This window comes from Geobacillus sp. LYN3 (genome assembly GCF_003064505.1).
In the GTDB taxonomy this organism is placed as follows: domain Bacteria; phylum Bacillota; class Bacilli; order Bacillales; family Anoxybacillaceae; genus Parageobacillus_B; species Parageobacillus_B toebii.
The window spans coordinates 215373-259528 of record NZ_QCWL01000001.1; the positions used below are offsets into that span (position 1 = coordinate 215373).

Sequence of the window (44156 nt, forward strand, 5' to 3'; positions counted from 1 at the left end):
CCAATCAGAGAATACCCTACCTTTTTTCTTTTGGTCTAGCAAAATGCTTTACACAAAATTTTATACATCATCCCGACGTGTGCAAACAAAAACAAGGAGCATAACAATAAACTAAAGAGAAAGGCTTTAGTCCTAAAAAATGAGGGGTTTACGCAAAAGGAAATAGGAGAAATACTGGGAAGAACCCAGTCAACAATTTCTAGTTGGTTAAGTAACATGTAAAAAACATTCTAATCATTTCAGCAGTGTTCCAGCGGCTAAGTTTTTTGATTTCAAACTACGTCATACATCTATCCATTTCCCTTAAAAAACAAGTTCCTTGGAGAATTTTCTCTCCAAGGAACAGCTTCGATAATATAATCGTATTAATTATGCGCTAAACTTGAACATGCAAGTTATGATCCTGTCTACTCGTACCATCAATGATGAAAGGAGTATTCAATGCCTGCGAGATTTTAAAAAGTGTCTCTACTCTAGGGCTTGTAAGCCCCGCTTCAATTCTCCCAATCGTGGATTTTGGAACTCCAATACGGTCTGCAAGTTCCTGTTGAGACATATTCAGCTGCTTCCGTCTTGTTTTGATCTGTGCAGCTATAGTTCCCTCTAATTGAAGTTTTTGAACATGCTGCTCGCCTCGAATAGCTGCATATTTCTTAAAAAAATCACTCATTCTTTTTCCCTCCCAGTTGATCAATAAAGGTAAGGATCAAAAGCGCAATAACTTTCATATGCTGATTCGGCAGGCTCAATATCCTCTCGTCTTATCGTTCCGTTATACTGCTTGTTGAAATAATGAAGCAATATGACTTTTGAAAAATTGTGAACTGCAAATATAATCCTGTGATTTCCAGTTTTTCCACCCTTTATACCCCATCTGTAAAAATTATCATAACGAGTATTCATGCTAAGATGTTTTAATGACGGAGGAGTTATATCGTCCGGAACGCTGTTGTCCTCCGGATCAGACGGATATGGATTATGTTGAATAATCGTAAGTTGCCTTGCATATACATCAGCAACACGACACCATATACCCGGACGACCTTTTTGTCTAAGTTCTTGCTCTGCCTTACTCAATAGATAATTTTCAAATTCCTTTACATTTCCTGTGTATATTACCTCAAACAACATCCTCTACCCTTTACTAATAATTATTATTATACATATGATAGCATTTATGCTACTGAAAAGCAATAATTTATAATTACATTTTCCTTAATGCTTGCACCTGTTCCTCTTTCGATGCATCTACATAAATGGCTGTTGTTTGAATGCTTTCATGCCGAGCAAGCCGTCTAATAATTTCAATGGGCGTTCCGGCATTGGCTAGGTTTTTGCAAAAACTATGACGGAAGCGGTGCGGGGTAATGTTCTTCATGTTGGCTAAATCCGCGTATTTAGTTAGCATTTTTTGAATGGCCCGCTCTGTTAGAAACATGGATCTTTCTGATACGAATAAGCGTTGAGATTCTTTATGAGTGCTCTTCTCAAGGTTTTGACGGTATTTTAACCACTTTCTCAGGTTTCTTGAATACTTTTGAACGAGCAAAACAGAGGCATATTTATTACCTTTCCCTTGGCGAACAATAATTTCAACATCATTTCCTTTGACTTGAATATCGCTTAATTCTAAGGATGCCACTTCGTTGACCCGCAAACCCGCATAAATCATTAAGTCGATAATCGCAAGATTCCGGAGGCGCTTAAACTCATTCTTCTCTAACTCAACATAGCTTATAAACCGTTCTTGTTCTTCCTTGGTTAACCATTTTGTTTGGCTAGAACCTTGAGCATACTCGATTTTTTCCGTTTTGATTCTGGTCATTGGGTTATCTTTTACCAAGCCTACCTCAGTCAAATAAGAAAAGAACACCTTTAGTGCAGCAATATATTTGTTGATGGTTGCTGGCTTTCGTTTGCATTGATGCTTCAAGTAGCTTATGTATTCCTTCACATCGACTGGACGAGTTTCTTCTATTATAATGTTCCCTTCCCGCTGTTCATACCATTCGAGAAAATGGGCCACCGTTGTTCGATAAGAAGCAATTGTTTTTTTATCTTTTGCTTCTTCATATAAATAACGAACAAATGGGTCAATAAACTGTTGCACGGCACACCTCCATAAACAAATACTTTTAAGAAGATACTGTTATCGCTTGGGGTTGACATATTAAAATCAAATGTACATTAATAAACATCATTCTTTAGCAGTGTTTTGAAAAAAATTATGCGAACAATTTTAATTAAGCTTTTAAATAATTCTGCGAACAATTATGAACTGATTAGAATGTTACTTATCGCAGAATGGTAATTCTACGACCAATTATTATGTATAAATCAGGGGGAATCACCCCCATACCCGTCAAGTTAGCGGTATAAAATTTTTTAGGATGATACGCATGTTCGAAAAATCAATCAAAGGATGAAGAGAAAACCAAATGCTGGGCATGCCAAATAACCCTCAAGAAGAGGGTTATTTGGCATTTATATCCATAACCCACACTACCATATCCCCAATTTCTTTAAAAGATCCGATACCGTTTCCTCTCCTTTCCTTCGGTCTTTCCTCGCGTGTTTCCTTAACAGAGACAGGAGAGATGGAAGGCGGTTTCCATCGCTTGGGGATGCAAAAGAAACCGATGCCAATACGATTGGAGGATGTTAAGCGCTTTCCATTCACTGATCTCGATTCCCTCCCGTTGATGCCAATACCTTCGGGCTTGGAACAGAAGAGTCTGCGTGACTAAAATGGCAATCAATGTCCCATATAAGTGGCATTCGAATCGTTCCTTCTTCATCTTTTTGACACGGTCAAGGTCAAATAAGGATTTCCAGCCCTTAAATAACAGCTCCACTTGCCAGCGCAGCGAATACAGCTCATAAACTTGTTGCGCATCAAACGATTCTTGTGGTAAATTGGTCAGTAAGATGTGATATTTCTTTTGTTCAAGGGTTTGGCGTGACAGCGCCTTCCCTTTCTTTTTTTCCTTTTTCCGCACGTACGCCAGCCGTTTTTCCCATTCTTCCGCTGTGAGACGGCGAAAAATCAGACGCGGAACATACAGGCGTTGGTGTCCGATATACACGTGTTCCACTTCCACGGCTTCCCCCTCGCCCAATCGATTTCCTATCGATTCCCAATCCCATTCGTGCCACTCCCCGTCCTGTTTGATATAGACTTTGATATCGGAACGCAACCGGGTAATATAATAAGCACCTCGAGCATCGATCTCCGCCAGCGTGGCGAGTGAAAAAAACCCCAGATCCCGAATGCAAAGGTCATTCGGGTAAAATCGTGTGCTGGGTATGATAAGCAAAGCGGGCATCGGAATCATTGGCCTGTTGGACGCACAGCTGAAGACAGGTGCCCGATAACAGCTCATACTCAAATTGGATTTTGGCGCCAGATGAAACCGAACCTTGATAGTCCTCACCATAGTCGGTCGGAAGTAAAAAACTGGTAGAGTCTAAGATCCGCAGACGGGTGAAACAAGCGCGATACGTCTCGGTGATGGAAGAGAGTGCCGGACGTTGATGCATCAGGAGAGTAAAAAAGACCTCTTTTAAAAACGCCACGGCACGAGGCGTAAACCGCTGATTCAGTCCTTCATTCGAGAGAGAGCAATCATGCCAGAGCGCCAAATCGGCACACAACCGCTGAAGCGACTGACAAGCGAGCGATCCGTCTCCCCAAGCACATAGCGTCAGAAAGGCTTCCGCTGTTAATGAACGCTGCCGCTGAATGAATCCGACTTTCCGGGCCAGACGGGTCAGTTCTTCAGAGGAGAAGAGTTGACGAATCGTTTTTATCCATGCCTTCATCTTTTTTGCCATCAAAAAACAATCCTTTCCAACGATGATTTTCGTTAGAAAGGATACCATGTTTTTGGCGCTGAAAAAAGATCAAATTCTTAACTTGATGGCTATGGACATGGGCCCCCACTCTTGCCTATCTAGTCGCTCGAACTAGACGAAATACCGTATTACCACAATTTCGACAAGGCGGTACACGCTCACCTTTTACGCACGTTATTTCATTTCCACATTTCGTACATTTATATATTCCAGATTGTTCAACAGTACCACCTGTTCTAATAATAGTCAAAACTATCATCCCCTTTCTTAATATTAAATAAAAACAAAAATAGCCATGATTATTTTGCTTAATCGTGGCTGTCCTTGATAATCATAACATTTTTTTAATACCTGACAATATTTTGCTTTTTTCGATTCTTTCGACAAAATTCAGGGAATGACAGGCACCCTCCTATTTAGGATGCCGAAATGGTGGATACCCTCCATTCATACATGGTTCTCCTGCCAGCTGATACAAACTGATTACCTCTAACTGCGCATCATTGGAAAGCTCCGGCAAAATCGTAGGAAACGTTTCCGCTAATAAACTTTTCCCACAGCCGGGCGGTCCAATCATCAACACATTATGCCCGCCTGCCGCAGCGATTTCTAATGCTCGCTTTGCTTGATGATGACCAATAATATGTCGAAAATCTCGATCATTCTTTAATGGAGAATGAAAATGTTCGGGAGTCGTTTGTTGCGGAGATAATGGAAGAACATGTTGTCCTTGCAGCCATTGAACCGTTTCTTCTAACGTCTGCACAAACACACAATTGAAATCTTTCAAATGATGAAGAGGAAGTGTGGAATCGAAGTGTGGAATCATAGGGGAGATAAATTCTTTTGAAACCAAGCTTCTTTGCCGCTAATACAGCAGGAAGCATGCCATCTATCGGCTGAACCGTTCCATCTAACGATAAAGCTCCTAAAAACACATCATCCGTAGAAATGAGCTCTTTGATCTGACCTTTCGCCTTTAAAATCCCGATCGCCATCGCCAAATCAAACATCGGGCTATGCTTCTTCCGCTCTGGTGGAGACAAATGAACAATGATTTTCCTATCTAAAACATCACAGCCAAAAGAATAAAGTGACGCAAGAACGCGTTCCTTCGCTTCTTTCACAGATGCATCCGGCAACCCAACAATCACCATCGCCGCAAGCCCCGGCACCTCCTTCACCTCCACCTGCACACGATACCCTTCTAATCCCCTTAATCCAATACTTGAAATCTTAACTGTCACTCATTCATTCCTCCTTAAAACAGAACATTAGTTCTTATATACTATTCTATTCCTTCTTCTTTTCCTTTTCAATTCTTAATCTTTCGACAAATTTCGAGTGGTGACAGGCACGCATGCCATTATTTGCAAGCACTCCATAAGGAGTTACGTTGTCACTAGGCTTCAACCTTAAGATTTCTCCAGAGTTACTGGATAGCTACCAAGCATCTTGGCACTTACTCAGGTTGTACTTTTACCAACAAGCACCCTTCAGCTCTAGGCGCAAAAAAGAAAGACCTCACAGAGATTTCTCCCTATGAGACCTTTCGACATTTTTCGGGCGGTGACAGGCACCTATCCCATTGGCATATCAAGTCTAGAGGAAGATCGAATAATTAAATGGCAATGTCCTGACTGTGGGAAGGAATGGGATCGAGAGAAATAAAAAGAAGGAAGAAGCAGTTTGTGGCGTGGCATAGGCATAGCATCGTATAAGAGAATAAAAAGTCCTGCAGAGGGAATTTTATGCAGGACTTTTGACATTTTCCGAGTAGTGACCCGTACCAACTGGAGTCTGGCTGGGAAAGAGCAGTTAAAAGTAAATAGGCTAAGAGTGTGCTTATTCTTCAGCGGTCCGTATCTTTAGAAGCGAAATAAAAAGGAAACGAGAAGAGGTGTTGATTAAGGTTTCGGATGACTAGATATCATCTATTTCAGGGTAAAGCCATGGTCGCTTTGCCTTTTCTTTTAATTGAAGAAAGGAAAAAGAAAAGCCCCGCAGAGATTTCTCTCCGCGAGACCTTTCATCATTATTCGGACCGTCTCAGACAGTGATGGATACCCAACCTACAAAATTATTAGTTTTGACCTTGAGTTACGTTGTTTTGATCTTGAGGTTCGATTTTAACAGTAACCTCTTTAGTAGCTTCTTTACCATCTTTAGTAAAGCTTAATACGATTACAGCTGTATTATCAGTAGCACCATTAGCAGCTTGTTTAGCTAATTTTAGAACTCCATCAGTAAGAGTTAAATACTTACCTTTATCTTCTTTAATTGATTTAACAGCAACAGTTACACCATCGTTTTTTATTTGATCTTTTTTCAATTTTTGTACAACTGCAGTAATATTTTCATCAGCTTTGGTAGTTTTAGAAATTGTCACTTCAGATTCATATTTAGCAGCTTCATCATCAACTACTTTTTGTGCAGCAGCTTGAGCTGATGAATAAGTTGATGTAGCTGTTACTTTAACTGGTCCTGCAGTTAAAGTACCTGCAGATACTACTACGTTAAACACAGAGTCTTTTGGAATTTCAGTTACTTTAGCAGACGCAGTACCATTGTTTACAAATACCAATTCGCCATCTACTTTATTGAATGTCAACGTGCTTACAAATTTAGTTCCATCAGGGAATTTATCGTTATTTCCAGTCAATACAACTTGTACGCCATATTGATCCGTTACGACAATATCAGCAACATCTCCAGCTAAAACAGAGAAGTCAAATGGAGCATTTACCTTAGCCGCATCATAAGAAACATTTTCGAGTGCAGCAACTGTTTTACCAGCAGCTAAATCAGCAGCCTTACCATTAGCCACAACTTCTAGTTTTGTTACTTTTGGAGCTTCTTTAGAAATTGTCACTTCTTGTGTAAGTTTTTCACCAGTAGCATTGATTGTAACTGTTAATGGAAGTTTAATTTCTTTTGCATCACCATATGTTGTATATGCTTTATCAACATCAATTTTTCCATCAGCAACATCAGCATTTAATTTAGCATTTGTAGACGAAACAGTGTAGTCAACCCCATGTGTTAGCTTTACTTTGCTTCCATCATCAAGCACACCATATACTTCAACTGCTTTATCATATGCATCATTATCAGTTTTACCAGCAGCTACTTCATCATACACAGTGCCGACAGGTTTCACTTCGTATGATTTATACTCTGTGCCATCTGTTACACGGAAGGTAACTGATTTTTCGCTGCCTGTAAGTACCTCATTTTTTTCTTTATCTTTGATTGAAATTGTAACTTTTTCTGTACCTTTAGCAATTGGAAGAATTTTGTTCCCAACAATGTTAACTGCACCTTCATTGTTTTCATCTGTGATTACTAAAGAGTATTTAGCTTTGTCACCAGTAAAGTATTTTGCTTTTTGGTCGGCTGACATTTCGCGCTCATATTGGTCAATAATCTTCACATTATCTACAGAAAGTGTTTGAGCAGGTGAACCTGTAAGAACTGTTGTCTTAATGTCAGATGTTACACCTTCAACCCGGACAGGTTTTGCTTCTGCTTTAACTTGAATGTTTGCAATAGTAGATTTTCCAGTAGAAGATACTGCTACTAAAGAAATGTATCCTTCTTTAACATTTTCAGCAGGAACTTCTACGCCAATTTTTCCATCTACTTTTTTAACAACTGCATTTGTAAGACCAGATACTTTAATACCTCTTGTTGCATCGTTTAGAACTTTTTCATCTGTAACAAGATTACCTTCTTTATCAAGAACTTGGATTGGCACAAATAGTTTTTCATTAGCTACAACTAAATCTGGAACTTCAAAAGTTACTGTATCAGTACGTTGACTTTCTGCTACTTTCACTTTAAATGTAGCATTTTTACCGCTCGCAGTAGAGATCAGCATAACAGTCGTTTCGCCAGCTGTAACTGGACCATTTAGTCTCAATGCTGTTACATCTTTTCCATTTACTTTAATTGTTTCAAAATCAGTTGCTACCTTAACAATTAAAGGATTCGTGTTATTAATCAGTACAGCATTGGAAGCATCAAGAGCAGCTTCATCTACTACATTACCATATTGATCTTTACCTTCTACCAATAAGTAGAATGCATCTTTTGAAAGATCAGTTGTTTCAGTTAGAGCCTTACCATCTTTGTTGTAAAGACCAGTAATAGCAATTTCAGAAACTTGTGCTTTTGGTGATACTTTTACCGTTGCTGAAGCTGATTTTCCACTAGCAGCATGCACAAGTGTTAAAACAATTGAATCTCCTTCTTTAACACCATCTTTTTTAACAGGTATAGTAACTACACCTTTTGAAGGATTTGCATTGCCGTTAACTACTGTACCAGCTGCAGTTGCTGTTAACGCAGTTGTAGCTGTGATATCTTCACCGTATTGGTTCTCTACTTTATAACCAACGGTAACATTTTCGCCATCTTTATCCAAAACTGCATTTTCACTTAGAATTTTTACAGTTTCAACTCTTTCATTTTCAACAGTTGTAGTAGCTGTTAAAACCTGATCAGTTAAGCCAGTAACGTTCACAGTGTACTCGCCAGCTGTTAATTTTCCTGTTAGTTCAATAACGGCTGCAGTTTTTTCATTATTAAATGTGATGGTTTCAGTATTAACTTTTACAGAACCTTTTTTCACTTCAAATGTAGCTTTTGTTGTGTCAACAGCTTTGTTGAATTTAACTTCTAACTTTTTAGCACCAATCGCACAAAAGCAACCTCAAGAATCCGACTTTCTTCCATAATAAAAACCCATGTGACTCAAGGAGTTTGGAAAGCGTGTTGTCGAAACAATTGTTGTTCAATAGAAAATCAAGTTGAGAAGTTGCTGTAAGTAGAAAATGAATAGAAAAAATAAAAAAGATGCTCAATAAGTAGGTTTCCAGTAAATCGACAATAGAAAGGTGTTAGACACGAATGTTTCAAAAAGAGTTTAGGACAAACTCGAAGATCTAATTGCTGCTCTCAAACCAAAAAGAGATTGGAGGGTAGAAAAATAGTTCCGTTCAATTTTGCCCATCCCACCCTCAGCAATCCCCATAAAGTGGGAGGCCAGCATTCCATGTCCCTCAACAAAACGATGAAAACGCCCCAGTTGCCCATGTGAAAATTTTGAGAGCACAATCGATAAAACGTGATTTCCCTACTTTTGAAAAGTAAGTCGGTTGTCCAACCTCCTTAATTGGAATTCTCTAAATGTCCAGGAAAAATTATGCTACTTATAATTGTAATAATTACAAACCCCGTAAAAATCAAAAGTATTCAAACTTTCTAAATGGTAATAAAGAATTTCCATATCTTATGATTGATGCTTTCCCTTCAGAACTTCAACAGTTGGAGCCTTACCATATTGAAAATTTCCTTTGTATATATAAGAATGAATTCCCCAAATTATCAATAGTCAAACAAAAAAAGTTAACAAATAAGGATAACCCCCTATACCCTTACAACTTACTAGTGAAGAGCAAGAGATATAACCGAGTTTTACATTGTTTTGTTTAGCTTTGCCTTTTTCACTTTCTCTTATTTATTTTTTTCTCTGTCCCAAAACTAGGGATTTAGGGGCAATCCGCGAAACTCCTTGTCCCCCAAGAGATTTCCTAATTTCCAATTTAGGGCAAGCATTAGGGGCACTGGGGACAAAAAACAGCGGGATGTTTCACCGCTGTTTTACATTCCCCCTAACAAACTCTCGATCTCGTATTCGTATCCATACTTTCTGAAAAACTCGATCAGGGCTACCTCAAAGATTTCACGCTGACTGATGTTTTTCTCGCGTGAGAAGTCCACTACCAGTTGATCAAGTGTATTCATCATCTGAACCGTCTTCGTTTTAGCTACTCCAGGAACAATGTATCTCGGTATCTTCCCTTTCTCTGACCCAGGAATCACAAGGTCTAGTAGTTTATCCTTATGCTTTTCTAACAGCTCTAAGAGAGGTAGAAACCGCTCCAAACCACCTTTTCCCACCAACTCTTCCTTGAGGTTAGGGCTTGTATTACTTTCTTGTTCGATCTTAACAGGCTCATCCTTTTCGGTTTCGGATTGAACTTTACCAAACTTTTTGACGTAGTTTCCTTGTTCGGAATCCCATTCGTACCCTCTACTAGTCATGTATTTTGCAAGTTCCATGTGGTCTTTAAAACCTAACCTCTGTGCAATCGTTCTTAGATCTGCCCCCTCCTTTGAAAGCAAAGAAACTACTTGACCAGCCTTTGAAGAATCGACTAACGTTACCTCCTTGTTGACCCCCTTTTTAATCTTCGGTACGTAGTTTTGCTCACGGCTATCCCACACAAAGTTTTTTCGTCTAATCACTACATCCATTGATTTCATATTTTTATATCCTAATTCTTTTGCGAGTTGCTCCCTTGTTTTTCCCTCCGCAAGTCCCTTTAGAATTTCTTTTACTCGTTCGTCATAGATCGGTCTTTCGTTTTCAGGTACAAGCATTTTATTCCATCCTTTCTTCTTGTTATTTGTAAAAAAGAGTGACTTCACGATGGAAGTCACAGTACATTTACGGCTTCTGCTAGTTGTTCTTGGTTAGCATGGACGTAGACGGATGTCGTTTTTAGATCCGCATGCCCCAACAGCTTTTGAATGTTAACTGGATTCACGTTCTTTTTAACGAGCTGCGATGCAAAACTATGTCTGAGGATGTGACACGTTACTTTCTTTTTCCATCCAAGCTTGGCAGTTGCCTCTGCAAGAACTCGATTAACGTACACGTCAGAGAGCCTTCCTGTTTTCTTTGTCGCAAAGAAAATGTTAGAGTCCGTTTCCACTCTCCAGTTCTCTTTATAATCTTCAAGGTATGGTTTAAGTTTCGAACTAATTGGAACAAAACGTTCTTTGTTCCCTTTTCCTTGTCTTACGTGTATCCATCCTTCTTCAAGGTTGACATCGTCGATGGTTAGATTGAGACATTCTGAGATTCGTAGACCCGTAAAGTACAAAAAGCGAACTACAAGCTGAATAAGCTGGTGATCGATAACTTCCAGAAGTTGAAAAAATTCTTCTTCTGTCAAATATTGACGTTCCTTCCTTGGTACTTTGACTTGTTCTAAGGGTAGAGTTGGATTGTCTTTTACCCATCCTTTTTTAGTGGCGTATTTGTAGAAGGAACGAAGCGTATTCAAATGCCGATTTCTACTTGCAGGTTGGTATCCTTTCTCCTCTTTTAACATCAACAAGTAATCTTCGATGTCTTGGGTTTTGATGTCCTCCAAGTAGATTTGACAATTATACTTGGACTCAAGGAATCGTTGAACCATTCCTAAATCTTTGTCATATCCGTTAATAGTTTCTTGACTTTTGTCTTGAGCTACTAAGCCCACTAGAAACTTTTGACGAGCTTCAACGAACAGCATGTGATTTCCTCCTTTATATGATAGAGTACCTTCAGAGAAGGTACTCTTTGTTAAAACAGCAAATGGACCTGGTGCTGATGGTTCTTGACATTCCCTTGCTTCTATGCGGGATTATTCAAAATCGAGATCCTGCTTTTTGAACCGAACGCAGTAGGTGGTTGCCCTTCCAGCACGATCAGTTTTCACACCTTTTTCGTTATCGAGTGCCGAAATTCGCTTTCTTTGAGTCATTTTGTTCGGTTCATGGATAAGGTAACCCTTATCCTTCCAGCTTTTTAGGACAATCCGATGATCATCAAAGCCACCTTCCGCCATTAACTTTTTAAATGGCTCCGTCAAGATATTCACCTCAACGTAAGAACCATTTGTGGTGATCTTACCCCAACATTCATAGCTTCTCTCACGGAAGTAATCACTTACAAATTTGGAACGGTGTTGAACCACCATCTCTTTGAAATAATCGTAAGCATTTTCTCCAAGATCACGGTTACCTATTGATTCTTGTTCTTGCTCTACAAGTAGTTGCATAATCCCATCTAAGTTAAGTCCTAGCTTTAATGATTCGTTAACTAAATCAGCGGTCACCATGATAAATGCTAGTTTGTTAGAAACACGAGATGTGAAGTGATCGACCTGAGGCATGCTATCATAGCATTTCTTTGCCCAGTCTCGCCATTTTTCTAAGACGTAATCCTTACCAACTTTGAGAAGGTATTTAACAAACTCTACACCAGCATGCCCGTAGTTTTCCAGCAATCCTTCTTTCAGTGCTTCTGCATTTCGAGCATCCTTGGTCCACGTAATGTTTCCAAACTCGAACAAACGCATCATTAACCCAATGTTTCGATTGGATTTGTGCAAAAGAGAATGTTCAGCGGTTGATATAACAGAAGTTGACCATGTTCTTTGTTCACGAAGGCCTATTTCCTTCGTCATTCGGTCTTTTTCTTTCCCCCCTGCAATAAGGTAGATCATTGCAGTAAAATCTTTCATGCGATTCATGGAAGCTTCATCCAAGACCACAGGGACTCCTCTATTATCTGCAAGCCTACCAATTAAGGCGTTTTGCGTTCCATTCCAGGAGTGAATTAATCCCCCTTTTCTTGTACTTGGCTTTCCAAAGGCTGAAACAGCTAATCGAGCAGCAGTTGTTTTCCCTTTAGCTGCATCGCCGTAGATGTGAAAAACTAAGGTATCCAAATCCAGTTCCTCTCCTACCATTCCAACCGTAGGTGCGGTAAAACCTAACACCAAAGCAAGCTCTAACTCAGCTTTTCCGATTACCTCTTGGTTAATGATTTTTATCCAACCTTCAAGCGTTCCTTTGGATTTAAGTTCTAGCTCTCCCTCGTAGGTTGATTTTAACGTTGTATTACTTATTGCTTTATAATGTTTGTAGATGAGCTGTTCTTCATGAACAGCCCATCCCAGTTTTGTATGAACCTGCGTAAAGGGAGCGGATGATTCTTGAATGGAGAGAAACTTCGCCACTTCTCTTACTTTATGGTCGTGGACATCCACCCCTTTTTCCAGAAGCTTTTTAAGCTCTGCAACTTCTAACTGTTTTCGAGAAATGCTGATTTCATGCATTTTCCCTTTAAATCTGTATTCGAGTATGAGCGAAACACTTTTTGTTTCGATATCTTGTCTTACTTCTTTGATTTTTACGTATTCTCCAACCTCATACTCAACTTCCTCTCCATCCTCTATTTTCGTAACGTATAGCTTATTATTCTTTAATGTATATTTGCCGTACCTCTCAATCGTTTGGGCAGCTTTAGTCGAGATTTTTTTATCAAAAGAGGGCTTTGATGGCTTCCGCATCGTGAATCCCTCCTTCCGCTTCGTTACCGAACGGAAAGAGTCTGAGTGTTTTTAGAATGATCTCTTCAATCCCTCTACGAAGCACTCGAACCGTTACATCGTGAACGTGTTGCCCCATCGGATGAAAGGGATCTATCACTTCGGTAACAAGCTTGATAAAAGCGTTGTAACCAAAGAATGGGCGAACGAGTATCTCATTTTCAATTTCTATCAGGCATTTTAGTAATTCGCTTTCTCCTTGTACTCTCTTTGGTTCCTCGAGATCGTAGTAAAACACGTAATCATATCCACCACAAAACCCAAATTGCATTCTGTTATTCAATACTTTCGGATTGTTACGTGCAATCTCTGCTAATCTTTTCTCATCGTTTGAGTTAATCTGAACCAAAACAAGTTCAAAGCCAACAACATTCACGTTGCCTTTATCTAATTGTCTTTCATACTCGTTTTCCCACTCACCTAGGGAAACATCGAAGTCTAATTTTTTCATATCTTTTCCCTCCGCCTCTCTGTACTGTCACGATTCTTATAATCCATTACTCTCTCACTGTGATAATGGCTACGTTCTTATCACCAATTGGTACGTAACGTACATCTCGAAAGGTAATGGAAACTCTCGAAGTAAAATCTAGATCGAATCGCTCCGTAATTTCTTGAACGAGACCGGCAGAGTAAATGACACCTTTAGCACCATACTTATTAACGTTAAAGCTGTGAGTATTTTCAGGTAACTCTTCTCCAACGGCAATCTCATCATCGCTAAAAGAGAATTGAACACGACGTGGGCAACCGAGTTTCTCTAATAACTGACTTGAGAGTGTGATTCTTTTGCCATTGCTTTTTGAGTTGATAATCGATAGAACTCCTGCTTCTCCTGTACCAGTAATGGAACCGTTGCTGATCGATGGGCTAAAACGACTAAGGTCTACTTCTTGCGCTTGTGAATTCGTTTTTTCACCTACTACAACTTCTGTTTCTTCCACTCTTTTTGCTGCGAAATTCTCTTTTGACATGTTCTTTACTTCCTCCCAATCTTAAATTTGATTAGGAACTAGTTCCTGATTTGTTATTGCTAGCAACTGCCTAGAGTCTATCAAAAAATCAGAAGATTGTATTTAGGTGTAAAAATAACAAATTATTTTTACATCATTCGAACACTTGACCTTACTCGCTTTTTCGCAAAAATAAAAAAGTAGTATCAAATTTTTTGATACTACTTTTTTCGATTCCGTTCCGTTAATTCTTTCAGTTTTTGACATATTAAGTGATCCAATAGATGTACTTCGGGATCAATTCCTTTTTGGATTTTCTCGATCTTTTCTTTCGCCCTTTTTTGGAGATACCTTTGTAACTGTTTTTCAGTTGGGTTGTCTTTGCCTTTTTGGCTATGCTCTTGCTGTTTTTCTTCAATAATGGAATCTTTCAACATAAGAAACGCCTCGTTCTCTAGCTCCTTCATTTGTTTCTCCCTTTTCTTCAACAGAGAAATCGCTTTTTCTGTTGGCAACATGTAAAACAAGAACTCCAAACTCTCATTTAATTTATTGATAGAATCGAAAGTCATTAGAATATCAACGACTTGTTTTACTCTTATATCTGCTGCCAATTCTTCGCCTAACGGATCAGGTAACTTGGCAATATCCTCTAAAAGATACTGCTGATACTGTCTTACTTGCTCGAGAGTCACATTATTCTTCTTCGTATTTTTATGTGCCATCGGATGTCTTCTTTTATTCTTCAATAAGAGAACTAAAAGGTCTTTCTCCTCTTCGGAAAACTGATACTCTTCAACCTTCCTCTCATTCAATCCTTTATTGAAAGTGATTCCAAAATCTTCACTTAATTGCTTTATAAATTCGTTAGCCCTCCCTTTAAATGTAGACCCCTCAACTTCGCTTGCAATGTTTTCTATATCCTTTATGGTGTAGTAGTTTTTCATCTTCTTCCTCCTGTCAATTTAATCGCTTTTAGTCTGTATTTTATCATAATTTCTATAATTTGAATATGATGTCCATCATCTCAAGCAAGCATCATCATGTAACACTCACCTTCCGAATCCCCATGATATACACCTTTTCTCCTTTGATTTTTTTATGGTACTCTAAAATTGCTTATAATTAGAACTAGCAAAAAATGAGGGAGAGTGGTATTGACAACTTACACTCCCCCGCTTTTCTCAACTCTTTTCAGTTGCTTCATCCAAAACTATTTTTATAACCTCTCCGACAATGGTTCCGAAAACAGTCATTTTTTCATCATACTTCCTTCTTTGTTTCGAAAATTGTTATTAGCTTACTATTGATTATGGAAAAACTAGTAGTCGGATGGAGCGAGCATTATGCAATAGTCACCACTTTCTATGATCCAGACCGTTTTTAGGATTCTCTTATTGTTTGAATATGGATATTGGTACTTTCGTTTAATTGGAGGCTGCTCCTGCCTGTTGATGATTGTTAGTTGATCACTCTTGGCTGTAAGTTCAAAAACTTGCAGGTAGTCTAGTTCCTCTTGATGATCTCGTCTTTGATCAATGATGGACCAAAGGATTCTCTGTATCTCTTCGTCTAGTTCTTCAGCAATAGTACTAGTCATGTATCTTGGTTTGCTCGCTTCAAACATATCCCCATCCCCCTTTCATTGCCTGTTCTTCCAACCATTGTTCATTTCGATAATCAAATGCTCCTCTCATAGCAAAGCAGAGCTGGATTTCTTGATCGTTTCTTTTTCCAATGCGGTAGTACTCTATGTCTCCTACTGATTCAAATTCAACGAATTCAATGTCTAGAATGTTCTGCCTCAGTAAGGACACTTCTTGATTCGTTTCTAGTACTAGAATGGCTTCATGTGTTGATAGGCGAAACTGAGTGATTGCTTCCTCAGTCCCTACTGACTCGTAAAAGAGGATGAATTGTTCTTCTATCACTTGTATGAGTGGTAACGGTAGATGGCCAGTCGCCTTGAGCATTTCAATATCTGTTAGACATTGTATAACCTTCATCATCTTCTCTCCCTTACAACAGCTCTACAGCTGCTTTCTTTTCTTCTCTTGTGGTTTGAATGTAGAATTTAGCCGTCATGTTGACCGTTGAATGCCCTGTTAGTTTGCTAACAGTGGTTAAGTCTACTCCTTTTCGAAGCAGCCTGGTTGCAAACGTGTGACGAAACAAGTGCGGATGGAGCTTGATTCCGATATCTTTTGAGATGTTCGCTAACCAATTTCGAACAGCGTCCCGGTGCATCTTCTTGCTTCGCTGGCTAACGAGAAGATATTCACTTTCACGAAAGCGGGATTCTTGCCTTTCTCCAATCTGATACTCTTTTATTAGCTGAACTAAATCCTGACGTAAGCTTATTTCTCGAACTTTTCCACCTTTTCCGCGAATCATCAAAGTAGCGGTAAGAACATCTATGTCTGTAAGTTTGATATTGACGAGTTCCGACACTCGAACACCAGTGTACAAAAGCAAGTAGGCAATAAGCTTATTTCGGAGACTGACTTTGGTGCGATCCTCTAGGTAAAACAGCAGTTTCTCTACTTCTTCCTCTGACAAGGCAGTGACAACGTGTTCACTTCCTGCCGCAATCTGTACCCGGTCACGTTTTAGTTGAATGTAACTTTCACTGACAATTCCTTTCTTTTGCAAGAAGTCGTTGTACACCTTTAGGCTATTGATTTTCTTGTTGATGGTCGCAACGGCAAATCCTTCGTCTAGTAAATGTTGCTTGTATCTCACAAAGGAAAAGCGAGAGAGAGGCTGCTGGTCTGACACAGCCTTCTCACCCAAAAATCGCTGGTAGCTTTTGATGTCTCCCACGTAAGACTCAATCGTTTTTGGTGCCTTTCCTTCCTCTGTGAGCCATTGCTTAAACGCATCGAGTAATTCCTGCAATGGAAGCACCTCCCTAAAACGCAAAAAAGCCATTGATGCTTGCATTGGCACCAATGGCTCTTACTTTTTGATGATGTCGATAATTGTTTTGATCATGCAATCTGTACACAGTTGACTGCACAGATATGGACACGGAAAGATTTTCAATCCTTTTCGCTCCTTTCTCTAGCGTTTGGTGTTATGTCCAATCATCCTTTGTGAGTTCTTTCGCTACTTCTGCGGCTATGGCAACGAGCACCGACACGATTATTTTTTCCCACACTCTTCCTCACCTCCTTTCAAGGTGAGTGTCGCTACTCACGACAGAAATATAATTATGACGTGAGTTTTTTTGCGCCTAACTAGTCAGCTTTCCATGGTACGACTAGGTTTTGCTTTTTCATACCGAGTACGATTTAGTTATGTCGTGAAATTCCCAAAAGAAATGTCGTGAGTTATTCGTTATTCCCCACTGATTCTCTCTAAGTAGCGAATGTAGTTTTGTAGTAAGTTGCGATCCTCACGGTCCGGAATTCGGCGCAAAGCGGCTTCAATTTCCTTTTCGTTAATCTCAATCTCTTCCTCTACCACTTCGTCCAACAACAGTTGAACAAGCTCATCCTCACTAAGCATTTCACCATAGCTGTCTAACCCATAGCTGTATTCTCGGTAGTACGATACTCCGTCAATGATAATGCGATGGTATTTCGGCATTGCTTCTTTTCCTCCATTCTTCTAATCTAGGAAGCTGTAAGAAACGGCTTCTCCATTTTTCAGCCAAACAATATAGAGCCATTCTTTTGAAAACTCATTGATAACGATTCCTGCAATCCATTCATTCTCTTCCTCATCGATGTAGATTAGAGTTTGAAACAACAGCGGATCTGGAAGTTTCTCTAAATGGTTAGGTGGAATCAACGCCTCGTCAATTTCATCATGGTACAATTCCGTAGACTCAGAACCTATCCTTTCAGGCTGCACTTCTACACCGAACTTGCTTTTCATCATGTGCACAAACCACTCTACGAATTCTTCCATGTCCTCACCTCCTTTCAAATGTAGCCTTTTTCTTTTAGTGAAACGAACTTTTCTTCGCAAACAATCAGATGGTCTAGCAATTCAATGCCAACGATTCTTCCTGCTTCGACTAATCTTTTTGTCACTTCAATGTCTTCCCTTGAAGGAGTCGGGTCAGACGATGGATGGTTGTGGGCCACAATAATCGAAGCAGAGTTCGATAGAATCGCTGATTTGAACACCTCCCTCGGATGCACGATGCTAGCGTTCAGGCTTCCGACATGGCAAACGTTGATGGCAGTCGGCTGGTTTTTCGTGTCAAGGCAGACAACGACAAACTTCTCACGGTCGGCTTCCACAAGAAACAGCTTCAGCAGCTTGTACGCATCTTCCGGAGATTTGATTTGACGCTCCTTGTACAGCACGCTAGACTCACGAACGAGCTTCAGGCTCACAATATTGACGCGCTTCGCTGGCTGCTTGGCAGACACCTCTCTTTCTAGCAACTCTAGCTGCTGGTGGTTAACGGTTTGGTACTTGCTCATCCTTTTCCCTCCTAAAACAAAAATAGCCCCAATTCCCCGAAAGGAATTGAGGCTTGACGATAGGTTCAAAATCATAATATATATTTGAAATCATGCTTGATACAGATTTGGGCAAAAAGAAAAGCCCCGCAGAGATTTCTCTCCGCAGAGCTTTTCGACATTTTCGAAGTAATAGCTTTTAAATTATTTATCAGCTTTATCAGCTTTATCAGCTTCAGCTTTATCAGCTTCAGCTTTATCAGCTTTAGCTTTATCAGCTTTATCAGCTTCAGCTTTATCAGCTTTAGCTTTATCAGCTTTATCAGCTTCAGCTTTATCAGCTTCAGCTTTATCAGCTTTATCAGCTTCAGCTTTATCAGCAACAACGGTAAACTTAACAGTCGCTGTTTTACCGTCTAACAGGTAAGTTACAGTAAATGTATCTCCAGCCTCTGCATTTTGAATATCAATTGTATTAGATCCATTTCCTACAACATTGAATCGATTATTAGGATCTGCATCTACAGTTTTCTCTTTTACATTTGTAACGGTAATAATTGGTTTTAGATCCGTGATTTCAACACCATACTGATCAGTAACTTTTAGAACTGCACTCAAAGCAGCAGCGTCAGTATCATCTTTTAACTTATCTACAGCAATCGAAGCTGTGCCATTCTTTACAGCGTCAGTGAATTCAATTTTATCCGCTTTTGGTGCTACTTTAGAAACGACAATATCTTTTGAAAGTGTTACAGGATCTTCTGCACCTTCTACGATAACAGTTACTTTCGTTGTAATTTCATCTTTTGTACCGAACTTTTCTGATTTTGCATCTAATTTAACATCAAGTTTACCGCCTGTGAATGCAAGAACTTCATCATCAACAATTACATTATAATAATTTGAAGGTAACTCAACTTTCGTACCGTCTGCCTTTACGCCATATACTTTAAGGGCTTTTGCGTGAGTGTTTGCACTGCCATCAGCATATAATTTTCCAATTTCGCCAATTTCAAATGAAGTAAATGCAGACTTGTCAACAGTATTAAATGTTACTTTTAATGGGCTTGTTGCTACATCATTAAATTTGTAAGTATTGTCCGCATTCTTTTCAACACGTTGTAACTTGAACGTTACTTCTTCTGAACCTTTTTCTAATCCTGTAATAGTAATCTTACCATCGTTGGCAGTAATCTCAGCCTCAGTTCCATTTCCTTCAACTTTTACAGCACCGCCTGTAGAGTCAGTTACAACAATTTTATATTTTCCGAGGTTAGCTTCATTTTCTGTATTTGTTAACTTGTCTTTCAAATCAAAAGTACGACCGTATTGGTCTTTAACAACAAGGTTAGAAAGACTAATTTCTACTTTACCATCTTTGGCTACGGTAGTTGTGACATTTTTAAGAGACTCAATAGTTGCTGCATATGCAGCTTCTTTGACATCGATAGTTAATTGGGAAACTTTCCCGCTTCCTTTAACTGTAGCCACTAACACTTGCAATCCTTTTGTATCAGGTGCAGTGTACTCAAGGACAGCATTCCCAGACGCATCTTTTACAAGTTTAGCTTTTTCAGTATTGAAGGTAACTTTATCTTCCAACGCTTCGTATTTTGTAACTGTATTTCCATATTGGTCAACGGCCGTAAACGGAAGTTTCACAGTTTCTCCAGCAGCTACGATTTCAGTTGGTGTACCTAAAGTGAAAGTATCAAGTGCTGGAGCGGCTTTCACGTTTACTTCAAACTGGGCTACTTTACCACTTGTTTTAGAAATGGCTGTAATAATGACTTTTCCACCATTTGCATAATTCGGACCAGCAGTAAATTTCAAACCAATTTTATCCTTATCCTTACCTTGACCATCGTATGCTTTATCAATTGCTAAAACTGACGGATTTGAAGAAGTGAACACAACATCGTCATTTACTTTTGATGCATTAACATCATTACCATACTGGTCTTTCGCATTTAATAACAACACGAAGTCACCAACAGCTAAGTCACCAGAAAATTCTTTTCCGTCTTTGTTATAAATACCAACGAATTCAACTGTATCTGTAGCTGAAGCATCGCTAATAGTTACAACACCTGAAACTACCGTATTTGTTGAAACATTAATACCTGTTATAGCAACTTTATCTCCTATTTTGAAATCAGATGTGTTTGTTAAAGTTAAAACACCTTTATCATCATCTTGAGCATCAACACCGTTAGATGCTGTCCAACTAATAGAGGCAGCAAGTGGAGATTTTGTAATATCTTCTCCATATTGGTTAAACACACGGTAAGCAACTGTCGCTTTCTTCTTAGTCTTCTTATCACCATCTTGTTCAACAACTACTGGAGCAACTTCACCAAGGAGCTCGATTTTAGCTACTTTCTCATTTTCAACTTTAACAGAACCTGTAAGAGCTTGATCAGCAAGACCAGTTACGTTAACAGTGTACTCGCCTTCAAATAATTTGCTAGCAAGTTCAAGTTCAACAGATTTTTTATCCGCAGAGAAAGTAGTTTTTGCTACGTTTACAGTAACAGAACCTTTTTTCACTTCAAACTTAGCTTTAGTGTCATCAACAGCTTTGTTGAAAGTTACTTTTAAAGTTTTAGCGTTAATCGCACTTACACTTTCAACTTTTGGAGTTACTACAGGCACTTCTACTTTTGTTTTGTCAGTAGTTTTGCCTTTGTATGAAACAGTGTAAGTTTTGCCTTCTTCTAATTTCGTTTTTGTTTTGATGACAACAACAGTTGTTTTGCTTTCAGCTGCTGCTGCCGCTTTGATAGAAACAGAGTCGATTTCAACACCTTCGATTGAGAAGTCTTCTTTTTTAACATCTTTTAATTCGCCGTTGAATGTTACTTCTAATGTGTTTTCATCGACGAATTTTACTGCTGTGATGTCATCTGCTGTAACTACACTGGAAACATCCAACGCGCGTTTTACAAACGAAGCAAATGCTGCACGAGTAACGCTGTCTTTTGGTCTGTATTCAGTAACAACCGTTACTCCGTTTGCTTCTAATGTTTGGATGTAGTCACGGAATGACGGATCAGCTTTGTCTAAGTCAGTGATTTTGGATTTGAAATCTGCTGGGCGTGTTAAATCAAATGCTTCAACAAGCACTTTCGCCATTTGCTCACGAGTGATGTTTTGAGCAGGGTTTAATTTACCTTGGCTGCCTGTCATAACGCCAGCAGCTTTCACGATTGCCGCTGCTTTAACTAATTCTTGGTCTTTTGCGTCAAGCGGCACATCGTCGAATACTTGTTCGATTTTGTCAGGCGCTTTAAAGCCTTGGTCTGTCAAGATACGCGCGAAAATTTTTGCTACTTGGCCGCGGGTGATGCTTTGGTATGGTTTGAACGTGCCATCTGTAAACCCTTTAATGTAACCTAATTCCACTAAAGCGTTGATGTTCGCTGCGTGAGAATCGTTCGGATTTACGTCACTGAACGATGCAGCGTTGGCTACAACTGGACCTACCGCTGTTGCAACTAATGCAGCAGATACAGAACCAGCCAAAAATTTGCGGTAAGACTTTGGTTGGTAAGCCATCTGTATTATTTCCTCCCCTTTTTATGGTGTAACTGATGAATTTATCATATAAGAAACTAAATTTAAGAGACATGCTGTATGTACACTTTTCCCATAACCCTCTTAAATTTAGCTACTAAACAATTACTAGTATAGTTTTTTATAGGCATCTTGTCAATGTATTCCTGCCGATTTATTTCTATGAAACAGAAACAAAATTCTCTTCCTAGCTAATATTCTACTAAAAATAACATATCGTGCAAGAGTTTTTTTCAAATCATGCGCCTTCGTTTCAACAAGATTACTATATGCGATGCTGGCAGACGGTATGACTGAAAATTTGTTACAAAATTGTAATGTTTCCGAGAAGAAACTGTAACGTTTCAGAAAAAATGATTATGATACACTAGCGATAGTGACAAAATTCGTACAATTTCGCCCGAGTAAAGGAGATGAGAAAATGCGCAGGCAATTGGTCCTGGCTCTGTTGCTCGGCGGGAGCGTTTTCGCGGCAGGCGCTCGCGCCGAGCAAGCAGAAGCGAGCGTGAACTACGACCACATCGTTCCGGCGGCAAAGCAGTACATCGGCGTCCCATACCGGTGGGGCGGCACGACGGTTAAGGGATTCGACTGCTCGGGATTCATCCGGCATGTCTACCAGTCGATCGGCATTGATACGCCAAGGACGGCGGCCGATATGTACCGGATGGGCAAACGTGTCGACAAAAGCGCTTTGCGCGTCGGTGATCTCGTCTTTTTCAATACGAGCGGAAAAGGAGTTTCCCATGCGGGAATATACATAGGAAACAACCGGTTTATTCATTCTTCTTCTTCCAAAGGTGTGACGATTTCATCACTGAATGATTCATATTGGAAAAAAACATATATCGGGGCAAAGCGGGTGCTAGCGTACCGCTTGGCGCCAGGGCAGTTTCAAGATGTTTCCCCGTCCCATTGGGCGTTCGATGAGGTGCGCACCCTGTCGGAACAAGAGCTTGTCATCGGATATGAAGACAGCTACTTTAAGCCGGACGAGCCGATTACCCGCGCGGAAGTCGCCGCGTATTTGGCAGAGTATCTGGATTTGAATTTGTCTGACCGCTCGGTCCCGTTTAATGATGTGCCGGACGGCTACTGGGCGCTTGGAGCGATTCGGGCGGTGCAAAAACAAGGGATTATGAACGGAAGCAACGGAAAATTTCATCCGGAAGACACGTTGACGCGCGCGCAGCTGGCCGCGGTACTGACGAGAGCATTTCGCTTACAGCCGCCAGCTGCGGCAAAATCATTTACCGATGTGCCGCCAAGCTTTTGGGCGTTTCGCGACATTCAAGCACTGGCGGCAGCAGGAATTGCGACGGGGCGCACAGATGGCTCGTTTGGCCCGAACGATCCTGTCACCCGCGTGCAATTCGCCGCCTTTTTGTACCGCGCTATGCATCAGTAGCACAAAAAGCCGCAAGGGATGCCTCCTTGCGGCTATTTCTTTTCCAGCGTCCGTTTTAAAAATAAAGCAAACTGCCCTCTTGTTATCATCTCGTTCGGGCGGAACGGATCGGCGACGGTAATGCCGTTATAGGCGAGTGTCTGAATTTCGTTGTACGCCCAAAACGACGGCGGAACGTCCCGGAATGAACGCAATGTTTCCGGTTGTTTGTATATATCGGAGTAAGCGCGGACAAGCACAACCGCCATCTGTGCTCTTGTCATATACTCATTCGGCCGGAGCTTTCCCCCTTGTCCAAGCAGCCCGTGTGCCTCTGCAATGGCCATTTCTTTGTATCCAATGTCTCCTTCTTTCATATCCGTTGCCTTCACTTTATATCCTTCCGGCAATGCCAGGCTGAATGCGCGGACAAGCATGCTTGCAGCGTGGCGGCGCAGCAGCTTTTCGCTTGGCCGGAACGTGCCGTCCGCATAGCCTGTGATGATTCCGCGGTCATACAATAGTTTCACGGCTTGCTTCGTTTCTTCGTCTTCCACGTCTGGAAACAGCGGACGGGGACTGACGCTTGCGGCAATGTCACGGTAATTGACCACGAGCGTTTCCGAGCCGCGATTAAACCCCTTTGACATTGGCAAAACAGCGCGGAATAATACACGGTCGTTCCAGTCTTTTTGAAAGAGCCATGAGACATCATCAGACAGCTTGGATGGATGATACCATCTTTCCGATACACCCGCTGGCCGCGTATCGACGTAAACGGAAGCGTACTTTCCATCACCGTCTTGCGCGTTAATATATACCGGTGTTTTCGGGCTGTATAAATAAAGGCGCAACGCATAGTATGATGCATCTGCCGAATCCGGCATATAGCCCGTTAAGCGAAGCGGCAGTGGGGATTGGACGGCATAGCTGCTTCCAAGCCGCTGCTTCCAATATTCTTGCAAGCTGGAAAGCTCAAACGGCGTCGGAATGTGGACGTTCATTTGCATATGTCCTTTTACCGCAAGCGGCGAGCCAAACAGTTGGACATAATCTTCCGCCAATATTTCTGCGAGGGACCATTCGTATGCGCCGTTTCCATCAGCGTGTACGGACGGATAGCGAAACAGTTCGCGCGCCGCGGCGTAGCGGGATCGCAGCCAATCTTCGGCAGGGAGCTGCTCTTTGTTGATCAAATAATAATAGGTAAAGTGATGCCCGTATTCATGGGCAAGCGTTGTAGCCATTTCCGCAACGGTTGTAAAATCGTTTCCGCCGTATAAGTGAATGACTCGGTTAGGCAATAGCGACAGCGTTTTTCCTATTTGTTGATATTCGGCAAAGTATTGCCCAAGCACATTCTCTCCTGCCGGATAATCAGGAAAAATCATGATTTTCCCAAGAAGGGAAAGCTCAGAACCATGCTTGTTCGCCAAAAGTTCCGCCTCAAGCGCTTTTAATTGCGCTGTCGTCCGCCATTTTGGACTGTAGCTTTCGATTGTCACTCCGCTTTGTCCCTTATAGCGGGCAATAAGCGGATAAAAGTCTTCATAATTGCTTTGCACTTGGACTTTATTGTTGAGGTCAATGACATGGGCATCAACGGCTTTTCCTCCAAAGATAAATGTCATGAAAAAGAAAAAAAGCATGAAAGAATACTTGCGCATATGCCTCTTCTCCTTTGTGATTTACTATTTTCATAGTAACATAGATTCGAAAATGGGATACAGAGAAAATCGTTTAAAAAGAAAAAGATGCTTCAAAATGCATTTTGCATTTCAAAGCATCTTTTTTCTTCATTATTATTATTTTACAGGTGAAATCGAAAGCGTATATGGCTGCGCGCTCGGGCGGGCAAAGCTGTCTTCTACGACAATATAATATTTTCCTTTTTTCAAAGTAACAACAGCAGTTTCGCTGTCGCCTTCGCCATAATAGTCGAATGTTTGCACAAGCCCGCCTTTTTCATTATAAATGGAGATGACGCCATCCATCGTAGCACCGCCGCTAAGCTGGACGGTAAATTTGCCGTCTTTCGCCGCGGTAAACACATAATAGTCTTTATCGCCGTAATCGACGGACGCGTTCAAATAGCCGGTCGCTTTGAACGTATTTCCCGACTGTTTCAAACTGAGCGGTTTAGATGGCACGTTGTTTTTCACCACAGATCCCGCATCTTCATCTTTTTTCGGCAGCGTTTCGATGCCGAAGCGGTATGATTGAAGCGTTAATCCATCGTACAAGAAGTTGATTGCTACAAAGAAATAGCCTGTGTTTTTCTTCGCTTTAAACGAACCGTTCACATCATACATCGGGTTGAATCCAGTCGGTCCAAATTCAACCGCTTTTCCCGCCTCATCATCATCAATGGACATGTTTCCGTTCGTATCTTCGAACACTATGACAAATGGAACTAACGTGCCTTGCAAGTCGTTTGGCAAACTTGCTTTGTTTTCCAGTTTCTCTGGACGCGCAAAGAATGCGAATATCTCGTCATTGGCGCGATGCTTGTAATAGTACACATCCACATCATTGGTCAATGCGAAGTTGCCTGTCACGACTTTGTTCGGCTGAACGACTGTTGCGAGAATTGGCTCATTATTGTTTTCATTCGCGTCTTTCGGCGCGTTCATCAGTTTTTCTGACGTAAATGTATATGGATCAGCAGACGGTTGGTAGCGTTCATTGGCAATCGATAAATAATACTGTTTTCCTTTTTCTAAAAATAACGTGAGCTTGTTTGTCTTTTGGCCTGTAAAGTAGTCATAACCGTAATAATCGGCAACAGGATTTAATTCGTCTTTTTTCGGGTCATATTCATATATCGTCGCCTGCGGCGTCATATCATCCGGCGCATCAAACGTAAATCGATAGATCGCTGTGTCATCGACGGCAGACAGCTTGTAAAAATCGCGGTCTTCTCCAAATTGAATATACGCCGACTGTTTATCGCCAAGGTTGTAAGGAAGCGCATTTTCTTTTATGTGCTGTATGTCTTCTTTTTCGAAAGACAACGGGCCGTTATCTTCTATTATTATAATATCTTTCTTTTCTTTCGCTTTTTTGTTTAGCTGCGCTTCTTCAGCCGGAGTCGTCTCTTCCGATGGCGCCGGTTCTTCCTCATCATCTGCCAGCGGATATCCATCTTCATCCGGCGGCATGGTTACCGGCTCCACCGTTAAACGGTACGGAATGGCGGACGCTGGCGTATCACCATTTGCGCCGGAGGATTGCGGGAACAAGCCATAGTACCAAAAATCGAGCGGCGGTTCGCTTGCCACTTCAATGACATATTCCATTTCCGGATCTGCTTCAAACGTGACTGTCTCGCCTTTTCCGTTGCCGTTATTATTGGCAGTGACAATTGGATACGGACCATAGTCTTCTTTTGTTTTTTCATCGGAATGATAAAATTCTTCCGCGAAGTAAACGTTGATCGTTGAATCGATGCCTGGAACTGGCGAAAGATTTAGTTTCACCGTCGTCGGTTCCTCTACTTTAAACGTAAAGTAATCTTTATCCGCTTCCCCTTCTTTTTCCGGAACAAAAGTAAGCGGTGCGAATTCTGTCTGGTCGCTGTCAAATGGAAGCTTTTCCATTACAATTGGATTGTCTTTCGTGGAATTGTCCACAGCTAACGTTGCCAATTTTTGCAGTGTTAGTGTGTACTTCGATTTTCCTTGCGTGCTATAGTTGCCATTTGCGTCCGTGACACCGATGACAAGCGTGCCGTCTTCTTTTGCTGTAAACAGTTTTCCTTCCACTTCTCCAGCGCGTGTGTCATTGACATTGATTGGCTTTTCGGATTGCTTTTTGCCCTCAGGATAGAAGCGCAATATAAGCTTGTAATCGTAATCTTTGGCTCCTTCAAGAACTGACTGGACGCTTTCCCCTGCTTTCAAGTCCACCTTCAACCAATGGATTTCTTCCGGTGTTGTGAAGCTTCCCGTTTTCGTAAACGGCTTATCTGTCAATTGCAGCGGAAGCGCTTTGGCTAGAATCGTTTCATCGTTCCACGTTTCTTTTTTCGGCAATTTCTTTATATCAAAATTTAGCGCGGCAACCGGATTGACAAGACCGTTCGCGTATTTTAAATCATAGCCTTTTTCCCCAAGGTCGGTTGCGGTTTTTTCTAAAATTGCTTCCACTTCATATGGCTTTAAGTTTGGATATTTCGATAAAATGAGCGATGCCACGCCCGCGACAACCGGAGAAGCCATCGATGTTCCGCTTAATTCCGCAAAGGATGCGCCTTTTGTCGGGTCATAAACGGTGCTGTAGACGTCAACCCCTGGTGCGACAATATCCACGGACGGACCATAGTTCGAAAAGTTTGCTAAACGGTTTTGGCTGTCGGTAGCTCCGACGCTGATGACGCCTTCATACGATGCTGGTATGGCATACATATCGGTTGATTCGTTGCCCGCTGCCGCAACGACCGTTATGCCGGCGTCAATCGCTTTTTTCACGGCATCTTCCAAAATCGGGGAGTCAAAGTAGCCGCCAAGACTCATGTTGATGACTTTGGCGCCTTTTTCAATCGCATATAAAATTCCTTGGGCGATGACATAATCGCTCGCTCCCCAGCCGCCGTTAAACACGTCAATCGGCAAAATTTTCACGTTCGGATTGATTCCATGCGCACCGATGCCATTATCGGCTGACGCTCCGATAATCCCGGCAACATGTGTTCCATGAATATCTTTGATGCCCGGGCTTGCCGGATTGGCCGCGTTATACGATGGAAGCAGCTGCGCCTTTAAGTCTGGATGCTTCATATCCACGCCGGTATCAATGACAGCCACCGTTACACTATGTTTGCCGGCAAGCTGAAGCGCTTTGTCGATCTGCAATAACGAAAGCGGGTACATTTTGTTGTTTTTCGGATCGTTCGTGCCAAGCTTTTTGTATGTAAAACTAGGCGTGACGCTCGTAACCGCTTTTAGCTTGGCATAGGCGCGCGCCACTTCTTGCATCGTTTTTCCCTTTTGTAGTGTGACGACATCATAGCCTAACTGCGGAAACGATTTTTTTACCGTTGCGCCGAGGCTGCGATGGACGCTGGCAGGAATTTTCTCCTTGTACTTTACGATCAGCGTATCTTCGCTAATTTGGTTTTGCGCCTCTTTCAGCTGTTTGTAAGCCAGCGGCGCTTTTGAGACATGCTGCTGGTGGTACTGCTTTTTCCACTGCTCCACCGGCGGCATCGTGGACGCTTGGGCAAAGCTAGGCAAAACAAGCGCGGAAGCAAGCCCAAGTGAAGCGGCGGTTTTTTTCCATTTTCCTTTTCCCATTGAAGTCCCCCATTTCTATAATTTTTTTACATTTATTTATTATGACGTACAAGTATAAGAAAAAGTTTCATAGTTTTATAAATGTTCGTAAAAATCACTTGGATGAATGCGCTTGATTGGTCCGATTTGAGCCGGAAATCGTCGATGGTTGGTTGTCAGTATATAGTCACACTCTTCTTGAATTGCCGTTATCCAGACGTGAAAATCCTCTTGATCGAAACGATAAAGTGGTTCAGACATTTCTTGCGAAGAAACAATTTGTTTTGCTGTTTCATGATCGCATCCACTTAACTCGACCAACACTTCCCCAATGGGGCGATTCTCTCGTATGACGGTTTCGACGCTATATCGACCAACCAAACTATTGACTGGAAGTTTTGTATAATATTGAAAAATCGGATCCAAAAACTCATTTAAAAATGCCTCGATTTCCTGTTGATTGTACACAACCCTCTTTTCTCCTTTTCCAATTCCTTGGGAAGCATTCCGAACAAACTCGAATAAGCATACCCTCGATACGACCGGTCGAAATAAATGAGGGAAGCGATCCGCTTTAAGAATCTTCCGGTTTACTCCATCGACTCGTAAAGCTCCGCATAAAACTGTTGTATCGATAAATACTTTAGGAGGATGCGGGGCATCATAGATCAAATTCATCTACATACCCCGCTTTCTGATTCTTTATATCGATTTGCTGGAGCGCCTCTTCCGCCCGTTCATCCTGTTCCGGTGTGGTAATGAAGATCTTTCGCGGGATTCTCCAATGTCCTCCATCGGTTTTATAGGCCCCTGGAAACTTTCCTTTTTCACACATTCGTCGAATGGTTTGATCGCTTAACCCTAATTTTTTGGCTACTTCACTCGTGGTATAGTAAGCCGCAGCAACCTGCTTAGATAGGAGAGGTGCTAAAGAGGCAGATAGCCGGTACCTTTTTGCTGACCATTTAGGCTTTCGTTTGTAACGTTCGTTCAATAAAGAAGCCAACAGTTTTTTTCGAACCACAAGCGGATCATCTTCCGTCATTTGACTCAACCGCTCGATATAATCAACCAAATACTCGTAAGCTTTCTCTTTCTCTTGATGCGCGTAGGCTTCTCTCATCTTCTTTTCGATTTGGCGGAGTTGGGAAAGACGATCTGTGCTTGGTACAGACAAACGAATCGTTGAAAAAACAGGAACAGTTATACCAAGTTGCTGTAAAGATTTTTCAATCGTGACTTTGAATACAGCTTTGGCTTTTTCTGCATTGATTTGCGAAAGAATTTGCACGCTATCCCACAGATTTTCTTGTTCTTGATCCATCAAGCGTGTCATTTTCAACCACCTCCTCTTAAGATTATTTTATCATTTAAACTAAACAAAACCAACAAATCAAACAAAATCAACAAAAAATTTTTGCGGAGGCACAAAGATGCAGTTTAGACCATTTAAATCAGAGAGGAATCGTATAAAGGGCTGTACTGTCTATGATCACTGTTTTTGGATTCTGAACATCTAAATCTTTTAGAAGTTGGGGTTACAATTCTACAATGTTACGGATTAAGGTTTGGGGTGAAACGAAAAACGAACAATGATATACTAGATAAGTGATTATTCGACATGTGTGGAGGAGACAAGCAGAATGTTGTCTTATGTAAAAAAGATATTCAACAGTGATGAGAGACGGTTGAAGCATTACTATAAAATCGTTGATCATATTAACGCACTGGAACCAAAGTTTGCAAAACTATCTGATCAAGAGTTGCGAGAAAAAACAGCTTATTTTAAAAATGAACTCGCCAGCGGAAAAACGGTATTCGATATTCAGGCAGAAGCGTTCGCGGTGGTGCGTGAAGCATCGAAACGGGTGCTCGGCATGCGCCATTTCGATGTACAGCTGATCGGCGGGCTTGTGCTGGCGGAAGGAAACATTGCCGAAATGCCGACAGGTGAAGGAAAAACGCTCGTCGCGTCATTGCCGAGTTATTTGCGCGCTTTGGAAGGAAAAGGAGTGCATGTCATTACTGTAAACGAATATTTAGCCAGACGCGACCGCGAATTGATTGGACAAATTCATGAATTTTTAGGGCTGACGGTCGGGCTGAACCTTCCAATGATGGAAACGGAAGAGAAAAAAGCGGCATATCAAGCGGACATCACATACGGCATCGGCAGCGAATTCGGCTTTGATTATTTGCGCGACAACATGGTTTACGACGTATCCCAGCGTGTACAGCGGCCGTTTCACTACGCGATTATTGACGAAATCGACAGCGTTCTTATTGACGAAGCAAAAACTCCTCTCATTATCGCCGGCAAAACGGGAGTCAGCTCCGAGCTAAGCTATTTATGCGCCCGCATTGTCAAAACATTTCAACGCGATGTCGACTATTATTATGATGAAGAAACAAAAGCAACGAACTTGACGGAAGAAGGAATCGCCAAAATCGAACGCGGCTTTGGCATCGACAACTTGTATGATTTAGAGCATCAAACTTTATATCATTATGTTATTCAAGCATTGCGCGCCCACGTTTTATTTCAGCGCGATGTCGACTACATCGTTAAAGACGGAAAAGTTATATTAATCGACATGTTCACCGGAAGGCCGATGGAAGGACGAAGCTTAAGCAACGGTCTTCATCAGGCGATTGAAGCAAAAGAAGGGCTCGAACTAACCGAAGAAAATAAAACACAGGCATCGATTACGATTCAAAACTACTTCCGTCTTTATCCGATTTTATCGGGCATGACGGGAACAGCCAAAACGGAAGAAAAGGAATTTCAAACACTCTATGGCATGGATGTCGTGCAAATTCCGACGAACAAACCGGTCATCCGCGTCGATGAGCCGGACCGCGTCTTTTTGACGATCGATCAAAAGTATAAAGCGGTCGCGAAAGAAGCAAAACGAGTTCATGCGACAGGCCAGCCGATTTTAATTGGAACAACGTCCATTTTGCAGTCGGAAAAAGTCGCCAAATATTTAGAAGCAGAAAATCTGCCGTTTCGCCTATTAAACGCGAAAACAATCGAACAAGAAGCCCAGCTTATCGCGTTGGCCGGACAAAAAGGGCAAATCACCATCGCGACAAACATGGCGGGCCGCGGGACAGACATCATGCTTGGCGAAGGAGTGGCCGAACTTGGCGGGCTGTTTGTACTCGGTACGGAACGCCATGAGTCGCGGCGCATTGACAATCAGTTAAAAGGCCGGGCCGGCCGACAAGGAGATCCAGGACGTTCTCAGTTTTTCATCTCTTTAGAGGACGACATGTTCCGCCGTTTTGCCAAAGAAGAAACGGAAAAATGGATCAAAAAAGCAAAAACAGATGAAAATGGCGAAATTTTAAATAAAGACATTCATGAGTTTGTCGACCGCGTTCAGCGCATTTGCGAAGGAACCAACTTCTCGATTCGCGAATATAACTTAAAGCTCGACGATGTGTTGAACGACCAGCGAACAGCGATTTACCGATTGCGCAACCGCATTCTCGAAAACGACCGTCTGATTCCGTTGATGATTGATATGCTTCGTGAATACGTTCCATATGAAATCGAGCAGCATTGCCCAATCGAGATGCTTCCAGAAGAATGGAATTTGGGAGAGCTTTCCGAACGGCTTCATGAAATCATTCCTTTTCCTGCCGTTTGTCTTTCGGAAAACATTAATGATATAGAAGACGTAAAAAACAGCGTCCAGCACTCATTAGAACAATATATTCATTATTTGGAGACAATGGATGACGCCGAACGAGTATTGTCGGAAATCAGACCTTCCTTGCTTTCGATTGTCGATTACCACTGGCTGAATCATCTCGATGCGATGGAGCGTTTAAAAGAAGGAATCGGCCTGCGCCATTACAGCCAGGAAGATCCAATTCGTCAATATCAGCGCGAAGGATTCGAGCTTTTCGTATATACGTATCGTCAAATTGAAGCGGATGTTTGCCGCCGTCTCGCGCAGGAGGTCGCGCCAAAAATCACCTCCAGCTAAAGTGCCGGAAAACACCCTAAACTATTATGGAGGGAATTTATTATGCTATCATTTTTTAAAAGACAAAAACAGCAAAAAGACGAACGTGACAGCATCGTGGAAGCAAGCGAGCTATTAGGAAGCAGCGATACAGACTCAGGCTCTGGCGCTGAAGAAGTCAAAACCGAGCTGTCATTCCATCCATCGTGGAACGTAAGCGTAGAAGAACGCTACTATTATCAATTTTTGAATAATGAACAACGGCCGCTGAAAGAAAACCAAATTTCTTTATCCGGCATTGATATAAAACAGGTGCCGCAAGGATATGTCGTTACCGCCTTTGTCCGGAACAGCTTGTCCCGTCCGATTAAATTCGAACCAACTCCGCTTGTATTGCTTGGCCCAAACAACGAAGTGCTTGCCCGTAAGGTGTTCGACTTGTCGGAACTTGGGGAAATTCCGCCGCGCAGCAGCCGCCCATGGAAGTTTTTATTTGAGCAAGAAACGATCCAAGCTTCCGAAATACCGCTTGTCGATTGGAAGCTCGCCTTCGAATTGCCAAAACAAAAACGCCACTCCCTCGATTTAGAAGAAAGCTGGGAGAAAAGTTTAGCGGCGGAAGACAAAGAAAAATTGCAATCACTCGTTCAATCCATACAGCCTCCTAAACCAGGAGAAGTCAATTTTATGGGGCTGCAAATTCGGCAGACGGAACAAGGAGATCTTCATGTCACATTGCTAATTCGCAATGGAAGCGACAAAAACATTCATATTCAGCAGTTACCACTGCAAGTGCATGATGCAAGCGGGGATATCGTCGCCAGCGGCGCATTTTCCCTTGATAACTTTGAAGTGAAAGCAAATACAAGCAAGCCGTGGACGTTTATTTTCCCAAAATCGCTAGTCACGAAGGAAAATCCGGATTTTCGTTCATGGAAAGTATCATTGCCGTCTTCTTCTTCACAATCGTAAAGAAAAAAGGGGTTCTCGTATAGAGAGCCCTTTTTTGATGAAAACAAATATATTCATAGAAAAAACCGTCTATCTAAAGATAGACGGTTTTCCAGAGGCTACCAACCGAGGTCTCTGTTGTATATTGCTACAGAAGGAAATAATATTTTCTTTCTTATAAGTATATTTTACCATTGACGTCTTTATATAACAATGACTTTTTTAGATGTTTGTCCTCGTTCTTTCAATTGCGCTGGAAACAATAGCATAGCCAATCATCAACAAAAACAATAAATCTAGCAAACCTGTATGGATGGAAATCATAAAAATCGTAGTGATAAACGCATACGCAATCGTTTGAAACGAGGCAAATCCCGACTGCTTCATCTGGTTATACAACATCGACAAAATCAAGCCATACAGGGCAAATCCAATGATAATCGCCAAATAGCCTGCCTCGACATAAAATTGTCCAAGCAAAGTCGGCGTGGTGGTTCTTCCCGGGCGCGTCACATATTTTCCTTTATCTACCGTAAGCGAATTTACCATTTCTGTGATCTGCATGCGAGGCGATAGCTGCTCACCCGGCAAAACCGTGGAAAATATTCCTTTATGAAGCTTTCCATACATATATCCATGCTTATCGGCATATTCCATTAATTTGCTTAACACAATTCGACCTGTTACGCTCACTTCCGTTAAACCGCGAACCCATTTCGGCGTTTCATCAATTTTGCGGCGAAGAGCCTCATCTCTGCTCATTTGCTCTTCGTTTAACTCCACATTTGGCCCTTCATGGCTGTTAAATTTTTTCGACTGGTCCTCCGTAATGACACGGAAAAATCCGAATAATGAAAGAGACAAACCAACAATAAATAAAAATGCCAACAGCCATGACAGCTTAACGCGCCGAATCGTATAGTGGACAACAATCAAACATGTAAAGCACATAATGGCAATCGGTGTCCGATATCCCATTAACACTAAAAGCAGTAAAACGGCGGCCAACACAAAAAAATACATGCGCATCTGCTTCTTTGTAAGCGGATACTCGCGAACGGCGCGGTCACAAATAAGAAACAGAACAGAAAACCATAAAAACGAACTTAAAAAATTTAACTTCGGATCTAAATGCCTGCGCACCGATTCATCCGTAATCCCAATTTGTCCTGTTGCAAGCATAATAATGTAACTAACTAAGCCGATGAAGCCAAGGAAATACAGAAAATACTTCGTTTTTCCCTTTAAAAAGGCCAGCCCCAAGGAAGGAAACATCCAATTTTTCTTTTGTACAATATGAACAGCTGCTAAATAAGAAAGCATCCCGACTAAAATGGCCCATAAAATATTCCGGTTTGCTTCGAAATATTCTATTTTTCCAAAATCAAATAAACTAACAAAAAAATAAAGAATCAAAATAAAAGGAAAGAAAAAATATGGTGAAAATGAATCAATCTCGTTATTCCACTTTCGCAGCATCCCTAGTCGTTTCATAGCTCTTCAGTTTCCTTCTAAGAAACTTCTTTACTCCTCCTTTTCACCAAAATTTCTTTAACGGACTGTACCTTAAACACCCATAATGCCACAAAGTATATCGCTGCCCCCGACACAATCATGACCGCTAAGTACGGTATGATAGCAAGCCGATCGGTATGCAATTCGTATTTCATAAAAAGCAGTGCAGCTACCATTGCGAGCGTACTAAGTGTAATTTTTCCATATTCCTTCCCAATCACCGAAAGGCGAAATCCACCTGAAATCTTATAAAGCGTCGTAAACGTAATCATCGAATATACTAAACCGACAAAGGACGCAGATAAAGCCAAACCTGCCGCTCCTATTGTGCTGGAAAAAATCGCATTAAAAATAATGTTGGCAATAATCGAAACAATTCCTGCCCTCAACATGTAATGCCCTTTTTCCAACGTATAAAAACCCTTCGCTATGACAGCTTGAATGCTGTAAAAAAGAACAGAACCGATATATAAAAACGCATATTCACTTGTTTGGGCGGTCGCACTCGCCGTAAACGCGCCCCGTTCATATACAATCTGGACGCACTCTTTCATCAGAACGAGCATCCCGGCTACCGTCGGCGCCAAAAATAGAAACATGTACGTAAGTCCTTTTTCGATACCGACTCTAAACAGAGCCATGTCGTTTTTCGTTCTTGCCTCCGCTAACAACGGAAACACAATCGTAGCGATGGTCACTCCAAAAATCGCCTGCGGAATACTTACGAGGCGAAACGCATAGTTTAGAGTAGATACAGCCCCTTCGCCAAGACGAGCTGCAAACAATGTATTCACAAACAAGTTTACTTGGCCGACCGCGATCGTTAGTCCGATTGGCAAAAATATACGGTAAAACGAGATAACTTCTTCTCGATCCATCGGCTGCTTCCAGTCGATAAACCGGCGAGGTCCTAAATAAAACAGCTTGATTAAGAAAGAGAAAACCGTTCCGACAAAATAGCCAAACGGCACGGAATAAATCCCCATTTGGTGATGAAGAAACAGCGCGCCGCCAATCGTACATAGCACTACAATCGTTTGGGAAAATGTCGAAAATGAAAACATTTTTTGGGCATCAAAATATCCTTCAAAAACCGCATTGACACCGACAAGGGCCACTGACAGAAAATAAATGACTGCCGTCCATATAGCAATTTGTGTTCCATGGCTATTAAAATCTGGATATAGCTTTGGAATGACAAATGGCGAAAGAAGCGCTCCGGCGACAGAGATGACAAACGAAATCCAAAATGTTCCCTTTACGATATTCGTTAAATGAGAAAAACCTTTCCCTAGCTGAGAGTACTTATAATAGCTAGGCAAAAAGGCATCTTTCATCCCTGTCAACATAAACAAAATAAGCGCATTGGGGATGGTCATCGCCGCGATATAAGCATCGGTGACATAAGAGTTGCCGAATAATTTGGCGATGATCATATCACGAAACATGCTCGAAAATTTCAAGAAAAAGGTGGATAGCAAAAACAGGATGCTCGCAATGCGTAATTTTGACATACTATCCCTTCTATTCCCTAATCACTTTAATAAGAAATTTCGGAAGCGCAAGCTGCCGCTTCCAACGCCACGGTTCTTTCAGCAAGCGGTACAGCCATTCTAATCCTAGCTTTTGAACGAGGTGAGGAGCTCTTTTTAACCTTCCAGAAATGACGTCAAAAGACCCACCAACTCCTTGATATACTTTTGGGGCCAGCGAATGCATATGATTGACGATCCAATATTCTTGGGCAGGGCTTCCTAACGCGACAAACAAAATGTCTGCTCCCGATTGATTGATTGCGTCTTTGATTACCTGTTCATCTTTCTCATACCCATGCATGGTTCCGACAATTTGAATTCCCGGAAACATTTCTTCCAATCTCCGCTTTGCCTCATCGGCTACTCCCGGCTTTGCCCCGTAAAGGAAAATTTTTTTTCCTCGGGCAGCCGCTTCTTGGCATAAGCGGAGCATCATATCAATTCCCGTTACTCGCGACCGAATGCTTCCACCTTTCAAGATGGAAGCGAAAACCACCCCTATCCCGTCCGGGATAGGGTATGTCGCTTGATTCAGCAATTCCCGCAATCGGTCATCTCGCTGGGCTTTCATAATTTTCTCAGGGTTAATCGCAACGATAAACGATTTACGGTTATGATCAATGTCTTCCATTAATTTTGCCACAAGCTGTTCATACGTGTATCCACAAACATGGACACCTAAAAATGTTTCTTTCATCCTATCACCTAATTCGAAACGTCATCTTGCTTTATTTTAGAGTATTTTTGCCATCCCCGAGCAAGAATACTTGAAATCCGTGCTTCTCCCATTCGTTCCGGTCAATGCAATTTTTTGTATCCAAAATAATTTTAGTACGTACAAGAGAAGCGATCTTTTCCGGATTCATCGTTTTAAATTCGTTATGATCGGTTAAAATGGCAATGATATCCGCATGGGCCACTGCTTCTTCGATTTGCTGCGTCTGGCGCTCCACTTTATTTTCCTTGATATGTGGATCGTAAGCAGTATAATCAAATCCAAGCTTTTCTAAATGATGAATAACCTCAAGCGATGGGCTTTCCCGCATATCGTCAACGTTTCCTTTGAACGCTAGACCAAATACGGCAACGCGGCCATGATGGATATTTTCATTTTCAAGAATTTGTTTAATTTTTAACGCTGTATACTCCGGCATACTGTCGTTTGTATGACGAGCGAGATTAACGATCTTCGCTAATTCTGGCTGCAATTCCACTAAAAACCAAGGGTCTACCGCAATGCAATGACCTCCAACCCCTGGACCAGGCAAATGAATGTTTACACGTGGATGGAAATTAGCAAGACGAATTGCTTCCCACACATTGACGCCAATTTTCTCGCTTATTTTTGCCAATTCATTTGCAAACGCGATGTTGACATCCCGATACGTGTTTTCTATTACTTTCACCAATTCAGCGGTTGTCGCGTCAGTAATGTGAATCGTTCCTTTGACAAACGTTTTATATAATTCCGCTGTTAAACGTGAAGATTCCTCATTAATCCCGCCGACAATGCGATCGTTGTTGGTTAATTCTTCAAAAATTCTTCCTGGAATGACACGCTCTGGAGAATGTGAGACAAACAATTCCGTCCCAATCTCTAAATTTGTTTCCTTTAAAATAGGAAGCATGACATCTTCTACCGTGCGCGGCGGCACCGTTGATTCGAGTACGACCAAATTCCCTTTGCGGACATAAGGGACAATCGATTTTGTCGCATCACGCACATAATCTAAGTTTGCTGTTTTATCTTCATTAATAGGAGATGGAACAGCAATAATAAATACATCCGCTTCCTCCGGTGTGGTGGAAACGGTAAATTTCCCGCTATCAATCGCACTGTTAAGGCGTTCCTGTAATCCCGGTTCTTCAATGTGCAGCTGTTTGTTTTGAATCATCTTTACTGCGTTTTCGTTAATGTCGACACCATGCACTTGGATGCCGTGATTGGCAAACATCACTGCTGTCGGCAATCCAATATACCCTAATCCAATGACGCAAATTTTTTTACTCATAAGAAAGTTTTTCTCTCCTTTTTTATGCAAGATGCCTTTTTTACAACCAAACTTTATTATAGCAAAAAATCATATCATTTGTCTTTATTGTAACGGAAATTCAATATACTGAAACAAATTTTAAATGTATACTTTTCCATATATAAAACCAAATCCGCCATACATGCATCCGTGTTACCGTTTTGAATAATGCCGTTCTTCCGCAAACTAAATAAAAAACATGCCAAAATATCTTGATATGGCATGTCATTATTCTTCTATTTTGTTCATATTCCCAAGGCGCTCGAGGCGTTCAATCTGATAATCCGCTTCCGCTTTGCAAGAAACGGGAATGTCTTCTACACCATGTTGTTTTGCCAAGTTCTCGATTTTGGCAAGCTGCTCCTCCGTCGGTGCTTCTGACAGCACTTTGTCGATAACGGAATTAATTTTATCGGCTAATTCCTCATGAAACGCTGGATTTGCTTTCAGGCGATCATCGAGGGAATGAAACCAACTGGAGTGATGCTCAATATAATCGCGCCACCGTTGCATAAATACACGCGGATCAAATCGCTGTTCATTCCATTCAATATCCCGCATATACGCTTCAAATGTACGAGTAATAGAACGTGTTATTCCAATTTTTACAGAACGGGGAAGATTTTTCAACATTAACTTAAAAACCCTCCGTATGTTTTCTTTTTTGGGCCAATAGACCCCTAATATTTGATTCTACCATAAGCAAGACAGAAACGAAAAGAAGTTATTTTCATTATTTGCAGTCTCTACACCGTATCGCGCTAATTCCAAAAACTCCCGTGTTTCCTTAAAAGGATAGAGATTCCCAGAACTTAAACGGAAAATGGTGCAGGCGGCTGTGTCACCTTGCCAAAATAATAAAGAATTGCTTCCACAATGCGCTTAGAAGCTTGCCCATCTCCGTATGGATTCGAAGCTTTCGCCATTTTTTCATATTCGTTTCGATTATTCAACAGCTCGCGGGTCATGTTGTATATCGTTTCCTCATTGGTTCCCGCTAATTTCAACGTTCCCGCTTCAATGCCTTCCGGCCGTTCTGTCGTATCGCGAAGCACTAATACCGGAACGCCTAACGAAGGCGCTTCTTCCTGCACACCGCCGGAATCGGTCAAAATAAGAAACGCTCTCGCAGCAAGATTATGAAAGTCAAACACCCCTAAAGGCTCGATTAAATGGATGCGCGGATCATTGCCAAGAATTTCATCGGCTACTTCACGCACCGCCGGGTTTAAATGGACAGGATAGACTACTTGCACATCTTCATGCTCTTGAACAATGCGTTTAATCGCGCGGAACATGTTGCGCATGGATTCGCCAAGATTTTCTCTGCGATGGGCAGTTAATAAAATCATGCGGTCATTGCCGATTTTCTCTAAAATATCATGCTTGTAATTTTCTGTCACTGTCGTTTTTAACGCATCGATGGCCGTATTTCCCGTAATAAAAATCGAATCCGGTTTTTTATTCTCATTAATTAAGTTTTCATACGCTTTTTTCGTTGGCGCGAAATGAAGATCGGCGATCACACCGGTAAGCTGACGGTTCATTTCTTCCGGAAATGGTGAATATTTATTCCACGTGCGCAACCCAGCTTCGACGTGTCCAACAGCGATTTGATTGTAAAACGCCGCAAGGCTGGCGACAAACGTGGTTGTCGTATCTCCGTGTACCAGCACTAAATCCGGCTTCACCTTTTTCATCACGTCATCGAGTCCTTCTAAGGCACGGACGGTAATTTCCGTCAATGTTTGACGATCTTTCATAATATTTAAGTCATAATCGGGCTTTATATCGAAAATTTCTAGAACTTGATCCAACATTTGCCGATGCTGCGCCGTTACGGTGACAATCGGTTCAATGAACTCAGAATGTTTTTTCAGCTCCAATACAAGCGGCGCCATTTTAATCGCTTCCGGTCTTGTGCCGAAAATAGTCATTACTTTAATTTTATCAGCCATACTTTCACCTACAATGCCAAAATGTTAAAGTCCGATGCAAACTTCATTCCTTACATTATCATAACCGTTCTATTTCCTCAACCGTTAACACATGCCCCTCCCCACAAAACCAAAAACTTCCATAAACTATTGGATGGAGGGGAGCCCTTGTTAGAGAAGAGTAAGTGGTGAAAAAAGCTTGTGCAATTAAGACAATGTTCATGTACATCCATCTCATTATGCTTAAAAATGAGTAACATTAAGATGGCAAACACTCACCTCTTTCTTCCCCACACGCGTATATATCTGCTAAAACAAAGGGACGGCTTTGGAAACTCCCAAGCCATCCCTTTATTTTATAAATTCCCTCTGTTAGAGTTTCCCTAATTTAGTATCGTTTTGCGCCCAAGTAACGCGCTTTCCAATAAGAATTATCCAAGCTGCTAATGGTGACGCCAGTGGAAGAGCCGCTATGAACAAATTGCCTCTTGCCGATATAAATGCCTGCGTGGGATGGACCAGAACGGCTCGTTTCAAAAAAGACAATGTCGCCGACCGAAGGGGAGGAAACCGGCGTGCCGACGCTCCAAATCGCCGCTACGGTGCGAGGCAAAGAGATTCCTTGTTTTTTAAACAAATAAACGATAAATCCGCTGCAGTCAAAACCTACTTGCGGCGTCTCCCCGCCCCAAACATATGGTTTGCCAAGAAGTTGCGAAGCATCGGCAACCAGTTCAATCACATCAAGCTTTCGTTGCGGTGCTTTTCCCATCAAACGCTCATATGTTTCTGCATCGACAGCACCTGTTGCCTTCAGATTAACATCCCGTTGAAAACTCTTGACTGCATTTGCTGTAATGGTTCCATAATAGCCAGTGATTTGCGAATATGTAAAATAGCCAAGCTGTTTTAACTTTGTTTGCACTTCTTTTACTTCAGAACCAGTCGATCCAATTGTTAAATAGATGCCCGCTTTCGGTGCGGACGGCTGCGGTTCGGAGCTGGCTATCGCTTCGTTTATTTTCGCTAGCGTCGCACTGTCAGCCACTCCGGTAACTGGAAGTTTGTTTTTCTCCTGAAATTTGCGGACCGCCTCCGCCGTAAACGTTCCATAGTAATCCGTAATTTCCGGATATGTAAAATAACCGAGCTGCTTTAATTTTTGTTGCAATTTGCTTACTTCCGTCCCTCTTGAACCTATTTTTAATGCATTTGCTTGCAAAGTTTTGTTAGATTGCTTATTCACCGCGTTTTGAATCAACTGTACAGTGCGCGCATCTGCGACTCCTGTTGCGGAAAGGCCGTTATTTCGTTGAAACTTCTTGACCGCATCTTGCGTAATCACTCCATAATAACCAGTGATCTCCGGATATCGGAAATAGCCAAGCAACTTTAAATTTTGCTGCAGCACCTTTACATTGTTTCCGCGCGAGCCGATTTTCATTTCCGAAGTACTATAGACAACTGTTCCTTTTAACTTGGCGTATGTAGCGTCATCGACGATGCCCGTGACCGGCAAACGAACGGATGCTTGAAACACTTTTACTGCCTGCTCGGTAATCGTTCCGAAATAACCGGTAGCAGTCGGATATGTAAAAAATCCTTTCTCCTTTAGCAGTTGCTGAAGCTCCTTTATTTGCGGCGAGCTCATCCCCACTTTCCATTCCGCTGCTTTTCCATCATCCGGCATCAGAAACAGCGCAGAGACGAAAGCGGACGTTAACACGATCTGTCTTGGTTTCCGATTCACAATCATCTACCTCTCCCTTATTGTTTCTCCCGCTTTGTACAACGTTTGCCGCCTTGAATCAATGCTAATTCAGCTCAACTCAACACCTTTTCGCTCTCCCCCGTGGCTGAATCTACATCGCAACAATGTCGAAAAAAGGAATCTATTGAAATTGCCCATTCTAATAGTCTGAGAGATACGACATCTTTTTAGGCAGATTCCATTTTTCGACATGCAAAAAGGTGTGAAAATTAGTCACGTATATCATTAGTATAGCGAAACTTCCCTTCCCATAGAAAGAGCATTTTTGTTTTTTTATACAAAATTTAGATAATCTTTACGAAAAAACAGCCATGTTCGCTGCCATCCAAACCAGAATAATCGCGGCGGGGAACTGGAAAACTTTTAAAAAAATAATAGGGAATACCCTATTTAAGCAAGGATCAAATCGTATTGAATATCTGCAGCTTAACGTACAATCCTCATCCAAAATACCATAGGAAAAGCAGAACAAACGAGGGAAGTTCTTGAGGCGATCATAAAACAGCTACAACCGTTTATTGTTTTTTCTTGCCGGGCACATAAATAAATAAGAAATACGATTGTTGTCCAAAATATAAAGCGACTGCAAAATGTAATAAATAAGCTGCCTCTCAATGGTTAATAGCTCATTGGTGTGAAGGCGGAGATATTTTTGTTGGAACTGATTCCACTCATAGAGGGCAATTTCGAACTTTTGTTTTTGTAAATCAAGCTTTACGATAAACATATATAGTTGATTGATCGATTTAAATACGAAATACAATTGAGCATCACAAGAACACGCAATGGTGCGAAACCGCGCTTCTTCCCCCAAGAAACGGTCATGTTTTTCCTTGCTTTTTAAAAACCGCAATGAATCCGTAAAATTAGTTGGTGCAATCGTTTTCAATTTGATCGAAAATGGGCTTCGCATTTCTTTGATAAATACCCGATACGTTCCTTTCTTTCGTTTGAAACCTTTCCGCTCACTTACCATTAAATCCGCGAGATAAATATTCACCATCATCCCTCTTTTTCCTAGTTATAGTAAATATTTATCCATTTTTCGCTTATTGTACCATGATGACAGTCAACGGACAAAGATGTCGAACATTGACAAGTGGAAAAGTTTGATCTTTTTGGGAACAAATAAACAAACGTTCCTAAACAGAACACAAACCTCTTCCACGCTCTCCTATCTTTAAGTTATTGATGGATTTTATTTGAGCGTGGTGATAATGATCATGAATTTAGGAGAAAAACTAAAATATTTGCGCAAACAGCATAATTGGACACAAGAACAGCTGGCGCAACATCTCAATATATCGCGCTCACAAATCAGCAAATGGGAAAACGGGGATTTGCTTCCGGACGTGCAATCGTTGCAAAAACTAAGCAATTTATACAAAGTGAGCGTCGATTTTTTAATTGGGAAGCATACGACAAAAAAAGAGTTGCTGCGAGAGGTAAACCTTCTATATCAAACGGATCGTATTGATGAAAAAATGTTGGATATTATTGACTATTTGAGACAAAACCCAAATATGGAAAAAACGATTTACTCGCTGACCCAATTGCCGGTCAAAAAGCGAAGACATCTAGAATCGATCATCATTAAGCTAGTAAAAGAATTTTCCGATGCCATCAAATAATCACGAGAACATCCGCCGGAAGCCCACTGCTTTAGCTGTGGAAGGAAGGCGGGGTTTATATTTTTAGTATATATTGAATTTTTCGTTCAATATAAGTACACTGGATTTAGAAAG

Annotated in this window: 39 protein-coding genes; 5 read left to right on the forward strand and 34 right to left on the reverse strand. The window is 41.4% G+C overall.

All coding sequences use genetic code 11. The features are described 5' to 3' along the window. Window positions 1-69 precede the first annotated feature (69 nt). Window positions 70-222, forward strand: coding sequence for a helix-turn-helix domain-containing protein (locus DCC82_RS18645; protein WP_353620328.1), 153 nt, complete (start codon window positions 70-72; stop codon window positions 220-222). A 154-nt stretch (window positions 223-376) separates the two neighbouring features. Here DCC82_RS18645 and DCC82_RS01125 read toward each other — a convergent pair whose 3' ends face one another. From DCC82_RS01125 to DCC82_RS17870, 22 genes are all read right to left on the reverse strand, one after another. Then, entirely contained in the window at window positions 377-670 is a 294-nt protein-coding gene (locus DCC82_RS01125; protein ID WP_015865141.1) for a helix-turn-helix domain-containing protein, read from the reverse strand. Between the two features lie 20 nt (window positions 671-690). Next, window positions 691-1131, reverse strand: a complete 441-nt coding sequence (locus DCC82_RS01130) for a type II toxin-antitoxin system RelE/ParE family toxin (protein ID WP_015865142.1) — start codon at window positions 1129-1131, stop codon at window positions 691-693. A 73-nt stretch (window positions 1132-1204) separates the two neighbouring features. After that, on the reverse strand, window positions 1205-2110 hold the full coding sequence (locus tag DCC82_RS01135; RefSeq protein WP_015865143.1) for a tyrosine-type recombinase/integrase: 906 nt from the start codon (window positions 2108-2110) through the stop codon (window positions 1205-1207). Between the two features lie 469 nt (window positions 2111-2579). Further along, complete coding sequence (locus DCC82_RS17855; RefSeq protein WP_353652431.1) at window positions 2580-3383, reverse strand: IS4 family transposase; 804 nt, start codon at window positions 3381-3383, stop codon at window positions 2580-2582. Next, window positions 3280-3834 (reverse strand): hypothetical protein, encoded by a 555-nt coding sequence (locus tag DCC82_RS17860; RefSeq protein ID WP_233252897.1) that lies wholly within the window; start codon window positions 3832-3834, stop codon window positions 3280-3282. Before DCC82_RS17860 ends, DCC82_RS17855 begins: the two co-directional genes overlap by 104 nt. A 115-nt stretch (window positions 3835-3949) precedes the next feature. Continuing rightward, window positions 3950-4114: a zinc ribbon-containing protein gene (locus DCC82_RS18650; protein ID WP_097353885.1), complete on the reverse strand. Its 165-nt coding sequence runs from the start codon at window positions 4112-4114 to the stop codon at window positions 3950-3952. Window positions 4115-4267: 153 nt separating this feature from the next. Then, window positions 4268-4627: an ATP-binding protein gene (locus DCC82_RS18810; RefSeq protein ID WP_233252898.1), complete on the reverse strand. Its 360-nt coding sequence runs from the start codon at window positions 4625-4627 to the stop codon at window positions 4268-4270. Continuing rightward, window positions 4515-5102 (reverse strand): magnesium chelatase domain-containing protein, encoded by a 588-nt coding sequence (locus tag DCC82_RS01150; RefSeq protein WP_233252899.1) that lies wholly within the window; start codon window positions 5100-5102, stop codon window positions 4515-4517. The genes DCC82_RS18810 and DCC82_RS01150 overlap by 113 nt, the downstream gene beginning before the upstream one ends. A gap of 836 nt (window positions 5103-5938) precedes the next feature. Next, window positions 5939-8488, reverse strand: a complete 2550-nt coding sequence (locus DCC82_RS01155; protein ID WP_108430208.1) for a hypothetical protein — start codon at window positions 8486-8488, stop codon at window positions 5939-5941. Between the two features lie 1031 nt (window positions 8489-9519). Next, complete coding sequence (locus tag DCC82_RS01165; RefSeq protein WP_108430210.1) at window positions 9520-10302, reverse strand: hypothetical protein; 783 nt, start codon at window positions 10300-10302, stop codon at window positions 9520-9522. Window positions 10303-10358: 56 nt separating this feature from the next. After that, window positions 10359-11222, reverse strand: coding sequence for a tyrosine-type recombinase/integrase (locus DCC82_RS01170; protein WP_108430211.1), 864 nt, complete (start codon window positions 11220-11222; stop codon window positions 10359-10361). A gap of 111 nt (window positions 11223-11333) precedes the next feature. After that, complete coding sequence (locus DCC82_RS01175) at window positions 11334-13046, reverse strand: DUF927 domain-containing protein (protein ID WP_108430212.1); 1713 nt, start codon at window positions 13044-13046, stop codon at window positions 11334-11336. Next, window positions 13018-13536, reverse strand: a complete 519-nt coding sequence (locus tag DCC82_RS01180; protein ID WP_108430213.1) for a hypothetical protein — start codon at window positions 13534-13536, stop codon at window positions 13018-13020. Before DCC82_RS01180 ends, DCC82_RS01175 begins: the two co-directional genes overlap by 29 nt. Window positions 13537-13582: 46 nt before the next feature. Then, window positions 13583-14059, reverse strand: a complete 477-nt coding sequence (locus DCC82_RS01185) for a hypothetical protein (RefSeq protein ID WP_108430214.1) — start codon at window positions 14057-14059, stop codon at window positions 13583-13585. Between the two features lie 200 nt (window positions 14060-14259). After that, window positions 14260-14985: a hypothetical protein gene (locus DCC82_RS01190; protein WP_108430215.1), complete on the reverse strand. Its 726-nt coding sequence runs from the start codon at window positions 14983-14985 to the stop codon at window positions 14260-14262. 374 nt (window positions 14986-15359) lie between these two features. Continuing rightward, on the reverse strand, window positions 15360-15665 hold the full coding sequence (locus DCC82_RS01195) for a DUF960 family protein (RefSeq protein ID WP_108430216.1): 306 nt from the start codon (window positions 15663-15665) through the stop codon (window positions 15360-15362). Continuing rightward, window positions 15658-16047, reverse strand: coding sequence for a hypothetical protein (locus DCC82_RS01200; RefSeq protein WP_146177906.1), 390 nt, complete (start codon window positions 16045-16047; stop codon window positions 15658-15660). Before DCC82_RS01200 ends, DCC82_RS01195 begins: the two co-directional genes overlap by 8 nt. 10 nt (window positions 16048-16057) lie before the next feature. Further along, complete coding sequence (locus tag DCC82_RS01205) at window positions 16058-16936, reverse strand: tyrosine-type recombinase/integrase (RefSeq protein WP_015865148.1); 879 nt, start codon at window positions 16934-16936, stop codon at window positions 16058-16060. Between the two features lie 441 nt (window positions 16937-17377). Continuing rightward, on the reverse strand, window positions 17378-17629 hold the full coding sequence (locus DCC82_RS01210; RefSeq protein ID WP_015865149.1) for a hypothetical protein: 252 nt from the start codon (window positions 17627-17629) through the stop codon (window positions 17378-17380). 21 nt (window positions 17630-17650) lie between these two features. Next, window positions 17651-17953, reverse strand: a complete 303-nt coding sequence (locus DCC82_RS01215; RefSeq protein ID WP_015865150.1) for a hypothetical protein — start codon at window positions 17951-17953, stop codon at window positions 17651-17653. A gap of 14 nt (window positions 17954-17967) precedes the next feature. Continuing rightward, window positions 17968-18477: a JAB domain-containing protein gene (locus tag DCC82_RS01220; RefSeq protein ID WP_108430218.1), complete on the reverse strand. Its 510-nt coding sequence runs from the start codon at window positions 18475-18477 to the stop codon at window positions 17968-17970. A 183-nt stretch (window positions 18478-18660) separates the two neighbouring features. Then, window positions 18661-22014: an S-layer homology domain-containing protein gene (locus DCC82_RS17870; RefSeq protein ID WP_233252900.1), complete on the reverse strand. Its 3354-nt coding sequence runs from the start codon at window positions 22012-22014 to the stop codon at window positions 18661-18663. A gap of 439 nt (window positions 22015-22453) precedes the next feature. Here DCC82_RS17870 and DCC82_RS01230 point away from each other — a divergent pair, with 439 nt between their 5' ends. Beyond that, a complete protein-coding gene (locus DCC82_RS01230) occupies window positions 22454-23440 on the forward strand; it encodes a C40 family peptidase (protein ID WP_097353886.1) in 987 nt (328 codons plus the stop codon). 32 nt (window positions 23441-23472) lie between these two features. Here the strand turns inward: DCC82_RS01230 and DCC82_RS01235 are convergent, their stop codons facing one another. The 4 genes from DCC82_RS01235 to DCC82_RS01250 form a co-directional block, all read right to left on the reverse strand. Continuing rightward, a complete protein-coding gene (locus DCC82_RS01235) occupies window positions 23473-25086 on the reverse strand; it encodes an S-layer homology domain-containing protein (protein ID WP_097353887.1) in 1614 nt (537 codons plus the stop codon). Between the two features lie 138 nt (window positions 25087-25224). Further along, on the reverse strand, window positions 25225-28713 hold the full coding sequence (locus DCC82_RS01240; RefSeq protein WP_108430219.1) for a S8 family serine peptidase: 3489 nt from the start codon (window positions 28711-28713) through the stop codon (window positions 25225-25227). 75 nt (window positions 28714-28788) lie between these two features. Continuing rightward, window positions 28789-29370: a PIN domain-containing protein gene (locus DCC82_RS01245; RefSeq protein WP_097353889.1), complete on the reverse strand. Its 582-nt coding sequence runs from the start codon at window positions 29368-29370 to the stop codon at window positions 28789-28791. Continuing rightward, entirely contained in the window at window positions 29354-30028 is a 675-nt protein-coding gene (locus DCC82_RS01250; RefSeq protein WP_062677822.1) for a helix-turn-helix domain-containing protein, read from the reverse strand. The genes DCC82_RS01245 and DCC82_RS01250 overlap by 17 nt, the downstream gene beginning before the upstream one ends. Window positions 30029-30335: 307 nt before the next feature. Between DCC82_RS01250 and secA2 the strand changes: the two genes are divergently transcribed. Both secA2 and DCC82_RS01260 read left to right on the forward strand, forming a co-directional pair. Continuing rightward, the gene (gene secA2, locus DCC82_RS01255; protein WP_097353890.1) at window positions 30336-32690 is read left to right on the forward strand and encodes an accessory Sec system translocase SecA2; all 2355 of its coding nucleotides are present in this window, start codon (window positions 30336-30338) and stop codon (window positions 32688-32690) included. 42 nt (window positions 32691-32732) lie between these two features. Then, entirely contained in the window at window positions 32733-33641 is a 909-nt protein-coding gene (locus DCC82_RS01260; protein ID WP_062677824.1) for an accessory Sec system S-layer assembly protein, read from the forward strand. Between the two features lie 201 nt (window positions 33642-33842). Here the strand turns inward: DCC82_RS01260 and DCC82_RS01265 are convergent, their stop codons facing one another. The 8 genes from DCC82_RS01265 to DCC82_RS01300 all read right to left on the reverse strand — a co-directional run bounded on the left by DCC82_RS01265 (window position 33843) and on the right by DCC82_RS01300 (window position 43417). Then, window positions 33843-35114 carry an oligosaccharide repeat unit polymerase gene (locus DCC82_RS01265; protein WP_097353891.1) on the reverse strand — a complete coding sequence of 424 codons (1272 nt, stop codon included), beginning with the start codon at window positions 35112-35114 and terminating at the stop codon, window positions 33843-33845. A gap of 17 nt (window positions 35115-35131) precedes the next feature. Beyond that, window positions 35132-36649 carry a murein biosynthesis integral membrane protein MurJ gene (murJ, locus tag DCC82_RS01270; RefSeq protein ID WP_097353892.1) on the reverse strand — a complete coding sequence of 506 codons (1518 nt, stop codon included), beginning with the start codon at window positions 36647-36649 and terminating at the stop codon, window positions 35132-35134. 10 nt (window positions 36650-36659) lie between these two features. Further along, entirely contained in the window at window positions 36660-37367 is a 708-nt protein-coding gene (locus tag DCC82_RS01275; protein WP_097353893.1) for a WecB/TagA/CpsF family glycosyltransferase, read from the reverse strand. A 31-nt stretch (window positions 37368-37398) separates the two neighbouring features. Next, window positions 37399-38682 carry a nucleotide sugar dehydrogenase gene (locus DCC82_RS01280; protein ID WP_097353894.1) on the reverse strand — a complete coding sequence of 428 codons (1284 nt, stop codon included), beginning with the start codon at window positions 38680-38682 and terminating at the stop codon, window positions 37399-37401. A gap of 249 nt (window positions 38683-38931) precedes the next feature. Continuing rightward, window positions 38932-39336: a hypothetical protein gene (locus DCC82_RS01285; RefSeq protein WP_097353895.1), complete on the reverse strand. Its 405-nt coding sequence runs from the start codon at window positions 39334-39336 to the stop codon at window positions 38932-38934. A 179-nt stretch (window positions 39337-39515) separates the two neighbouring features. Continuing rightward, window positions 39516-40661: a non-hydrolyzing UDP-N-acetylglucosamine 2-epimerase gene (gene wecB / locus DCC82_RS01290; protein WP_062677830.1), complete on the reverse strand. Its 1146-nt coding sequence runs from the start codon at window positions 40659-40661 to the stop codon at window positions 39516-39518. Between the two features lie 367 nt (window positions 40662-41028). Beyond that, window positions 41029-42396, reverse strand: a complete 1368-nt coding sequence (locus DCC82_RS01295; RefSeq protein ID WP_187252133.1) for a C40 family peptidase — start codon at window positions 42394-42396, stop codon at window positions 41029-41031. 520 nt (window positions 42397-42916) lie between these two features. Continuing rightward, window positions 42917-43417 (reverse strand): hypothetical protein, encoded by a 501-nt coding sequence (locus DCC82_RS01300; RefSeq protein ID WP_097353896.1) that lies wholly within the window; start codon window positions 43415-43417, stop codon window positions 42917-42919. A 211-nt stretch (window positions 43418-43628) separates the two neighbouring features. On the opposite strand from DCC82_RS01300, the gene DCC82_RS01305 reads away from it, so the two are divergent. Next, the gene (locus tag DCC82_RS01305) at window positions 43629-44042 is read left to right on the forward strand and encodes a helix-turn-helix domain-containing protein (RefSeq protein WP_015865174.1); all 414 of its coding nucleotides are present in this window, start codon (window positions 43629-43631) and stop codon (window positions 44040-44042) included. Window positions 44043-44156 lie beyond the last annotated feature (114 nt).

Bases quoted from the DNA above. Each gene is read 5' to 3' on its own strand.
- DCC82_RS01305 (WP_015865174.1), top strand. From the start codon at position 43,629: ATGATCATGAATTTAGGAGAAAAACTAAAATATTTGCGCAAACAGCAT.
- DCC82_RS01295 (WP_187252133.1), bottom strand. From the start codon at position 42,396: ATGATTGTGAATCGGAAACCAAGACAGATCGTGTTAACGTCCGCTTTC.
- DCC82_RS01175 (WP_108430212.1), bottom strand. From the start codon at position 13,046: ATGCGGAAGCCATCAAAGCCCTCTTTTGATAAAAAAATCTCGACTAAA.
- DCC82_RS01190 (WP_108430215.1), bottom strand. From the start codon at position 14,985: ATGAAAAACTACTACACCATAAAGGATATAGAAAACATTGCAAGCGAA.
- DCC82_RS17855 (WP_353652431.1), bottom strand. From the start codon at position 3,383: ATGAGCTGTTATCGGGCACCTGTCTTCAGCTGTGCGTCCAACAGGCCA.
- DCC82_RS01300 (WP_097353896.1), bottom strand. From the start codon at position 43,417: ATGATGGTGAATATTTATCTCGCGGATTTAATGGTAAGTGAGCGGAAA.
- DCC82_RS01220 (WP_108430218.1), bottom strand. From the start codon at position 18,477: ATGAGCAAGTACCAAACCGTTAACCACCAGCAGCTAGAGTTGCTAGAA.
- secA2 (WP_097353890.1), top strand. From the start codon at position 30,336: ATGTTGTCTTATGTAAAAAAGATATTCAACAGTGATGAGAGACGGTTG.
- DCC82_RS01245 (WP_097353889.1), bottom strand. From the start codon at position 29,370: ATGAATTTGATCTATGATGCCCCGCATCCTCCTAAAGTATTTATCGAT.
- DCC82_RS01180 (WP_108430213.1), bottom strand. From the start codon at position 13,536: ATGAAAAAATTAGACTTCGATGTTTCCCTAGGTGAGTGGGAAAACGAG.
- DCC82_RS01200 (WP_146177906.1), bottom strand. From the start codon at position 16,047: ATGATGAAGGTTATACAATGTCTAACAGATATTGAAATGCTCAAGGCG.
- DCC82_RS01230 (WP_097353886.1), top strand. From the start codon at position 22,454: ATGCGCAGGCAATTGGTCCTGGCTCTGTTGCTCGGCGGGAGCGTTTTC.
- DCC82_RS01275 (WP_097353893.1), bottom strand. From the start codon at position 37,367: ATGAAAGAAACATTTTTAGGTGTCCATGTTTGTGGATACACGTATGAA.
- DCC82_RS01250 (WP_062677822.1), bottom strand. From the start codon at position 30,028: ATGACACGCTTGATGGATCAAGAACAAGAAAATCTGTGGGATAGCGTG.
- DCC82_RS01130 (WP_015865142.1), bottom strand. From the start codon at position 1,131: ATGTTGTTTGAGGTAATATACACAGGAAATGTAAAGGAATTTGAAAAT.
- DCC82_RS01260 (WP_062677824.1), top strand. From the start codon at position 32,733: ATGCTATCATTTTTTAAAAGACAAAAACAGCAAAAAGACGAACGTGAC.
- DCC82_RS01125 (WP_015865141.1), bottom strand. From the start codon at position 670: ATGAGTGATTTTTTTAAGAAATATGCAGCTATTCGAGGCGAGCAGCAT.
- DCC82_RS01215 (WP_015865150.1), bottom strand. From the start codon at position 17,953: ATGGAAGAATTCGTAGAGTGGTTTGTGCACATGATGAAAAGCAAGTTC.
- DCC82_RS01185 (WP_108430214.1), bottom strand. From the start codon at position 14,059: ATGTCAAAAGAGAATTTCGCAGCAAAAAGAGTGGAAGAAACAGAAGTT.
- DCC82_RS01235 (WP_097353887.1), bottom strand. From the start codon at position 25,086: ATGCGCAAGTATTCTTTCATGCTTTTTTTCTTTTTCATGACATTTATC.
- DCC82_RS01280 (WP_097353894.1), bottom strand. From the start codon at position 38,682: ATGAGTAAAAAAATTTGCGTCATTGGATTAGGGTATATTGGATTGCCG.
- DCC82_RS01285 (WP_097353895.1), bottom strand. From the start codon at position 39,336: ATGTTGAAAAATCTTCCCCGTTCTGTAAAAATTGGAATAACACGTTCT.
- DCC82_RS01165 (WP_108430210.1), bottom strand. From the start codon at position 10,302: ATGCTTGTACCTGAAAACGAAAGACCGATCTATGACGAACGAGTAAAA.
- DCC82_RS01170 (WP_108430211.1), bottom strand. From the start codon at position 11,222: ATGCTGTTCGTTGAAGCTCGTCAAAAGTTTCTAGTGGGCTTAGTAGCT.
- DCC82_RS01265 (WP_097353891.1), bottom strand. From the start codon at position 35,114: ATGAAACGACTAGGGATGCTGCGAAAGTGGAATAACGAGATTGATTCA.
- DCC82_RS17860 (WP_233252897.1), bottom strand. From the start codon at position 3,834: ATGGCAAAAAAGATGAAGGCATGGATAAAAACGATTCGTCAACTCTTC.
- murJ (WP_097353892.1), bottom strand. From the start codon at position 36,649: ATGTCAAAATTACGCATTGCGAGCATCCTGTTTTTGCTATCCACCTTT.
- DCC82_RS18650 (WP_097353885.1), bottom strand. From the start codon at position 4,114: ATGATAGTTTTGACTATTATTAGAACAGGTGGTACTGTTGAACAATCT.
- DCC82_RS01195 (WP_108430216.1), bottom strand. From the start codon at position 15,665: ATGTTTGAAGCGAGCAAACCAAGATACATGACTAGTACTATTGCTGAA.
- DCC82_RS01240 (WP_108430219.1), bottom strand. From the start codon at position 28,713: ATGGGAAAAGGAAAATGGAAAAAAACCGCCGCTTCACTTGGGCTTGCT.
- DCC82_RS17870 (WP_233252900.1), bottom strand. From the start codon at position 22,014: ATGGCTTACCAACCAAAGTCTTACCGCAAATTTTTGGCTGGTTCTGTA.
- DCC82_RS01210 (WP_015865149.1), bottom strand. From the start codon at position 17,629: ATGCCGAAATACCATCGCATTATCATTGACGGAGTATCGTACTACCGA.
- wecB (WP_062677830.1), bottom strand. From the start codon at position 40,661: ATGGCTGATAAAATTAAAGTAATGACTATTTTCGGCACAAGACCGGAA.